Source organism: Parendozoicomonas verongulae, from assembly GCF_009711465.1.
In the GTDB taxonomy this organism is placed as follows: domain Bacteria; phylum Pseudomonadota; class Gammaproteobacteria; order Pseudomonadales; family Endozoicomonadaceae; genus Sansalvadorimonas; species Sansalvadorimonas verongulae.
On record NZ_SMME01000848.1, the window covers coordinates 1 to 45,396 of the forward strand.

Annotated in this window: 41 protein-coding genes and 1 pseudogene; 23 read left to right on the plus strand and 19 right to left on the minus strand. The window is 50.4% G+C overall.

All coding sequences use genetic code 11. The features are described 5' to 3' along the window. Nucleotides 1-25: 25 nt before the first annotated feature. The 8 genes and pseudogenes from E1189_RS25815 to E1189_RS14435 all read left to right on the plus strand — a co-directional run. A pseudogene (locus tag E1189_RS25815) lies at nucleotides 26-223 on the plus strand (DnaA N-terminal domain-containing protein); the annotation flags it as partial. A gap of 261 nt (nucleotides 224-484) precedes the next feature. Further along, entirely contained in the window at nucleotides 485-1,894 is a 1,410-nt protein-coding gene (gene dnaA, locus E1189_RS14405) for a chromosomal replication initiator protein DnaA (RefSeq protein WP_456238841.1), read from the plus strand. Between the two features lie 55 nt (nucleotides 1,895-1,949). After that, nucleotides 1,950-3,053 carry a DNA polymerase III subunit beta gene (gene dnaN, locus E1189_RS14410; protein ID WP_155161029.1) on the plus strand — a complete coding sequence of 368 codons (1,104 nt, stop codon included), beginning with the start codon at nucleotides 1,950-1,952 and terminating at the stop codon, nucleotides 3,051-3,053. Between the two features lie 18 nt (nucleotides 3,054-3,071). Then, nucleotides 3,072-4,193 (plus strand): DNA replication/repair protein RecF, encoded by a 1,122-nt coding sequence (recF, locus tag E1189_RS14415; RefSeq protein ID WP_155161030.1) that lies wholly within the window; start codon nucleotides 3,072-3,074, stop codon nucleotides 4,191-4,193. A gap of 78 nt (nucleotides 4,194-4,271) precedes the next feature. Next, the gene (gene gyrB / locus E1189_RS14420) at nucleotides 4,272-6,686 is read left to right on the plus strand and encodes a DNA topoisomerase (ATP-hydrolyzing) subunit B (RefSeq protein ID WP_155161031.1); all 2,415 of its coding nucleotides are present in this window, start codon (nucleotides 4,272-4,274) and stop codon (nucleotides 6,684-6,686) included. Nucleotides 6,687-6,699: 13 nt separating this feature from the next. Further along, nucleotides 6,700-7,335: a D-sedoheptulose 7-phosphate isomerase gene (gene lpcA, locus E1189_RS14425; RefSeq protein ID WP_230460408.1), complete on the plus strand. Its 636-nt coding sequence runs from the start codon at nucleotides 6,700-6,702 to the stop codon at nucleotides 7,333-7,335. A gap of 184 nt (nucleotides 7,336-7,519) precedes the next feature. Continuing rightward, nucleotides 7,520-8,626, plus strand: coding sequence for a hypothetical protein (locus E1189_RS14430; RefSeq protein WP_155161033.1), 1,107 nt, complete (start codon nucleotides 7,520-7,522; stop codon nucleotides 8,624-8,626). 400 nt (nucleotides 8,627-9,026) lie between these two features. Further along, nucleotides 9,027-9,890 (plus strand): hypothetical protein, encoded by an 864-nt coding sequence (locus E1189_RS14435; protein ID WP_155161034.1) that lies wholly within the window; start codon nucleotides 9,027-9,029, stop codon nucleotides 9,888-9,890. 45 nt (nucleotides 9,891-9,935) lie between these two features. Here the strand turns inward: E1189_RS14435 and E1189_RS14440 are convergent, their stop codons facing one another. From E1189_RS14440 to E1189_RS14470, 7 genes are all read right to left on the minus strand, one after another. Next, a complete protein-coding gene (locus E1189_RS14440; RefSeq protein ID WP_155161035.1) occupies nucleotides 9,936-10,661 on the minus strand; it encodes a lysophospholipid acyltransferase family protein in 726 nt (241 codons plus the stop codon). A 24-nt stretch (nucleotides 10,662-10,685) separates the two neighbouring features. Then, nucleotides 10,686-11,222 carry a D-glycero-beta-D-manno-heptose 1,7-bisphosphate 7-phosphatase gene (gmhB, locus tag E1189_RS14445; protein ID WP_155161036.1) on the minus strand — a complete coding sequence of 179 codons (537 nt, stop codon included), beginning with the start codon at nucleotides 11,220-11,222 and terminating at the stop codon, nucleotides 10,686-10,688. Between the two features lie 94 nt (nucleotides 11,223-11,316). Continuing rightward, nucleotides 11,317-13,407: a glycine--tRNA ligase subunit beta gene (gene glyS, locus E1189_RS14450; RefSeq protein ID WP_155161037.1), complete on the minus strand. Its 2,091-nt coding sequence runs from the start codon at nucleotides 13,405-13,407 to the stop codon at nucleotides 11,317-11,319. Further along, nucleotides 13,407-14,360 carry a glycine--tRNA ligase subunit alpha gene (gene glyQ, locus E1189_RS14455; protein WP_329602053.1) on the minus strand — a complete coding sequence of 318 codons (954 nt, stop codon included), beginning with the start codon at nucleotides 14,358-14,360 and terminating at the stop codon, nucleotides 13,407-13,409. Before glyQ ends, glyS begins: the two co-directional genes overlap by 1 nt. A gap of 155 nt (nucleotides 14,361-14,515) precedes the next feature. Further along, nucleotides 14,516-14,965 carry a helix-turn-helix domain-containing protein gene (locus E1189_RS14460; protein WP_155161038.1) on the minus strand — a complete coding sequence of 150 codons (450 nt, stop codon included), beginning with the start codon at nucleotides 14,963-14,965 and terminating at the stop codon, nucleotides 14,516-14,518. Then, entirely contained in the window at nucleotides 14,962-15,312 is a 351-nt protein-coding gene (locus E1189_RS14465) for a type II toxin-antitoxin system HigB family toxin (RefSeq protein ID WP_329602054.1), read from the minus strand. The genes E1189_RS14460 and E1189_RS14465 overlap by 4 nt, the downstream gene beginning before the upstream one ends. Nucleotides 15,313-15,395: 83 nt before the next feature. Continuing rightward, nucleotides 15,396-15,650 carry a hypothetical protein gene (locus tag E1189_RS14470; protein WP_155161040.1) on the minus strand — a complete coding sequence of 85 codons (255 nt, stop codon included), beginning with the start codon at nucleotides 15,648-15,650 and terminating at the stop codon, nucleotides 15,396-15,398. A 323-nt stretch (nucleotides 15,651-15,973) separates the two neighbouring features. Here E1189_RS14470 and E1189_RS14475 point away from each other — a divergent pair, with 323 nt between their 5' ends. Next, nucleotides 15,974-16,402 (plus strand): hypothetical protein, encoded by a 429-nt coding sequence (locus E1189_RS14475; RefSeq protein ID WP_155161041.1) that lies wholly within the window; start codon nucleotides 15,974-15,976, stop codon nucleotides 16,400-16,402. Between the two features lie 38 nt (nucleotides 16,403-16,440). Further along, nucleotides 16,441-17,268: a transposase gene (locus E1189_RS14480; RefSeq protein ID WP_230460411.1), complete on the plus strand. Its 828-nt coding sequence runs from the start codon at nucleotides 16,441-16,443 to the stop codon at nucleotides 17,266-17,268. 85 nt (nucleotides 17,269-17,353) lie between these two features. Here the strand turns inward: E1189_RS14480 and E1189_RS14485 are convergent, their stop codons facing one another. The 8 genes from E1189_RS14485 to def all read right to left on the minus strand — a co-directional run bounded on the left by E1189_RS14485 (nucleotide 17,354) and on the right by def (nucleotide 24,371). Further along, nucleotides 17,354-17,680 (minus strand): helix-turn-helix domain-containing protein, encoded by a 327-nt coding sequence (locus E1189_RS14485; RefSeq protein ID WP_155161043.1) that lies wholly within the window; start codon nucleotides 17,678-17,680, stop codon nucleotides 17,354-17,356. Further along, nucleotides 17,677-18,033 carry a type II toxin-antitoxin system RelE/ParE family toxin gene (locus tag E1189_RS14490; RefSeq protein WP_329602055.1) on the minus strand — a complete coding sequence of 119 codons (357 nt, stop codon included), beginning with the start codon at nucleotides 18,031-18,033 and terminating at the stop codon, nucleotides 17,677-17,679. The genes E1189_RS14485 and E1189_RS14490 overlap by 4 nt, the downstream gene beginning before the upstream one ends. A gap of 69 nt (nucleotides 18,034-18,102) precedes the next feature. After that, complete coding sequence (locus E1189_RS14495) at nucleotides 18,103-18,339, minus strand: hypothetical protein (RefSeq protein ID WP_155161045.1); 237 nt, start codon at nucleotides 18,337-18,339, stop codon at nucleotides 18,103-18,105. Between the two features lie 5 nt (nucleotides 18,340-18,344). Then, complete coding sequence (locus E1189_RS14500; protein ID WP_155161046.1) at nucleotides 18,345-19,793, minus strand: TrkH family potassium uptake protein; 1,449 nt, start codon at nucleotides 19,791-19,793, stop codon at nucleotides 18,345-18,347. A 126-nt stretch (nucleotides 19,794-19,919) separates the two neighbouring features. Further along, nucleotides 19,920-21,296 (minus strand): Trk system potassium transporter TrkA, encoded by a 1,377-nt coding sequence (trkA, locus tag E1189_RS14505; protein ID WP_155161047.1) that lies wholly within the window; start codon nucleotides 21,294-21,296, stop codon nucleotides 19,920-19,922. 69 nt (nucleotides 21,297-21,365) lie between these two features. Next, nucleotides 21,366-22,739: a 16S rRNA (cytosine(967)-C(5))-methyltransferase RsmB gene (gene rsmB, locus E1189_RS14510; protein WP_155161048.1), complete on the minus strand. Its 1,374-nt coding sequence runs from the start codon at nucleotides 22,737-22,739 to the stop codon at nucleotides 21,366-21,368. Further along, nucleotides 22,739-23,713, minus strand: coding sequence for a methionyl-tRNA formyltransferase (gene fmt / locus E1189_RS14515; protein ID WP_155161049.1), 975 nt, complete (start codon nucleotides 23,711-23,713; stop codon nucleotides 22,739-22,741). Before fmt ends, rsmB begins: the two co-directional genes overlap by 1 nt. A gap of 148 nt (nucleotides 23,714-23,861) precedes the next feature. Next, complete coding sequence (gene def / locus E1189_RS14520) at nucleotides 23,862-24,371, minus strand: peptide deformylase (protein WP_155161050.1); 510 nt, start codon at nucleotides 24,369-24,371, stop codon at nucleotides 23,862-23,864. Between the two features lie 209 nt (nucleotides 24,372-24,580). On the opposite strand from def, the gene E1189_RS14525 reads away from it, so the two are divergent. From E1189_RS14525 to E1189_RS14565, 9 genes are all read left to right on the plus strand, one after another. Beyond that, entirely contained in the window at nucleotides 24,581-26,761 is a 2,181-nt protein-coding gene (locus tag E1189_RS14525) for a hypothetical protein (RefSeq protein WP_155161051.1), read from the plus strand. 90 nt (nucleotides 26,762-26,851) lie between these two features. Beyond that, entirely contained in the window at nucleotides 26,852-27,877 is a 1,026-nt protein-coding gene (locus tag E1189_RS14530; RefSeq protein WP_155161052.1) for a LysM peptidoglycan-binding domain-containing protein, read from the plus strand. Nucleotides 27,878-27,918: 41 nt separating this feature from the next. Continuing rightward, nucleotides 27,919-29,055, plus strand: a complete 1,137-nt coding sequence (dprA, locus tag E1189_RS14535) for a DNA-processing protein DprA (protein WP_155161053.1) — start codon at nucleotides 27,919-27,921, stop codon at nucleotides 29,053-29,055. A 52-nt stretch (nucleotides 29,056-29,107) separates the two neighbouring features. Continuing rightward, the gene (gene tsaC / locus E1189_RS14540) at nucleotides 29,108-29,677 is read left to right on the plus strand and encodes an L-threonylcarbamoyladenylate synthase type 1 TsaC (RefSeq protein ID WP_230460409.1); all 570 of its coding nucleotides are present in this window, start codon (nucleotides 29,108-29,110) and stop codon (nucleotides 29,675-29,677) included. Between the two features lie 117 nt (nucleotides 29,678-29,794). Continuing rightward, nucleotides 29,795-30,916 carry an endonuclease/exonuclease/phosphatase family protein gene (locus tag E1189_RS14545; RefSeq protein ID WP_155161054.1) on the plus strand — a complete coding sequence of 374 codons (1,122 nt, stop codon included), beginning with the start codon at nucleotides 29,795-29,797 and terminating at the stop codon, nucleotides 30,914-30,916. A 54-nt stretch (nucleotides 30,917-30,970) separates the two neighbouring features. Next, nucleotides 30,971-31,891 (plus strand): oxygen-dependent coproporphyrinogen oxidase, encoded by a 921-nt coding sequence (gene hemF / locus E1189_RS14550; protein ID WP_155161055.1) that lies wholly within the window; start codon nucleotides 30,971-30,973, stop codon nucleotides 31,889-31,891. A 20-nt stretch (nucleotides 31,892-31,911) separates the two neighbouring features. Beyond that, complete coding sequence (aroE, locus tag E1189_RS14555) at nucleotides 31,912-32,742, plus strand: shikimate dehydrogenase (protein ID WP_155161056.1); 831 nt, start codon at nucleotides 31,912-31,914, stop codon at nucleotides 32,740-32,742. A gap of 55 nt (nucleotides 32,743-32,797) precedes the next feature. Continuing rightward, nucleotides 32,798-33,358, plus strand: coding sequence for a hypothetical protein (locus E1189_RS14560; RefSeq protein WP_155161057.1), 561 nt, complete (start codon nucleotides 32,798-32,800; stop codon nucleotides 33,356-33,358). Between the two features lie 31 nt (nucleotides 33,359-33,389). After that, nucleotides 33,390-34,007, plus strand: coding sequence for a YiiX/YebB-like N1pC/P60 family cysteine hydrolase (locus E1189_RS14565; protein WP_155161058.1), 618 nt, complete (start codon nucleotides 33,390-33,392; stop codon nucleotides 34,005-34,007). On the opposite strand, the gene E1189_RS14570 is transcribed toward E1189_RS14565, so the two are convergent. Continuing rightward, the gene (locus E1189_RS14570) at nucleotides 33,996-34,808 is read right to left on the minus strand and encodes a crotonase/enoyl-CoA hydratase family protein (protein ID WP_155161059.1); all 813 of its coding nucleotides are present in this window, start codon (nucleotides 34,806-34,808) and stop codon (nucleotides 33,996-33,998) included. The genes E1189_RS14565 and E1189_RS14570 overlap by 12 nt on opposite strands. A 266-nt stretch (nucleotides 34,809-35,074) precedes the next feature. On the opposite strand from E1189_RS14570, the gene E1189_RS14575 reads away from it, so the two are divergent. Further along, nucleotides 35,075-35,851, plus strand: coding sequence for an outer membrane protein OmpK (locus tag E1189_RS14575; RefSeq protein ID WP_155161060.1), 777 nt, complete (start codon nucleotides 35,075-35,077; stop codon nucleotides 35,849-35,851). A gap of 80 nt (nucleotides 35,852-35,931) precedes the next feature. Here E1189_RS14575 and ushA read toward each other — a convergent pair whose 3' ends face one another. Continuing rightward, nucleotides 35,932-37,497 (minus strand): bifunctional UDP-sugar hydrolase/5'-nucleotidase UshA, encoded by a 1,566-nt coding sequence (ushA, locus tag E1189_RS14580; protein ID WP_155161061.1) that lies wholly within the window; start codon nucleotides 37,495-37,497, stop codon nucleotides 35,932-35,934. 201 nt (nucleotides 37,498-37,698) lie between these two features. Next, the gene (gene aceK / locus E1189_RS14585) at nucleotides 37,699-39,429 is read right to left on the minus strand and encodes a bifunctional isocitrate dehydrogenase kinase/phosphatase (RefSeq protein ID WP_155161062.1); all 1,731 of its coding nucleotides are present in this window, start codon (nucleotides 39,427-39,429) and stop codon (nucleotides 37,699-37,701) included. Nucleotides 39,430-39,705: 276 nt separating this feature from the next. On the opposite strand from aceK, the gene E1189_RS14590 reads away from it, so the two are divergent. Next, nucleotides 39,706-41,307: a hypothetical protein gene (locus E1189_RS14590; RefSeq protein WP_155161063.1), complete on the plus strand. Its 1,602-nt coding sequence runs from the start codon at nucleotides 39,706-39,708 to the stop codon at nucleotides 41,305-41,307. Nucleotides 41,308-41,499: 192 nt separating this feature from the next. On the opposite strand, the gene E1189_RS14595 is transcribed toward E1189_RS14590, so the two are convergent. Further along, nucleotides 41,500-42,426, minus strand: coding sequence for a LysR family transcriptional regulator (locus E1189_RS14595; RefSeq protein ID WP_155161064.1), 927 nt, complete (start codon nucleotides 42,424-42,426; stop codon nucleotides 41,500-41,502). 111 nt (nucleotides 42,427-42,537) lie between these two features. On the opposite strand from E1189_RS14595, the gene E1189_RS14600 reads away from it, so the two are divergent. Continuing rightward, on the plus strand, nucleotides 42,538-43,743 hold the full coding sequence (locus tag E1189_RS14600) for a multidrug effflux MFS transporter (protein ID WP_155161065.1): 1,206 nt from the start codon (nucleotides 42,538-42,540) through the stop codon (nucleotides 43,741-43,743). 256 nt (nucleotides 43,744-43,999) lie between these two features. Beyond that, nucleotides 44,000-44,887 (plus strand): deoxyribonuclease IV, encoded by an 888-nt coding sequence (gene nfo, locus E1189_RS14605; protein WP_155161066.1) that lies wholly within the window; start codon nucleotides 44,000-44,002, stop codon nucleotides 44,885-44,887. Nucleotides 44,888-45,396 lie beyond the last annotated feature (509 nt).

Below are 45,396 nucleotides of genomic sequence, written 5' to 3' on the forward strand. Positions count from 1 at the left end.
AAACTATTAACCACAGTCGTTCAGAATGACCGGAGTTATCCCAGTGCCTCGTGAACTCTGGCAGAAGTGCATGGAAATCCTTCAGGATGAGTTGCCCCTGCAGCAATTCAATACTTGGCTGCGCCCGCTCAAGGTCATGGCTGACCAAGATGAGTTATGTCTGCTGGCGCCAAACCGGTTTGTTCTTGATTGGGTGAAAGACAAGTACCTGCCCCGTATAGAAGAAGTTCTGATGGAGTTGTCTGACGGCAATCCTCCAGCGATTGCCCTTGGTGTCAGCAACCGCAGACCATCGTTCAAATTTTCTTCGGCTGGTGCAGGTGGCGGTGGAGCTGCCAGAGGTGGCAGTAAGCCTTTTTCACCACCACCTTCACGGCCCACCCGACCAGCCGCTCCAGCGCCCTCTTCACAAAGATCTGTCCACAATGATGGTGATCATGGGCAGACTAATCTGGATCTCTACAGCCAGCCTCCTGCTGAGCCTATGGCCAACAGTTCTTCTGCTACCAAAGAGCTGGAAAAGGAATTGCGAGGCTCTGTCGCACCTTCAGAAGAGGTGGTGACTCCTGCTGCTGTGCGCAAGAGTCTGGTGAATCCACTGGCTGCTAGCTATAAGAAGAAAACTGAAATTCACAGCTCCGAGCTACACGGCTCGGAAGCAGTTCCAAATGCAGACGTTCATAGTCAGCTGGGTGCGGATACGCACGCGCAGCGAGAGCCAGAAGTTATTGAGGCTCAGCCTGCCCATCAGGGCTCAGCTGTATCAGTGGAACGGGGAGGCAATCGGCTGCCACCACTGCAGTTTGGTGCGGGTGCTTCCTCACGGATGGTCACACCGAAGCGTCAGGTCGAAGTGGAAGGCAGCATTAAGCACACTAGCTCCCTGAACCGAAGCTTTGTATTTGATACGTTTGTGGAAGGTAAGTCCAACCAGCTGGCACTGGCTGCTGCACGGCAGGTGGCCGAGAACCCGGGTAATGCTTATAACCCGCTGTTTCTTTATGGTGGTGTCGGCTTAGGTAAAACTCACCTTATGCACGCTGTGGGTAACCAGCTGGCGCAACTCAACCCTGATGCGAAAATTGTGTATCTTCACTCCGAACGTTTTGTGGCGGATATGGTAAAAGCACTGCAGTTGAACGCGATTAACGATTTCAAACGTTATTACCGTTCTGTGGATGCACTGCTGATTGATGATATTCAATTCTTTGCAGGTAAAGAGCGTTCCCAGGAAGAGTTCTTTCACACTTTTAACGCACTGCTTGAAGGTGGCCAGCAGATGATTCTTACCTGTGATCGCTATCCGAAAGAAATTTCCGGTTTGGAAGAGCGACTGAAATCCCGTTTTGGTTGGGGTTTGACTGTTGCCGTAGAACCCCCTGAACTGGAAACCCGTGTCGCCATCCTTATGAAGAAAGCGGAACAGGCTCGTGTTGATTTACCACACGACTCTGCTTTCTTTATTGCCCAGCGTATTCGTTCCAATGTTCGAGAGCTGGAAGGTGCATTAAAGCGTGTCATTGCCAGTGCGCACTTTATGGGACGCAAAATTGATGTTGACCTGATTCGTGAGTCTTTGAAGGATTTATTAGCCCTTCAGGATAAACAGGTGAGCATTGAAAATATTCAGCGAACTGTGGCTGAATATTACAAGATCAAGATTTCAGACATACTGTCCAAGAGGCGGAGCCGCTCTGTGGCTCGACCTCGACAAATTGCCATGGCATTGTCTAAAGAGCTGACCAATCACAGCTTGCCGGAAATTGGTGATGCTTATGGTGGGCGCGATCATACAACGGTGTTGCACGCTTGTCGTAAAGTAAAGCAATTGTGTGAAAGCGATGCTGAGATTGCGGAAGATCATAAGAATCTTCTGCGTCTGCTGACCAGTTGATTTGAACAATCCAGATATGAACGCATTTCCTTAGCTAGAGGCGAGAAAGGAAACAATGAAATTTACCATTAACCGGGAAGCCCTGCTTAAGCCACTGTTGCTGGTTGCTGGAGTCGTCGAACGCCGACAGACCCTGCCTGTTCTGTCCAACGTCCTGCTGGTTGCTGAGGGTGACACTCTCTCCCTGACCGGCACCGACCTGGAAGTGGAACTGGTTGGCCGTGTGCACCTCGAAAACCCAGCGGAAGATGGTGAGATTACTGTACCAGCACGGAAGCTGATGGATATCTGCAAGTCTCTTCCTGAAGACAGCGATATCACGTTCCAGCTGGAGGATCAGCGGGTTATTTTCCGCTCCGGGCGCTCACGCTTTACCCTCTCCACCCTGCCTGCCAACGAATTCCCAAGCATTGAGGAAGAGTCTGGCTCTTACTCCTTCTCTATTAATCAGAACCGTTTACGTCGCCTGATTGACCGCACCGGTTTTGCCATGGCTCAGCAGGATGTTCGCTACTACCTGAACGGTATGCTGCTTGAAGTCCGTGATCACGCCCTGCGCTCTGTGGCTACCGATGGCCACCGTTTGGCTATGTGCACTGTTGAAGCAGATATCAGCCAGGATGATCGCCATCAGGTTATCGTTCCTCGCAAAGGTATTCTCGAACTGGCCCGTCTGCTGACAGACGGTGAAGAGATAGTGAATATCACATTGGGGGCTAATCATATCCGTGCAACCACTGGTGACTTTATCTTCACCTCTAAGCTGGTTGACGGTAAGTTCCCTGATTACGAGCGTGTACTCCCCCGCGGCGGAGACAAGATTGTGATTAGTGATCGCCAGACCATGCGTCAGGCTCTGAATCGTGCGTCTATCCTCTCCAACGAGAAATATCGTGGTATTCGCCTGATTCTGGATCAGAACACTATCAATATCATGGCGAACAACCCTGAGCAGGAAGAGGCAGAAGAAGAGATTACCGTAACTTACGAAGGAGGCTCTCTGGAGATTGGCTTTAACGTAAGTTATCTGCTGGATGTACTCTCCGTTATTGATAGTGACGCTGTGAAACTCACCTTGTCCGATCCCAATAGTAGTGCTCTTGTGGAAGAACCCGAAGACAGTGATTCTGTTTACGTGGTTATGCCCATGCGCCTCTGATCCTTTCTTTCTATAGAGATGTCCTTTCTTCAGAAAGTACGCGTGACAGATGTGAGAAATCTCGCATCTGTTACACTCACCCCCTCCCCTTCTATCAATATCCTTTACGGCGCAAATGGCAGTGGCAAGACCAGCTTTCTCGAAGCTGTACACATTCTTGGTACCTCCCGCTCTTTCCGCTCCGCAAAAGTAAAGCCCGTGATTCGTCAGGAACAGGATTCCTGTACTGTCTTTGGACGGGTTAAGGGGAAGGATTCTATTTTCTCTCTTGGTGTGAATCGATCTCAGGATACTGCCTGCAAGATTCACATTAACGGTGAGGTGGCTCGCTTAAGTTCTGATCTCGCCACGATTCTCCCCCTTCAAGTGATTAACCCTGACACCTTTCGGTTGCTGGAAGGCTCCCCGAAAGACCGGCGCCAGTTTCTGGATTGGGGAGTGTTCCATGTGGAACATCGTTTTCTGCAAGCATGGAAGCGCGCCCATAAATCCATGAAACAGCGGAATGCTTTGCTCCGTCATGGTAAAATATCTGATTCGCTTATAGATGTGTGGGATAGTGAGTTATCCCAGAGTGGAGAAGAGATAGATAGTTACAGGCGGGCCTACTTCGAAGCCTTAAAGCCCGTCTTTGAAGAAACCCTGGAAAAACTGTCTGGAATATCCGATGTGCAGATTTCCTACACCCGGGGTTGGGACAAGGAAAGCTCCCTGAGAGACGTTCTCAAGCGTTCTCTAAGAAGGGACTATGAGGCAGGCTATACCCAATGGGGACCTCACAGAGCCGATATCAGGCTGCGCTACAAAGGGCTGCCTGCAGTAGATAACCTGTCCCGAGGGCAACAGAAAGCTGTTGTCTGCGCTCTCAAGCTGGCCCAGGGCAAGCTGTTCAGTGAGAGCAAACCTTTTGGATGTGTCTATCTTGTTGATGACCTTCCATCTGAGCTGGATCGGGATCACCGTTTCCGGCTCTGCAAAATGTTTGAAGATATGAACGCACAGGTGTTTATCACCTGCGTGGACAAAAGTACTCTGGAAAATGTCTGGAGTATGGAGTCAGATGTAAAGATGTTCCATGTGGAACATGGATTGTTGGTTGAAGATTCCAGGGCTGAGCAGGCATCTGCCGTCCCACCCTGATGGATACGGGATAACCAAACTGGTGGCCCATCGTGCAAGAGTCGCGGGGCTGTCAGTGCTATTGGAGAGAGTGGCGGAATGAGTGAACAAACTTATGATGCATCGAATATCAAGGTGCTGAAGGGGCTGGATGCAGTCCGTAAGCGCCCTGGTATGTATATCGGAGACACGGATGATGGAACCGGTCTTCACCACATGGTTTTCGAGATTGTTGATAATTCCATTGACGAGGCGCTGGCCGGTCACTGTTCAGCAATCGACGTAATTATTCATCCTGATGAGTCCGTTACAGTAAAGGATGACGGCCGTGGTATCCCAACGGATATTCACGAAGAAGAAGGGGTTTCTGCCGCCGAAGTTATCATGACTGTGCTCCACGCCGGTGGTAAGTTCGACGACAACACCTATAAGGTGTCTGGTGGCCTGCACGGTGTGGGTGTATCCGTTGTAAACGCCCTCTCCCGTGAACTGCGCATGACGATTCGTCGTAACGGCAGCGTACACCAGCAGATTTACGATAATGGGGTTCCACGTGCACCGCTGTCTGTTGTGGGTGAAACTGAAGGCACTGGTACAGAAGTCACCTTCTGGCCTTCTGCTGAGACCTTCTCAAATATCCACTACAGCTACGATATTCTGGCTAAACGCCTGCGTGAACTGTCATTCCTGAACTCCGGTGTGTGCATCAACCTGAAGGATGAGCGCGATGGCCGTGAAGATCAGTTCATGTATGAAGGCGGCCTGAAAGCCTTCGTTGAGTACCTGAATCAGAACAAAACCGCTGTTAATAAGGTATTCCACTTTAACGCCCAGCACGAAGACGGTGTTGGTGTTGAAGTGGCTATGCAGTGGAATGACAGCTTCCAGGAAAGCATCTACTGCTTTACCAACAACATCACCAACCGTGATGGTGGTACGCACCTGGCGGGCTTCCGTGCAGCTCTGACCCGTACCCTGAACAACTACATCGAAGCGGAAGGTCTGGCCAAGAAGCAGAAGGTCAGCACCACCGGTGACGATGCCCGTGAAGGCCTGACCGCTATTGTGTCGGTGAAGGTTCCCGATCCCAAGTTCTCCTCCCAGACGAAGGATAAGCTGGTATCTTCCGAAGTGAAGACCGCTGTGGAACAGGAAATGGGTCGTGCTCTTTCCGAATTTCTGGTGGAGAATCCTCAGGAATCCAAGCTTGTTGTCAATAAGATGCTGGACGCTGCGAGAGCCCGTGAGGCCGCCCGTAAGGCCCGTGAGATGACTCGTCGTAAAGGTGCTCTGGATATCGCAGGTCTGCCCGGAAAGCTGGCAGACTGTCAGGAGAAGGACCCTGCCCTCTCTGAGCTCTACATAGTGGAGGGTGACTCTGCGGGTGGATCGGCCAAACAGGGCCGTGACCGCAGAACCCAGGCGATCCTGCCTCTGAAAGGTAAGATCCTGAACGTAGAGAAAGCCCGCTTTGATAAGATGCTCTCTTCTCAGGAAGTGGGTACCCTGATCACGGCGCTGGGCTGCGGCATTGGCCGCGAAGAGTTCAACCCTGAGAAGCTCCGTTACCACAGCATCATTATCATGACTGATGCGGATGTGGATGGTGCTCACATTCGTACCCTGCTGCTGACCTTCTTCTTCCGTCAGATGCCTGAGCTGATCGAGAAAGGCTACATCTACATTGCCCAGCCACCTCTCTATAAGGTGAAGCGTGGCAAGCAGGAGCAGTACCTGAAGGACGACGATGCCCTGCAGGAGTACCTCACCACCATGGCGCTGGAAAACGCCAGCCTGCACGTGAATGAGGACGCTCCTGGCATTGCGGATGATCAGCTGGAAGCTCTGGTGAACGAGTACCGTAAGGTTCAGGGTGTGATTAACCGTCTGGCTCGCCTGTATCCTACGGATGTGCTGCAGCAGATGATCTACGCTGATGCGCTCAGTGAAGAGAATCTGAAGGACAAGGCGCTGATTGAAGGCTGGGTAACCAAACTCAACGAAAATCTGTCCAGCAATGTGATGTCCGGCAGTATTATGTCTATGCGCGTAGTCGAGGACAAAGAGCACAACTGCTGGCTGCCAGAGGTGTCTGTAAAGGCCCACGGTCTGGAAACGATTTACCTGTTCCAAAGCGAGTTCTTCTCCTCCAACGACTACGGCCAGATCATGTCTCTGGGTAGCAAGTTGAACGGCCTGCTGGAGAAAGGTGCCCATATCCAGAAAGGAGAGCGCAAGCAACCTGTCGATACATTCGATCAGGGCCTCGACTGGCTGATGTACGAATCCACCAAACGCCATGGTATTCAGCGCTATAAGGGTCTTGGGGAAATGAACCCTGACCAGCTCTGGGAAACCACCATGGACCCAATCAACCGCCGTATGCTGAAAGTGACTATCGAAGACGCCATTGCGGCGGACCAGATTTTCACAACCCTGATGGGAGATCAGGTGGAACCACGTCGTGACTTTATCGAGAGTAACGCTCTGAAAGTGGCCAACCTCGACGTTTAAGGTTTCTCATTCTTTGAATAGCCGATGGTTTTCCATCGGCTTTTTTATCGAAGGTAATGCTATGCAGGAAATACAATCTTTCATTCGCAATGAATTGACAGAGGCGCAGGAAGTCCTCACACGCTTTCTGGCTGATGAAGAACAGCTGCAGAAAATCCAGAATGCCGCAGAGTTGATTGCCGAATCCTTCAAGGCCGGTGGCAAAGTGCTTTCCTGTGGTAATGGCGGCTCCCACTGCGACGCCATGCATTTTGCAGAAGAGCTAACCGGCCGTTATCGTGATAATCGCCCCGGCTACCCGGGTATCGCTATTTCCGACCCTAGCCACCTCTCATGCGTCAGCAACGATTTTGGCTATGAGTATGTATTCAGCCGTTATGTGGAAGCTGTGGCGCAGTCTGGAGATGTTGTGCTGGGTATCAGTACCAGCGGTAACTCTGGTAACGTGATCAAGGCTTTTGAAGCCGCTGCGGCTAAGGGTGTGAAAACCATCGCTCTTACCGGCAAGGATGGCGGTAAGATGGCTGGTATGGCGGATATCGAAATCTGTGTACCACATTTTGGTTACGCAGACCGTATCCAGGAAGTCCATATTAAAGTTATCCACATCCTGATTGGCACTATTGAGAAGTTGATGGAAGCTCATTGATTTTATCTACAGGTCAGGTAAGTGCTTGACCTGTATAGTTTTTTTATTATTTCCCCCTGCTGTCGAACAGACTCCTTCCGTACCTTGTCAGTTTCACTAACACACGGGTTATCCACATCCCGACAAAGTGGTTAGCCTGTGGTCAAAACAGTTATCTCGGACATAAATATTTGAGGTGACTGCTATGAGTACACCAATTCCGATGGCAACAGAAAGCTTTAACCAGCAGCCTCTACAGAGCTTGGCTACACACCTGCCAACAGGATGCTGGCAGGGACAGTATGTCGCTCAGGCTAACGGTGAACCTCTCATGGCTGATCATCTCTTGCCTGAAAAAACGCAGCGTTACATGAGTGAAAATAAGCGCTGGGAGATAATTTCTGGTGGTTTTGTTGCTACGGTCGGAGCTGGCGGAACTGTGTTATCTACGGTTTCAGCTATTGGATTACAACTGACGAACTTGTGGCCTCTTTCTGCTGAAGGCCTGAACCTTGCTGTCGCCACTGTTCCCAGTGTTATTTGTGGTGTGAATATTTCAACGCTTCTCAGCTTCTCACTGTATGCCGGTATTGGATTGGGTAGTCTGGGAGTTTCTGCCCTGGGGTGCCTGGGAGCCGCATATCTCTATACGGAGCTGTATGGTGAAAAAGCCGAGTGCGGAAAGCAATTGAATCAGGTGCAAAAAGAGCATGACCTTTGGAAGAAGCGTGTTGAGCTGTGTGACCGAAAAAGAGAAGGTGTGTGGGAGGCTGTCAAAGGGTGTATTCCCTGGCTCAGAAATCGCGATCATGAATCTGCTTTCCATGAATTAGAACGGCGCTATCAGCAGCATCTGGACGGAATAGATCGCTACAACGGTCGGGATCCTAAAAAGGTCCGAGCCATGGTGAACGCTGCTGCTCCTCTGGAGCGAATGTACCGCAGAGATCACGGTTTAACGTCTTATGAATCTTCCCCTGAATATCTGGATCGCCGTCTGGAAATATTAAACCCCCAGGAGGATGGCACCATAGGCTCACGCTTGTTGGAAAGAAAGCGCTCTGCCTTGCCCTGCCGTATTTTGCGCAGCGGAGTCTCGTCAGTGTGTCGCAGAAAACTGCAGTCTGTCTACTCGCAACTCATAACCCGTAATCAGGCGAAGTGGCGACAGGATTCCTATGAATATAAGGCGCGAAAACAAGCCCTGCAGGCCTGTATGAGTATTGAGGAAAAAAGAGCCCAGCTCCTGGAGAACGAAGAGCGAAGCCGACAGCATAGGCAGTTTTTAACCCGGGAATACAACCGCCTGTAAAAGTGTATTGGAACAGTTAAGCGTGATAACAGAGCTGTCAGGTGGCTCCTAACAATGCACTTATCTAAAGGTCAAAATAATATCTCGAAATGGTTGATTGAGGTATGGACGTATGTATTCACAAAGCCTGAGTTATCCCCCTCCTGCTTCACCATGCTCAACAATCAACACAGTCACACGGCAGGCAGAAGGTCGGCCGTGGCAAGAAAAAAGCGTTACTCTCCCAGTGCCTTACAAGCCACGTAAATACATGACCAGTAAGAAATGCTGGGAAAGGGTCGACCGCGGGCACAACTCTGCTCTGCGTTTGGCCTGCAGTGTTGCGCTGATTGCAATCCCTGTACTGCGCATTACTGGCCTCTGGCCCACCTTCTCAAGCGCTACTTCCAGCAGTATGTGTATGCTGAAAAGCCTTTCGACGACCCTGCAGTTGAATAATACAACGGTTACACAAGTCGTCATGCAGCCCTCTTTTTTGCAGCGGTGTGCCTGTTATGGCGGAAGTTTTCTTCGGGCTGCACCTTATGAGTTCATCGCTATTGCAGGGGTGGGTGTTGTGACTATTGGGGCTTTCTCATTGCTTCATATTGGTATGGCTCGGGCCCATTGTGCAATATTCGGCGAAAGAGATGAGTGTAAAAAGGAACTGGAGAAATCACAGGAAAAAACCCTCAGACTGCAAGAGGAGCTCAGTCAGTGCTATGGGCAAAGGGCGGACATCATAAATGCTATCGACAGCCATGCCCCCTGGTTTCGAAAAATGTCCCCTGAGTCTGCCAGACAAGAGCTGAACAGGCGGTATAACAATCATATTGCCAGTCTTCATCGTTATAACAGCCGTGACCCGGAAAAAGCCCTGAATATGATGAAAGAGGCTGCACCTGTGGAAGCATCCTTCAGACATGCCTGCGGTTTTACCCCGTATACTTCTTCACCGGAATATCTGGATCGCAGATTGGGTATGGCACAGGACGATGGGATTGCATATCGACTACTGGAAAGAAAGCGAAGGGCCTTCTCTCCCAGAATTTTGCGTAATGGTGCGTCAACGTTTCGCAGACAGCTGCAAATCATCTATAGCAAAGTGACGGGACGGGATGAGGCAGATATACGACAGGATTTATATGACTACGAAGGCCGAAAACGAGCCGCTGAATGCTACTTGGAATTTGAAGAGAAGAGAAAAAAACTGGAAGTGAAAGAGCGCAGAAGCAGAGCTGAGACACTGTTTCTTCATTCCGACTTTCAACGCCTTCTTTCTTAAGAAAAAGCAGGGAAATCCCCTGCTCTTATCTTTTCTGTCTTGTGTTTAGTAGGGCTTATTAGTCACAACCCAATCCCTGATCTCATCTGTGAGCTCAGGGACTTCCTTACCTTTACTTTCAATGGCTGGACCAATACGCACAACAATTTCTCCGGGCGTTTTCAACCATTTGTGAGAGGGCCAGTAACGTCCGGCATTATGTGCCACAGGTAGCACGGGAACACCAGCATAAGTGGCCAGAGAGGCTGTACCGCGGGTGAAGTATCCCACTTCCGGCCAGCGCTTACGGGTGCCTTCCGGAAATATGGCTACCCAGTGTTTGTCTTCAAGGGCAGTCTTTCCTTTCTCAATCACTTGCTGCAAGGCCGAACGGCCATCTTTCCGGTCGATAGCAATCGGATTTACTTTTTTGTAAGCCCAACCAAAGAACGGAATCGCCAGCAGCTCTTTCTTGATCACTGTTGATTGAGGAGTAAAAAGAATCTGTACCAGAAAGGTTTCCCAGGGAGACTGGTGATTACTGGCCACCACACAGGGTTTATCCGGAATGTTTTCCTCACCTTCTACGCGCCAGGTTATCCCGCAGATGGTTTTACTAAAAAAGAGACTGACGGTGCAGTAGGTTCTGATAACAAACGCATGTCGCTTATATTTCGGAACGAAATACACAGCAAAAATAACAAAGGAGCACCACAGAAACGTCCAGAGAATCCAGACCATATAAAACAGAATGGTTCTTAACCAGCAAAGCAATATCGTTATTCTTGTCATTGTTTGGGTTTAGTCCTTGGTTAGCTAGTCCTGAGTCAGAAAGTCAGCAAACTCCAGCAGATTATTAACAACACGAATACCGTCCAGATTCAGCCCTTTGCCCAGGGTTCTTTGCCCCTTCCCGGTCTTCACCAAAACGGGCTGGCAGCCGCAGGATTGGGCCACCTGCATATCCTTGGCTGTATCGCCAACAAACCACGCGCCTTTGGCATCGCAGTTAAGAGCCTTCTCAATTTGACGAACAAGGCCGGGCTTTGGCTTACGGCACTCACAGTTCTCATCCGGGGTGTGGGGGCAAAAGCGGATACAGGCAATCTGCCCGCCAGCCTTCTCAACCAAACCCCTCATTTTAGCGTGCATCGCATCAAGGGTTGCGAGGGAATAGTAACCCCGCCCTACCCCAGACTGGTTGGTAGCAACAGCCACAGTAAAACCTGCCTGACACAGTTTTGCGATAGCCTCGATACTTCCGGGAACAGGGTGCCACTCCTGCGGAGACTTAATATAGTCGTCCGAATCTTCGTTTATGACCCCATCACGGTCGAGGATTACCAACTGCATGAAATAGCCTGATCTTGCCTTTGAGATTATGAGTATTAGCAGGTCGGCGCTCCACCGAACGCCGACCGGCACACAAACAAGATAATTCAATCGATTAATTTGTTTGCAGCAGGGAGATATCAGCGATATCCAGGAACAGATGACGCAGCTTCTTCAGCAGGGCGTAGCGGTTCATCTTCACCTGCTCGTCTTCCACGTTCACCATAACCTTGTCGAAGAAGGTGTCCACAGGCTCTTTCAGTTGCGCCAGAATGTTCATGGCGACGCTGTAGTTGCCTGCAACCAGCAGAGGCTCCACGTCGCTTACACAGGTTTTGATAACGCTGTGCAGGCTCTTCTCGGCATCTTCCTGAAGCAGCTCGGTGGCAATGTTATCTGGGATAATAACGTCGCCAGCCTTAGCCAGAATATTGGACACACGCTTGTTAGCAGAGGCCAGTGCAGCGGCTTCCGGCAGTGACATAAAGTCTGCAATCGCCTTCACGCGTTGATCGAAGTCGTAAGGGCGGGAAGGCTTCAGAGCTTTTACAGACAGGAACACTTCTGCCGCAATACCTTCACCCTGATACCAGGAACGGAAACGATCCAGCATGAATTCCAGAACAGTATCGTTCAGTTCCTTACCTGCTGGAAGTTCAACGCCCTGAGCACGGTAACCTTCGATGGCTTCATTGATCAGATCGCACAGATCAAGGTTCAGACGCTTCTCAACGATGATGCGCAATACGCCCAGTGTCGCACGACGAAGTGCGAATGGATCTTTGCTGCCAGACGGTGGCTGTTTAATACCGAAGATACCGGTGATGGTGTCCATCTTGTCGGCGATAGCCACAGCGCAACCGGTCAGCGTGGTTGGCAGCTCGTCGCCGGCAAAGCGAGGCATATACTGCTCGTTCAGAGCCTTGCATACGTCGGCCTGTTCACCGTCGTGCTCTGCGTAATACATGCCCATGATGCCTTGCAGGTCAGTGAACTCCAGCACCATTTCAGAAACCAGATCAGACTTGCACAGTTCACCGGCGCGCTTGGCGTTGTCTGCGTTACCTTCTTCTTTGGTGGCAACAAACGACGCAAGGCGTGCGATACGTTCGGTCTTGTCGAATATGGATCCCAGATCTTTCTGAAAGACGACAGGTTTCAGTTTTTCACGGTTGGCGTCCAGCGTCGTCTTCCTGTCGGTTTCGTAGAAGAAACGGGCATCAGCCAGACGTGGTCGTATAACCTTTTCGTTACCGGAGATGATCTGGGAAGGGTCTTTGCTCTGGATGTTGGTAATGGTGATGAAGTGTGGCATCAGCTCACCTTCGTCGTTCACCACATGGAAGTACTTCTGGTGCTCTTTCATGGAAGAGATCAGGGCTTCGGACGGCACTTCCAGGAAGGCATCGTCAAAGCGACCAGACAGTGCAGACGGCCACTCGTTCAGAGACGCCACTTCTTCCAGCAGATCTTCATCAATGACAGCTACGCCACCCAGCTTGTGAGCTTCCGTTTCAACCTGCTGGCGAATAGTGGATTTACGGCTGTCATAATCCGCTACCACAAAACCGGTACGAGCCAGCAGCTTCTGATAATCCGATGGTTGCTCAATAGCAATCACATCGTTGTGATGGAAGCGGTGACCACGTGTTTCACGGCCAGATTTCATGCCCAGGATTTCGCAATCCACAATATCGCTGCCAAACAGAGTCACCAGCCACTGAACAGGGCGAACGAACTCAGTGCGGCTGCGGCCCCAGCGCATGCGTTTAGGAATAGGCAGTTCATCCAGCGCGGCGGAGATAATGTCAGGCAGCAGCTCTGTAGTGGCCTTGCCCTGCTCTACGGAGCGGTAAACCAGCCATGCGCCTTTCTTGGTTTCCATATGGTCGAGGTCTGCCACCTCAACGCCACAGGAACGGGCGAAGCCCTGTGCGGCCTTGCTTGGGTTGCCTTCTGCATCAAAGGCCGCCTGAACGGCCGGGCCACGACGTTCGACGTTCTTGTCAGGTTGCGCAGTTTCCAGATCACGGATCAACAGAGCCAGACGACGGGGGGCCGCGAAAGGCTGATGGGTACCGCACTTAAGGCCAGCCTGTTCCAGACGTGTCAGAATGCCGCTGGTGAAAGCGTCAGACAGCTTGCGCAGAGCTTTTGGAGGCAGCTCTTCAGTGCCCAGTTCAACCAGAAAATCTTGAGCGGACATTATTTACCCTCCTGAATGTCGTCTTTCAGTAGCTCTTGGCGAATATCTTCATCAGCCAGAGGGAAGCCCAGCTTCTTACGGGCGTCGTAGTAAGCCTTGGCCACAGCACGGGCCAGAGTACGCACACGCAGGATGTAACGCTGACGCTCGGTCACGGAGATCGCGTGACGGGCATCCAGCAGGTTGAAGGTATGAGACGCTTTCAGGGTGTATTCGTAGGCAGGCAGAGGCAGACCCAGTTCAACCAGACGGGCAGATTCCTGCTCGAAGAAGTCGAAGTGCTCAAACAGCACCTTGGTGTCGGCGTGTTCAAAGTTGAAGGTAGACTGCTCTACTTCGTTCTGGTGGAACACATCGCCGTAGGTCACAGGGCCTTGAGGGCCGTGGGTCCAGATCAGGTCGTAAACGCTGTCTACTTCCTGAATGTACATGGCCAGACGTTCCAGACCGTAGGTGATTTCGCCAGTCACAGGGAAGCACTCAAGGCCGCCCACTTGCTGGAAGTAGGTGAACTGGGATACTTCCATGCCGTTCATCCACACTTCCCAGCCAAGACCCCAGGCCCCCAGAGTTGGGGATTCCCAGTTGTCTTCCACAAAACGGATGTCATGAACCAGAGGATCAACACCCAGCGCACGCAGGGAGTCCAGATACAGCTCCTGAATATTGGATGGGTTTGGCTTCATCACCACCTGGAACTGGTAGTAGTGTTGCAGACGGTTGGGGTTTTCACCGTAACGACCATCGGTAGGACGGCGGCTTGGCTGAACGTAAGCGGCGTTCCAGTTCTCAGGGCCGATGGCACGCAGGAAGGTGCCGGGGTGGAATGTACCGGCGCCCACTTCCATGTCCAAAGGTTGCATGACTACACAGCCATGGCTTGCCCAGAAGTTTTGCAGGGTAAGTATCAGCCCCTGAAACGTATTCACGTCGGGCGTATTCTGGTCGCTCACAGTACCACCTCGGGTTGGATTCCATCGCCTGCCTCCGTGGGAAGCAGGCCAAATAATTAAAATTGAGCGGATTATACCTCAGATGCACCGTGGGAATGCAGCCTTGGGATGCAGGAATGTCACTTAATGGCGCCAATTTACTCGGAGGCAGGCTTTTACCGTTTAGCAGGGGTTGTGTCTGGTCCCATAGGAAAGAAAACGGATGGCGATATGTGAAAACGCTGTGACAGTGCTTGGATATGATCCCTGGTGAGTTTCCGGGTTCCATTGAGAATCATAGATACAAGACTCTTACCACCAATCTCCTCTTTGAGGTCATCAGCCTTGAGCTGATATTGGTCTATCAGTGTACGGAGTACCGCAGCACCGTCATCGAGGTTTTCGACTCTTTGGTTGAACTCTGCAAACTCATCAGACTCGTTCTCCCAGCGCTCGATGGATGCAGAAAGGATTTCGATCAAAGGAACATAGTTGTCATATTCCTCAATAAGTTCATCCATCAGATCAAGGGCTGTCTTGTACTCCTCTTCACTCTGTATACGGCCAACAAAGCTTGCTTCAGCAAAGAGGTCAGTAGCTTTGGCTTTTATGTTAGAGAATCTCATCTCTTAGCCTCCTTCGCGTATTTTTTGCACAGTTTGTCGTATTCTGCATGGGACACAATGTGCTTCACATATATCCTGTTATCTCGAAACTCTATAAAAGCAATGAGTCTTAGATTGTTTCCGCTGATATCTATGACCCACCACTTGTCCTTGTGTTTGAAGTTATCCAGGCTCGGATACAGATTTTTGAGTTCGTTGGGGTTATGAAAGTTCCCATTTCTCAATGACTTATAAACAGCCTCAATCGCGGCAGACTGATTTGGATATTTCCTTACCGCGTCATTGAATGGTTTTCTGGATATTACGTGCATAACGACCCTAAGTTCACTATGAGTGAACTCTAGCATCCTCCGACATAGTTCACAATATGTGAATTATGTCGGAGGCTAATGTTCACAAAGCGGGGGAAGTTCAGTCACTTGTTAGCAACTCAATGTGGCTCAACTACTGTTTCGTGAAGATATTCTTGAGTGAAATGATTATCATACTTTTTTTCACCGACAATTTGTTTTAAGAAATTGACAATACTCTTAGTGTCGTCACAAATATCAAGATTTTTTGCATATTCATATGCAGATAGAGGTTTGCCTTTCTGCTTATCATGGGTGTAGTTATGACTATATTCAAAGTTACGAATTGAGACGTATCTCTTGATGGAAATACCTGCTTCTTTTGATTTTGACAATTCATCCCAAATAGTTTGGTTTAGCGTCCACGCACTATTGGCTTTCGGATCTCCGTCCTTCTTTAATTGGCGAAGCCGTCTTTGTATAAATAACGTTCATCAGAATCATGTATGATATGCTGTGCTATGTGGAAGTGGCTTAGAACCAATGGCACTGACTTAAGACTCCACACATTGTCTGGTGGGGCTTGCCAGAGAGAGAACGATTATCTAAACCGTTCTTTTTTCCACCCCCCTGACAAGCCATGAGAAATTCTAGTTCAACCTTGAGAAAGCACGTTCAAAATTGCCTGCTTCAGATGGCGCAATGTGCTGATAATCCTTTGTCCACGGTTCTCACTGAAGATGACCTGCTGGACTTTCAGAAGCATTGTAAAGGCAGGGTTCGCGATTATCCTGCGGTGAAAACCCTCTTCCTGTTCCTTCGTCAGGTGGTCAGTGAAAACAAGTCCTGTCGTAAGACTCTGATAGCGGATGCTGCTGACCAGACCATTCTCAACAACAAACGCCGGACAACCCATAACAGTGCCTACTGCAAAGCCCGAAAGCGACTGGATGAGCGTGATGTGAAAACACTTTCTCAGCTATCGGGACAACGACTTGATGACGCCAGCCCAGAGAGTTGGCGCTGGCATGAGCGACGTGTTGTATTGGTCGATGGATCAACATTATCCATGCCTGACAGTCCCGCTAATCAGGCTGTTTATCCGCAACCGTCCACCCAAAAAAAGGCGTTGGTTTTCCGATTCTGAGAATTCTGGTTCTGATTACACTGGGCAGTGGCGCCGTTCTGGACTTCGCTACATCTCCCTACGAGGGCAAGGAAACGGGGGAACAAGCCTTGTTAAGACAACTGCTCTCCCGCATTCGTGAGGGTGACATAATGCTTGGAGACGCGAATTTCGAGAACTATTTTCTTCTTGTTCTTCTGCGCCTGGCCGGTGCTGATGTGGTATTTGAAAAGCATGGGTCCAGACATATCGACTTCCGTTGTGATAAAAAGCTCGGTAAGACAGATGGCTTATTTGTCCTGAAACGACCGGCCTGTCCAGAGTGGATGAGCCGGACATTTTACGAGCAATTTACACCGAAGGAACTCACGGTCAGAGCTATCAAAAGCAGGAAACGCATCATCATGACGACACTTGTCGATGACAAGCGCTACACCAGAGCAGAGATCAATGCCCTATACCTGAAAAGGTGGCATGTGGAGCTAGATCTCAGGTCCATGAAAACGCTGATGAAAATGGATGTACTGCGCTGTAAAAGTCCGGATATGGTGCGTGTGCAAGGAAATTTCAGTGTACCTGCTGGCTTACAACCTACTGCGGGCGTTGATGGCTCGAACGGCACAGATGACAGAGAAGACGCCCCGGGACATCAGCTTCAGAGCGACACACAAACTCTGCAAGACTTTCACAGTCTACTTCTGAGTAGCGATCCCCCGGCCGGTGTTATCGAAGCCATGCTGAACATAATAGCCGAACATCAGGTTGGAAACCGACCAGGGAGGTCTGAACCTCGTGCAGTGAAGAGGCGACCAAAGGCCTTCCCCAAATTGCAGCATACTCGGCCAAAGGCAAGACGACTCAAGAAATACCAAGGGAAAGCGGCTTGAGTCAGTGCCATTGACCTCAGAATGGGCAGAAGGTCTTCTGGATAACCATTGATCCCGATTTCCTTCTGCATGGGCTGTGTAAAAATCAAACCGCTACCCGCAGCTGCACTGTTTTACCCAACTTCTGTAACATATCCACCAGAGCATCAATGGTAAACTTGCTGGCCTTACCGGTCATCACATCGGACACACGGGGGCGGGTAACACCCAGAAGTCGGGCAGCCTCTTCCTGTTTCATGTCCTGCTCGCGGATGGCATGGGTCACTTCGCTCATCAGCTGAATTTTCAGGTCAGACTTGATCCGGCGCTCAGATTCCTGTTTGAGCTGTTCGGCTTCCGCAGGCTCAAAGCCCAGGTCTGCGAAGACATTGCCACCGGCAGGGGTGGTGTGGGCTACGATCTTATCACTCATCGTTTGTCTCCTTTCTTTTTGCGGCGTTCAGCCTCAACCAGTTTGTAGCGGCGGCTGGCAATCTGTTTGTCATGCTTACTGGTCTGCTGGGTTTTCTTCTGGAAGCTGTGCAACACATACACAGCCTCCTCAAACTTGGCGACATACATCACCCGGAAGGCATCGCCTTCTTCCGAAATAATGATCTCTTTAACGCCTGCACCCACGGTTTTGAACTCTTTCCAGCGCTCAGGCTCCAGATCATGTTGTACCCGGTGAAGCTGGAAACCAGCCTCTTTTTTCGCACCATCAGGAAAATCCAAAAGATCATCCAGGGCACTGCCTATCCACTCAATTGGCTTCTCGTTACTCACCAGTTTAGCGCCAAGTATAAAATTTTGTACACAATAGCATGGAAAAGTTCCTTTTTCAGAACAATTCCTTCATCGCATCAGCCACTCAGTGACCAGCCTTGGGTGAATACACAGATAGGAGAATGTCAGGCAAATCAGTGCCAGAGCCAGCCAGCCCGGCTCTGAAAAGAATAATGTCAGCCGGGTTAACCAACGGAGTCTTTGTGTTTGCCGAAACTCTTTCTTGTCATCGCCGGTCAGCACCTTCTCACGGACAACAGCTTCTGTTTTATAAAGGTGGCCGATTAGGTTGAGGGCTTGTACCACACCACTCAATGCCGCCAAAACATAGGAGAAAACAGAACAACCAACGTAAATATCTCCAACCGCCCGAGAAGCATGGCAAAGGAGAGTATCCACTTGGCGCTGTCCGGCAGGCTCTGGTAGTTTGCCGAGGCTTCCCCAAGGGCCGGGCCAAGGTTATTCAGGCTGGAGGCCACTGTTGAGAACGCAGTGATCGAATCCAGCCCCGTGGCCAGCAGCGCCAGTTGCAGGACGATGAACAGGAAGATATAAGCGGAGAAGAATCCCCACACCGCTTCCGCCACCCGATCTGGCACCGCCCTTCTCCCCAGTTTGATGGAGAAAATAGCGTTGGGATGAATCAGCCGTTTCAGCTCCCGGGAACCCTGCTTGAAGATCAGGATAATGCGAATCACCTTCATGCCGCCGCCGGTTGAGCCAGCGCAGGCACCGGAGAAGCTGGTCAGGAACAACAACATAGGCAGGAAGATGGGCCAGAGAGAAAAGTCAGACACTGAGAACCCAGTGGTGGTGGCCACCGACACTACCTGAAACACACTGAAGCGGACGGATTCCCAGTTTTTATGGGTGTCGGTGAAATGCAGGGCAACCACCGTAATCATGATTACCAGAATCAAGATACCCAGATAAACGCGCACTTCAGGATCTGCCCAGTAATGACGTAGGCTGCGGTTGTGGAGCGCCAGATAGTGCAGCGCAAAGTTCATTCCCGACAGCAGCATAAAGAGCACGGCGATGCCCTCAATTAAAGAGCTATCGAAGTGCCCGATGCTGGCGTCGTAGGTAGAAAAGCCGCCGATGGCCACGGTTGAGAAGCTGTGAGACACCGCATCAAACAGGTTCATCCCTGCCAGCCAATAAGCAACGGTACAGGTGATCGTCATCCCGAGATAGAGATACCAGAGAGTCTTGGCGGTCTCGGCAATGCGGGGCTGGAGCTTTCTGTCCTTGATAGGGCCGGGCGCTTCGGTGCGATACAGCTGCATACCACCAATGCCCAGCATGGGTAGAATGGCCACGGCCAGAACAATAATTCCCATACCTCCCAGCCACTGCAGCTGCTGACGGTAGAAGAGAATGGAACGAGGCAGGGTTTCAATATTGGTGAGGACTGTGGCGCCAGTGGTTGTCAGGCCAGACATGGCTTCAAAGAAAGCATCCGTCCAGGAAAGTTCCGGCATCTCCATCAACAGGAAAGGAATGGATCCGAATAAGCTGAGAACAGTCCAGAACAGCACTGTGATCAGAAAGCCATCTCGCGGTCGAAGCTCATACCGGGCGCGGTAAAACGGCAACCAGCAGCCTGCTCCTGTGAGCAGCGTGATAAAAAAGGTGTAACCAAACAGTGCAATTTCAGACTCGTCATACATCCAGGCGACGAGCATAGGTGGCAGGCTCGCCAGGCTGAATAAAGCCAGCAATACCCCCAGAATACGAGAAATAACCGATGGGTGCATAAACGCGCAGTGCTCCCCTCACGCAGGCAATATGTGCCTGCGGAATTAAGTTTGTTGTTATGCGGGGCTTGATCCAAGCCCTCATCACTATTTCTTCCGTGACTGGTATACCCTGCCAGTCAGTTTTTAGAAGAAGCCAATACCTGTGTGGAACAGCTTTTCCACCTCGGTTATACGCTTCTTGTCTGTGAGGAACAAGATGATGTGATCCTGAGGCTCAATCTCAATATGATCGTGAGCAATCAGTACTTCATCTTGACGAACCACTGCACCGATAGTCGCACCCGGTGGCAGGTTAATCTCGCCAATGGTGCGGCCAATAACCTTGGAGCTGTGCTGGTCGCCGTGGGCCACGGCTTCAAAGGCTTCTGCCGCACCTCTGCGAAGTGAGTGAACATTCACAAAGTCCCCGCGCCTTACGTGGCGTAGAAGACTGCCAATAGTTACCAGCTGTGGGGAGATGGCAATATCAATCTCACCGCCCTGCACCAGATCCACATAAGCCGGGTTGTTGATCAGCGCCATCACCTTGCGGGCACCGAGACGTTTGGCCAACATGGAGGACATTACGTTGGCTTCATCATCGTTTGTAAGGGCGATGAAAATATCAGTGCCTTCGATACTTTCCGACTGCAAAAGGTCCTTGTCGGAGGCGTTGCCGTTGAAAACGATAGCCTTGTTCAAATCCTGAGACAGCTGATGACAGCGGCTCAGGCTTCGCTCAATAATCTTCACGTTGTAGCGATCTTCAATAGCCTGAGCCAGACGCAGGCCAATGTTGCCACCGCCGGCAATAATGATGCGCTTGTAGTCCTGATCAAGACGGCGCAGCTCACTCATCACATCGCGAATGTGGCGACGGTCGGCAATAAAGAACACTTCATCGTCCGCCTCAATCACCGTAGAGCCCAGCGGCTCAATGGATTTGCCCCGGCGGAAAATCGCTGCCACCCGGGTTTCCACATTGGGCATGTGTTCGCGGATGGTGCGCAGCTCCTGATTCACCAGCGGCCCGCCATAGTAGGCTTTGACCGCCACCATTTTCAGGCGGCCATTGGCGAAATCCAGAACCTGCAAAGCCCCCGGGTGCTCTATCAAACGCTTCACGTGGTTAGTAACCACTTGCTCAGGGCTGATAAGAACATCAACAGGAATCGCATCGTCCTTAAACAGGCCGGCACGGGTCAGATAAGCGGTCTGGCGGATTCGGGCAATCTTGATGGGGGTCTGGAACATGGTGGAAGCGATCTGGCAGGCCACCATATTCACCTCATCCATATTGGTCACAGCCACCAGAATATCGGCATCATCTGCCCCGGCCTGCTTGAGCACGGAGGGGAATGAGGCCATGCCGTGAACCGTGCGGATATCCAGACGCTCCTGCAACTCTCTCAGGCGCTCGGCACTACTGTCCACAACGGTAATATCATTTTCTTCGTTGGCCAGGTTTTCCGCCAGAGTGCCGCCCACCTGGCCGGCACCCAAAATGATAATTGTTTTCATGAAAGCTCAGTTGATCTGCTCTTTTGTGTGAAAGTGCCCACGTGTTTTACCGGTGTGGGCATTTTCCGCTTACGGTTGTTTTCGTAGACGACAGTAAAAGAAACCGTCGTGGCCTCCTGCCTTCGGCAGCAACTGCAGGCCAAATCCGGTATCAATACCGCACTCGTTATTTTTGCTCACGCCTGTAGGGGTATCCTGCACCGCATTGTCGGTGCGGGCAAGAAAGCCCTCTACCTGACGGCTGTTTTCTTCCGGCAGAATGGAACAGGTTGCGTACACAAGGGTGCCGCCGGGTTTCAGCAGCTTCCACATGGCATCGAGAATATGCCCCTGCAGCTCAACCAGTTGGGGGATGTCGTCTGCCCTGCGCAGGATTTTGATATCCGGATGGCGACGTATCACACCCGTTGCGGAGCAAGGAGCATCCAGAAGGATGCGATCGTACTGCTGACCATCCCACCACTCGTCCGGCTTGCTGGCATCACCCTGAATCACACCAGCCTGCAGCTGCAGGCGCTCAAGGTTTTCTTCCACCCGCACAAGGCGACTGGCTTCCAGATCGAGTGCGGTAAGATCAAGGTTCTCGGTGTTCTCAAGCAAATGGCAGGTTTTACCACCGGGAGCGGCGCAGGCGTCCAGCACTCGCTCACCGGGATCACACTCCAACATGGCAGCGGATAGCTGTGCCGCTTCGTCCTGCACACTCACCAACCCATCAAAGAATCCGGGCAGATTATCCACAGCAGTTGGCTCTTCCAGCTGAATGCCATGGTCGGAGTACAGGGTGCGGGAGGCGTTGATCTCAGCTGCTTTCAGCTGCTTCAGGTAATCCGGGCGAGACACCTTGGCGCTGTTCACCCGCAAAGTCATGGGCGCCTGACTGTTGGTGCCTGCGATAATATTGTCCAACTGCTCCGGCCAGCGTTTGGCCAGCTTGCCGTAGAGCCAGTCTGGCAGTTCTGCGAGGGTGGCATCCTTGGTTGCGGCTGTACGCAGCTTCTCTTCTTCCCGCTGGGCGTTTCGCAGCACAGCGTTCACAAGGCCGTTGGCCCAGGATTTCTTCAACCCTTTTGCTGCGCCCACAGTTTCGCTGATAGCTGCGTGAGGAGGAATGCGGGTGTGATACAGCTGGCAGATACCCAGCAGCATCAGGGCTTTTACGTCACTGTCACGGTATTTCAGTGGTTTGGTAAGCAGCTGGTCGAGCACGGCGTTCAGGCTGAACCAGTGGCGCAGTGTCGTGTAACACAGCTGGCGCAGCAGGGCGAGGTCCCGCCCTTCCAGTTCAGACTCAACAGCAGGCAGAGCGGTTGCCAGAGATTCGCCAGCCATGACTTTTGCGATCACTTTCGCGCCGTAAAAGCGCACGCCCTTTCGTTGTGGAGCGGGCTGCTTCTGTTCTGGCTGCTTGCTCTGGGGTTTGGAACGTCTTCTATCAGCCATCAGGAAAGCTCAACATAGGAGAACACAGTGCCGGGGGCGAACATCTCTTTACGGCTGTTCAAAAGGTCGAGCACGTCCATGGCTTTACTGCTGGGAAGTTGCAGCTTCTTCAGGCGCAGAACGCCTTCGCCACAGGCCACATCAATGCCGCTTTTGTCGGCACGGATGATGGTGCCGGGGGCGGCATCGGTGCTGTCTTCCAGAGCTTCAGCGTCCCAGATGCGGGTGCGTTTGTCAGTCTGTTCTGCATCCTGGATCATCCAGGCTACAGGCCACGGGTTGAAGCCGCGAACCTTGCAGTCCAGTTCGGCGGCTGGGCGGCTCCAGTCTACCTGTCCTTCTTCCTTGGACATTTTGTGGGCGTAGGTAGCTTTGTCTTCGTTTTGTTTCTCAGGCTGCAGGGTGCCTTCGCTGATCATGGTGAGAGTTTCCACCAGAGCGGGGCCACCCAGCTTGGCCAGACGGTCGTACAGGTCCTGACTGGTGTCTGTGCAGTCGATAGGACAGGTGACTTTCAGCAGCATATCGCCGGTATCCAGTCCTTCGTCCATCTGCATGATGGTGACGCCGGATTCCTTATCACCCGCGCCCACAGCACGCTGAATAGGCGCAGCACCGCGCCAGCGGGGCAGGATTGAACCGTGTACGTTAATGCAGCCGTGTACCGGAGTATCCAGCACAACTTTGGGCAGAATCAGGCCGTAAGCCACCACTATTATCAGGTCGGGCTTGAGGTCGGCCAGTTCTTTCTGGGCCTCTTCGTTGCGCAGGCTTTTTGGCTGGTAAACGGGAATATCGTGCTGGAGGGCCAGCTCTTTTACCGGACTGGGGGTCAGCTTGCGACCACGGCCCGCCGGGCGGTCTGGCTGGGTGTAAACAGCAATAACTTCGTGTTCAGTGTCGAGGACAGACTGAAGGTGTATGGCGGCAAACTCGGGGGTGCCGGCAAAGACGATACGCAGTGCTTTGCTCATGATGCTCCGGCGCTGGGAAAAGATATAAGAGGCGGATTATCGCTCTTAGAGAGGGAAAAGGAAAAGGGAGAGCTTGATTTGGTGGTATCTGGCAGAGCGTCGGGAAGGAATCAGGGGAGACGCTCTGCCGGAAAGGCAATCGATCAGATTATTTCGCAGCCAGACGCTGGGCTTTTTCCAGCTTCTTGCGGATGCGGTCACGCTTGAGTTTGGTAAGGGCATCGACAAACAGAACGCCATCAAGGTGATCCAGTTCGTGCTGTACGCAGATGGACTGGATACCTTCAAACTCCTGCTCGAATTCTTTGCCATCGCGATCCAGTGCTTTGACCTTTACGCGATTCGGGCGGTCCAGCTTCTCGAAAAAGCCGGGAACAGACAGGCAGCCTTCAGCAAGATCGGCAATCTCATCAGTCAGAGGAGTGATTTCCGGGTTGATGAATGTCCAGGGTTCGCTCTTGTCTTCCGAGAAGTCCATGATGAACAGGCGCTTTTGTACATTCACCTGAGTGGCAGCCAGACCGCAACCATCGGCGTCGTACATAGTTTCATACATGTCGTCGATCAGTTGTCGAGTCTCGTCGGTTACGGATTCGACTTTCTCGCCGGGCTTACGAAGGCGCGGATCAGGAAACTCAAGAATATCGAGTTTTGCCATAGGTTATGTCAGCTCTGCTTTTTGTATCCAATTCAGCCATTGTACGAAATCCATTCGGGTCGAGCATTAGTAATTTCTCAGCAAGGGGTCAGTAGCACTAACAGAATTCCCATCAAAACAGCAGGCGTTGGATATAACACTGCTGTCATGGCTCATACATCAGTAAGACCTTTTATTGGCAGGTACGTGAAATTCAAGGAGTCAGATGTATGGCCTTCTCATCCAGCGTGAACCCACCAAAACCTCTTCTTATGGGAGGGAGAAAGTTATGTTCCTCGGTGGAAGACCCTTTAGGGCCAAAGGTGACCTATGGCTCTGCAGGAATGAGTTGCAAAGCTATTGAGTGCCATACACGCTTTCTTTTAGGGCGTCTTGGGCGACACGTGAATATTGCCAATATTGCAGCCCGAGCTTGTGCGTCCATGTCTTTTTTACCGCGATGGCTGATTGCTCATATGAGTCGGGATTGTGTGAATGATCTCACCCGCCAATCTCTGGAAGGTTCAAGAGTATCGGAAGGCGTTCTCACATCCTGTTTAAGCAGCAAGGACGATATGGGGCCAGAGCAGGCTCATCTGTTGTATGAACAGGTTAGAAAAAATGATGGAGAGAATAAACGGCGAGATGCCTTCTGGCGAGCTGTGCGCGCAAACTATACCGGTCGGGATAAAGATGCCCTTGAGCAGGATTTAAAGGCTTTTTTGCAAAGGTGCCACCTGTCATCGGATCAGCAGTTGATTGTCAGGCAGATGGCTGCGGCCTTAGCTCAGGGTACCTTTGATTCGGAGAAAGAAAGGCTTATCGATCTCTACAAAAAAACCAAGGATTCCGATGGGCATGACACCTTACATAATGTTGTGCATGTGCTGTGGAATCTTCACCTCACCGAAACACTGCTTGAGTTTGGAGCCAAATATGGGCCCGACAGTGGTATTGAACTAAAGCCTCCTTATATCTCCGTTCATGGAGGCATTCATGAGAACCCTGATTCAGAAATTATTGCTGCTAAAAACCGCCAGGATTATTACCTCGCCGCCAAACTGAAGGTGGCATACAACTATCAGGAGTTATGTAAAAAAGATCCTGATTTTGCCAGCAAAAAGCCAATTCCCTACAAAATGGCTTTTTTCCAACACTATGACAGTGACCGCTCTCTGGATCAGGCCCGCAAAGACTTCTTTGAATACCTGATGCAGGAAGGTGAAGGCATCACTCATGCCATGATGTTCTCAACAGATACGTGCAATAAAACCACACACCGAATGATTCATTGGCCCTTTGATCCCCATGATGAAGCCGGGTGTCTGTCCTGGGGAGAAAGTGCTGTTTTAGGAGTACGGAGAATTGCCCGCGCGAGCGGTAAGAGAAGGCAGGAGCTTCGGCTTCGGCAGTTAACGCTGGGGCGCCGCCCTCTTCACGAAAAGGTGGAAGAGGAACAGCTTAAAACGCCGGCCAGCTACACCCAGAGATTGAGTTGGGGAGCCGTTAAAGCAGCCCTTTGCGCAGGTTCCTGTCTTCAGGATGGAGTTGATCCCTGGAGTGCCGGTTTAGGTATAGGAGTGAATCTGTTAGGAGCCTCCCTTTTTTCTGATGATACAAGAATTGCCAGTTCTGAAAAGGCTCTTGAGTTTTTAGCGGGCTCTGTCGCCTGGTGGAGTGGATGCCCCATTATTCCCATCATGGGCGGGGCAGCACTCTCTCTGTCTATGCTGCGAGCAGGGTTTGGAAATACCTGGATTGGCAATAAGGTTTATGAGAGTCAGCTTGTTAAAGCTATTGATGAGAATGCTGAAATTGTGCAAGCAGTCAGCACAATCAGTACCGCCCTCATGGTTTTGCCTCCCACCAGTACCCATTGGCAGGTTCTTCATGGAGCCTTTGGGGCGGGTATGGCTCTGGCGACGTTCATTGAGCTGATGAGTTCAAACCAGATGTTCCGCCGCACTGTTCTCGTTGGTTTGGTTGCTGCCGGTATTGCAGCCGGGACGCTGACAGGAACAGGTTATGCTGTTTCTGAGCTTTTATTGCAGGCTGGTGAATGGGCAATCACCCCCGCTGGTTTGTTTGTTTTGAATAATCTGGTGGGTGTACTGTTCCAAAAGCGTGTTTTAGGCCCTATTCCCAGAAAGAGGGCCTATGTTCAGGAGGAGAATGAAGAGAGGAGAAAGGAGTATCTTTCAGGTGTGTTACACAATAAACGCCTAGCTCCTGCTATATCTACCAGCTTGTTTGAAGCTGGCCTGTCGGGTGTCAGCACTCCCTCAGAAGATGATTCCGTTTCATTAGCCTCTGACCCTGTCTGTGAAGAGTCTGATGAAGAAAATGAGGACCTGGATGATTCCCTTGATGATCTGCGGGATGATATGGACGCAGATGAATATGAGAGCTGATAGTCAGAAATAATGCTCAATTAGTCTTTCACAGAAAACAGCTGTTACTATTGGAAGATAAAGAAGAAAAACAGCATCAAGGAATAGAATATGAAGAAAGCTCTGCTGACAGCTTTCCTGTGGTCTCTGGTCGCGCAGGTATGGGCCGCAGCACCTTTTCGTGACGATCGGCCTGAATCCTACACCGTCGTTAAAGGGGACACTCTCTGGGATATTTCTGCCCGTTTTCTGGAAAACCCCTGGCAGTGGCCGGAAGTCTGGAGCCTCAATCCGCAAATCAACAACCCCCACCTGATTTATCCCGGTGATGTGGTCACCCTTATTTATGTGGAAGGTAAACCTCGCCTCACCGTAAGCCGTGGAGAAGCGGGCCGTACCATTCGTCTTGGTCCAAAGATTCGTTCTACACCTTTGGAAAATGCTATCCCGGCTATTCCTCTTGATGCCATCAGCAGTTTTCTGGATGTAAGTCGTGTGATTTCAGGCCCTGAGGTTCTTCTCTCTGCGCCTTACATTCTTGCCAATGGTCAGGAAAAGGTTATCAGCGGCGCTGGTGATACAGTTTATGTGCGCGGCAACTTTGATAAGGAAGCCAGCGCTTATGGTGCTTACCGTGGGCAGAAGGATTACAGAGATCCGAGAACAGGTGAATACCTGGGCACCATGGTGCAGAGCGTGGGGGCTTTGAATGTGCAGCGTATCACCAATGACATCGCGACCATGCATGTAACCCGGGCAAATGAAGAGCTGCGAGTGGGTGACAGGCTTCTGGTTTCTGAAGAACGTCGTCTGGCCACTTCGTTCTACCCCGCTGCTCCCAAAGGTAAGGATATAGAGGGCACCATCCTGGATGTGATTGGCGGTGTAAGTCAGATCGGCCTTTATAATAATGTCCTGATCAACCTTGGCGCCCGGGAAGGTCTGGAGGATGGCAGTGTGTTGGCTATTTTCCGTCAGAACACTATCAGGGATAAAAAGACCGGCGAAATTGTCAGGCTTCCCGCTGTGCGTGTTGGTCATATCATGGTCTTCCGCACCTACGAGAAAATGAGTTTCGCTATTGTTATGCAGGCCAGTCAGCCTCTCCACACGGGTGATGTTCTGCGGGCTCCGTAATTCTCCTCCCTTCCTGATTTTCTTGTCTAGAATGAGTCGCTATGAATGGCGACTCACCTCACTCTCAAGCAACTCCCCACTGGCAGCAACTCAAACACTGGCTGCAGCTTTTCCATATTCCCGGTTTGGGGCCAACCCGTTATCAGAAACTGCTAACTGCTTTGGGTTCTCCTGAGCAGATATTTGCTGCAAGCACCGCACAACTCAAAACTCTGCTGCCGGAATCTCTGGTAAAAGCCATCACGCTGGTGGAGCGAAATACCTTTGTAAACGCTGCGCTGGAAAACACCCGCCGGTGGCTGGAGAGCAGTGAGCATCACCATATTCTGACGCTGGATAACTCGCTTTACCCCTCCTTTCTGAAAATGATTCACGACCCTCCCCCCATACTGTTTGTGGATGGTGATGCACATGTTTTGAGTAACCGGCAGATGGCTATTGTTGGTAGCAGAAAACCATCCTATGCCGCGGTGGAGGTGGCAAGGAGAACAGGCACTGAACTGGCAGAACAGGGTTTAACTGTAACCAGTGGTTTGGCTCTGGGTATTGATGGAGCTGCTCATCAAGGTGCTCTCCAGGCTGAAGGTCCAACGGTTGCTGTGCTGGCAGGCGGAGTGGATTGTGTTTACCCCCATCGTCACAGGCCGCTGGCAAAGGCTATTACTGAGCACGGTGCTGTTGTTTCTGAGTTTGCTTTGGGTACCCAGCCCAAGTCTGGCCACTTCCCCCGCAGAAACCGGATTATCAGTGGCCTGAGTGTTGGTGTACTGGTTGTAGAAGCTGCCATTGCCAGCGGTTCACTGGTGACAGCGCGATGTGCTCTGGAACAGGGGCGAGAGGTGTTTGCCATGCCGGGCTCGGTGAATAATCCGGGAGTGCGCGGGTGCCATAAACTGATTCGTGAAGGGGCGTGTCTGGTAGAAAACACGGCTCAGATTCTTGAAGAGCTAAGTGGTGTTATCTCCGCTGAGAAACGATTACAAACTGCTTTCCCTGAGCTTCAACCCGAGTGCCCGGAGCAGCAAAAGGTCCTAGAGCTGATAGGCTTTGAAACCTGTCATCACGATGAGCTGATTTTGCGCTCCGGTATGGAGAGCCACACACTTTCTGAAGTCCTGCTGCATCTTGAGCTGGGAGGCTTTGTCAAAACTGTTGCTGGTGGATTTGCAAGGGTATGATGCGGTGGTTCGGATAAGACCTGAAACAGAGAAAAAAGGTTAAGGGAGTGAAATGAGTAAGCTATCAATGGAAGCCTCTGTAGAGGCCGTCTGTTCAGTTATTCGAGGTGGTGGTGTGATTGCCTATCCCACGGAGGCCGTGTGGGGATTAGGCTGTGACCCCTGGAATCAAAAAGCCGTTGAACGGATTCTTGAAATTAAGCGCCGCCCGGTTGAGAAGGGTTTAATTCTTGCGGCTTCTGATCAGGAGCAAATTGCCCCTTTGCTCGAAGGGTTATCTCAGAAACAAAAAAAACTGCTTGATGATAGCTGGCCAGGGCCGGTTACCTGGTTGATTCCCGACCCAAACCAATGGGTACCGGATTGGGTGCGAGGTCAGCATAACTCCGTTGCCGTGCGCGTGAGCGCTCATCCTGTTGTGCGAGAGCTGTGTGAAAGCTGGGGTAAGCCTCTGGTATCCACGTCAGCCAACCGTGCCGGAGAGGACGCACTGGTTGAGCAAGTGGACGTTGTGGCTCAACTGGGTGATGAGCTGGACTGTATTATTGAAGGTAAAACCGGCGATTCAACTGCCCCTTCCCGTATTTGCGATCTTGTGACTGGCCACATTCTTAGAAGTTAAGCCGTGAAATAAAATGGCTTATCTATACTTCTGCCCGGGCGTGGCTTTGGGGGAGGTCGCAATAGGTGAATTTCGCCTGAGGTAACGCTTTTTCTGTTTATCTCAGGTAAAAACTCCATGAAAACAGCTTTACTACCAGTTTCTCAGGCATGGTACTTTGTCCGTTTCTGGTTTGTTGCTTTTGCTTGCCTTGCCTCTCTTTCTTTCGCCTCAGGCGCAAAGACTTCAGTGTGTGATGAGCTTGAGGAGGAGTGGAATGCTCCCCTTCGTTTCCACTGCCCCGCCACTGCTCCTGAACTTCCTGCTGGGCACACTCTGAAGGTGATGACCTGGAATGTTCAGTTTATGACCGGTGGTGTTTATAACTTCTGGGATGGTCCGGAAGCTGTACCCATGCTGCAGGTGGAGCTGCAAAAACAAGTTGCCGGGAAAGTCAGTCAGGTGATTCGCGATGAAAAGCCGGATGTTGTATTGCTTCAGGAGGTAGATCGTGACACCCGTGTGGGTATGGATCAGATTCAATGGTTGATGGATGAGTTGGGAGATATTTATCCCTGCTACAGCGCAACCGCTTATTCCCGACTCAACCAAAATCTGACTTTGCCTGAGCGAAAGCGCCCTGCTGAGCAGAATCTGGTGACCTTGAGCCGTTTTCAGATGGGGACACCGAGGCGTCATGATCTGGCTCGCATACCAGAACGCTATGTCGTGCCCATGAGCTACCAAAGGGCGATGCTGGAAGTACCTGTCAAAACAACAATGGGGCACCACCTTCACGTGATCAATCTGCACACAGATGCTTCATTTGCCAGGAACACCGGGATTAGTGAGAAGCAGATTGCGCAGATAGACAGTTATCTTGAAGAGCTTGAATCCAAAGGTATTGAGTGGCTTGCCGGTGGTGATTTCAATGCGTTGCCCCCAGGTCAATACGAGCTTTTAAATGCAGACAGTCAAAGCTGGTACGAACAGAAAAGCCCTTTGGAAACACTCAGCCGCAAATATCCAATGGTTCCGTCTGTTGCGGATGCCACAGGTTCTGAGCGACACAAATGGTTGACTCAGATTCTGTTTGAAAAACACGGGCTGGATCAGACGCTGGACTATATTTTCTACTCGCCCCGTGTGCCTTCTATCAATGGCTATGTTTTGCAGGAGCCGATTTCCAAACAAGCATTATCGGATCACACCCCGGTTGTGGTGGAGTTCGCCTTGCCCTCGTTCCCGAATCACAGATAACAGTGGTAGGATGCCTATCCTGTTGAACCCGAATTGAAGAAGCAGGGTGCCTGAATGAATGAAGCCGGTAGCACGTTAGATATATCCAGCGTCGAGACATACCTTAAGAATTTGCAGGACAGGATCTGTCAGGCATTGGAACAGGTTGATGGTGGTGCTGGCTTTAGAACTGATATCACTGAGCATGCGGGTGGCGGCGGTGGTCGTGCCCGCGTTCTGGAAGATGGTGCAGTGATTGAGAAAGGTGGTGTGAACTTTTCTTCTGTCTCTGGTGCCTCCCTTCCCGCTGCAGCTTCTGCCCGCAGGCCAGAGCTGGCTGGCCGCAGTTTTCGGGCTATGGGGGTATCACTGGTTATCCATCCAAAGAATCCTTACATCCCCACATCCCACGCTAACGTACGGTTATTTGTTGCTGAGAAGGAAGGTGAAGCCCCTGTCTGGTGGTTTGGTGGCGGGTATGATTTAACCCCCTATTACGGATTTGAAGAAGACTGCCGCCATTGGCACCAGGCGTGCAAAAATGCCTGCGAACCTTTTGGGGATGATGTCTATCCCCGCTTTAAAAAGTGGTGCGATGAATACTTCTTCCTCAAACACAGAAGTGAACCTCGTGGTGTGGGCGGGCTGTTTTTTGATGACCTGAATGAGTGGTCTTTTGAGGAAACCTTCGCCTTTATACGCAGCGTGGGAGACAGTTATCTCGAGGCTTACCTGCCTCTCATTGAAAAGCGCAAAAATACACCTTGGGGTGAGCGGGAAAAGAGCTTCCAGAAATACCGCCGTGGCCGCTATGTGGAATTCAATCTGGTGTATGACAGAGGCACGATTTTTGGTTTGCAGTCGGGTGGGCGCACAGAGTCTATTTTGATGTCTATGCCTCCGGAGGTGGATTGGCGTTACGACTGGCACCCGGAGCTAAACACACCAGAAGCTGAACTGTATGAAAACTTTCTGAAACCCAGGGAGTGGGTTTAGTTAGCAGGGGAGGTATAAGAATGAATGTTGCAGTCGATCAGTACGCCGTGATGGGCAACCCCATCAAACATAGCAAATCTCCCATTATTCACGCCCTGTTTGCCGAACAGACAGGGGAGCGGCTGCGCTACGAGGCTCTGCTTGTTCCTACAGATGGCTTTGGCGAAGCCGTTGAACTGTTTTATCAGGACAAAGGCTGCGGTCTGAATATCACTGTGCCCTTCAAACAGGATGCCTGGAATGCTGCTGAACGCATGACTGGCCGCGCCCGCCGAGCCGGTGCTGTTAACACTCTCTGGAAAGATGAAACTGGCACCCTCTGGGGGGATACAACCGATGGCGTAGGGCTGGTAAGGGATCTGACTGAAAATAATGGCGTAACTCTTTCCAAAAAGCGGGTGCTGATATTGGGTGCTGGTGGCGCTGTACGTGGCGTGCTGGAACCCATTCTTGAACAGGGCTCTGCTGAGGTTGTGATCGCCAATCGCACCGTTAGTCGGGCGGAAGAGCTGGCAAAACTGTTTGGTGAACTGGGCAAGGTTTCAGCCTGTGGCTTTACCGAGGTGGAAAGGGAGTTTGATGTGGTGATCAACGGCACATCTGCAAGCCTCGAAGGGGAATGCCCTCCTCTGCCGGACTCTGCAATAACAGCACAAACTGCTGTGTACGACATGATGTATGGCGCTGGTGACACTGTGTTTAACAGCTGGGCAAAATCCCGTGGGGCTGAAAAAGTGATGGATGGCCTCGGCATGTTGGTTGAGCAGGCGGCGGAATCGTTCTCTATCTGGAGAAATAAGCGACCCGACACACAACCGGTTATTCAAATGCTTCGTAATGAGTTGATCTGATTTGAAATACCGATGTTATGATTGACGCTGCCTTTTACTTTCAGGGGGATGAAATATGGCTGGTACGCAACTGAGCTTCATTATTCTGGTTGATGCAGGGGATAACGATGTTCACAAGATTCGCGACGCCCTGCTCAAGCTGGAAGCTCTGCACATTGTTCATTGCCCTCTTGGCCCCACAGATTTGATCTGTGTTGGTTCTGTTGCCAGCATGGATGAACTGAAAGGCTTGATGAGCACTCAGGTTCCTCAACTGTTGGAAGACAAGTTCAATCCTATCGAGAAAACCGAAACTCTGCTGGTTATGGATCAGTATGGTGAGAAACTGACAGCTGAGACATTCTCCCGCCCCAACGGCACAGGTGCCTGGATATTCACAGACCAGAAGGTGAGCAGCAGCCACCTGTCGGCCAAACTGATAGATCATTACCCAGAAATTATTACTGCCTATAACGTACTTGGCTGTCACGACAGCATCTTCTATGCTGAAGCCGAAACGTTAGACAGACTTATGGCTGTGATCGACGAAGGCTTCCGCACTCTCCGGGGTATTGGCTCTTCTGGGAAGCCTATGAAAGTGCTGTCTCGTACGGATACGCGACTCGTTCTGATGTAACAACACTCCAACGTCTGACTAAGGGGCCTGCATGTCTTACCCTGATCTTCCTGGCCCCTGCTCTCCTCTCCCCGGTGATCTGCTATTTCTCCATACACGAGATGAACCCCGTATGGCGGCGGTGTCTCGGATATTTTCGGGTGTTCACGGTTTTGTCATCAACCATGTGGCTATGTGTGTGGAAGAAGGTGAACTGATAGAAGCTGTGCCGCCACTGGTTAGACAGGTCGCCCTGACAGACTTCCTGCAAAAAGCTCATCTGGATGAACAAGGGCAGCCCCGCGTACTGGTGTGTCGGGTTAAAGGTATGGAGCACCATAACATCAATATTGCTGTAGGGCGTATTTTCCAGCATATCGGGAAGCCTTATAACGAGACATACATGCCATCTGAGGATGAGTGGTTCTGCAGTTCTCTGGTTCAGGATGCCTGGTATCACGGTAATAACGGCGAGCATGTTTTCCCACAAACGCCACTGGAGTTTCGTGATCCGGCCACCGGAGAGATTATGCCGTTTTGGGAGGAGTACTATGAAGAGCGCGGGCTGGCTGTTCCCCAGGGGTTACCCGGCTCCCATCCGGCTTTAATCTCCCGCTCTCCCAATCTTACTGTTGTGGGCTGTTTTGGAGTCTTTGAATTAAAAGAGTGAACGATCAGCAAACGGTTTTGGCTCTTTACCTTTTTCCGCCAAGCCGTTCTTCATAGCGATGCTTTGGTTTTTTCTACCAAGCAGACGCATCTGAATCAGGCGCTCCCATAACAATGAACGACGGGGGCCTGCTTTCCAGGTTTTGCGAAGCAGTAATTTGGCGGCGGCTGTCTGGTCGGGAGACTGTTGACTGATAATACCAGCCAGCTTTTCCGCGTCCTCTACAGGCGAATCACTGAGCTTGCTGACCAACCCGTATTCAAAGCCTTCCTGCCCGGTGAATACACGACCGGTTGTCGTCAGTTCAAAGGCAATATCGTAGCGTGTCAGTGTGGTAAGCGTTGCTGTAGCACTCATATCAGGGATCAGTCCCCACTTCACCTCCATAACAGACCACTTGGAATCAGGCGTTGCTATTCGATAATCCGCCCCCAAAGCAATCTGTAAGCCTCCTCCATAGCAGCTCCCGTGTATTGCACCTATAACCGGCACAGGGAGTGTTTTCCAGATATACGCTACATTCTGAAATGTGTTGGCAGACGACCAGGGAAGCTTAAAGAAGAACTTGGGCACCATCAGCGGATTTTTACTGAGAGCCTTGAAGTCGAGTCCGGCACAGAAGGACTCTCCTTTACCGGATAAAACCACAGCACGAATACTTTTGTTTGTGCGGATGTGTTTGGCAGTAGCAATCAGCTCTTTAAATAGCTGCTCATCAAGACCGTTGTGTTTTTCAGGGCGGTTCAGAGACACATAGGCAATATGTTCTTTTGTATGAAAAAGGACTCGCTGCTCAGACATCTTAGTGCCTCGTTATCATTATTGTATTACGCATACTTCCACACCTTCCCATCACGTTTCTAGTCGTTGACACTTTTTGGACGAATTTTTACTTCGTCAAACAATGCTCTTTATCCAATGGTAAAGCTTAGAGCAGTAAACTCCGTGAAGTTTAAATGTACATAAACACACATAATCGCTCATAATCTGTACACCGGAGGGCACTTTAGAATAAAAATGGATAGCTCTCTGTGAGGATGGATGTCACACACTAAAGAAGTACCAAAATGAATAACACACACAAATTAGTAGCAACACTGGCTCTTTCCGCGAGCTTTGCAGCGGGCACGGCGACAGCCGGCAGCATCACTGAACCTGTATGGAGCTTTGCCAACGTCAGCATCAACCATTTGGATTGGTCCACAGGGACCGAGCAACGTACTGGTAATAATGGCAACAGGAAAGAAGACTTTAACTATCTGGAAGTTGAAGGTGGTGCAGGTTATAACTGGGGTGAAATCTACGGCTTCTATGACATCGAAAACCCAGGCCGTAAGCGTGAAAATGAAGATGGCAAAGAAAAGCGTATTGCTACCAAGGGCACCATGCATTACTACCTGGGTGACTCTCTCTTCTCCCTTTATGCGCAGGTTTACCACTTCAATTCCAAGCCTTTCTATGAAACCAACACCGTTGTCGGCCTGGGCTACCGCTACTCCAACGGTTCCGGCTTCTGGATCAAACCATGGATTGGTGGTCACTATGTAGACAGCGACAATGGTTACAGCGGTACAAACGGCATTATGGCTGGCTGGGTGCTGGGCTATAACTTCAAGGCTATGGATCAGGACTTCATGATCACCAACTGGCATGAAACTGAGTTTCTGCGGGCCAGCAAATACAAAAGAGTGAACGGTAACCTTGGTATGAACGGTGCCGTTGCTCTGTGGTGGAATGCCTCCCAGCACATCTCTGCCGGTGTTCAGTACCGCTACGCTAACAAGAAACTGGGCTTTGATGGTAATAACAACGCGATGATCTACACCCTGAAGTACAACTTCTGATCTTTGTTGTTGTAAGTGTGTCGATAAAAGAAACCCGGCTAATCAGCCGGGTTTCTTTTATGGGGTTCTGATTGTTATGGTTACTTACGCACAATACCCGCAGGGGTAAAGTCAGAAACCTTCAGCGGGGAATGCTTCTCAGTAAACTCGCGCAATACCTCTGCATCGGCGAAGCCGGTGTCTACGAAGCCAGGCATTTTCTTCACGTTGGGGTAGTTGTCACCACCGCCAGCAGAGAAACTCAGCAGAGCCATTTTGTAGGTCTTGTTCAGGTCGATAGCTTCGCCACCAATCCTCACATCGTGAACTGCGCCACTCTCGATTACCATTTCAATGCCGGAGAAGTGTGCAAATGCACCACTGTTGGCTGGCTTGAGGGCAACCACGTTCAGGTAGTCCATCACTTCCTGACCATTCATTTCAACGGTAGTCAGGGTGTTGCCGAAAGGCAGAACAGTCAGAATGTTCTTGTAGGTAATTTCACCTGCAGGAATACTGGCACGGATGCCGCCGCCGTTCATGGTCGCAAAGTCTGCACCGGTCTTTTCAATAAATGCCTGGGTGATCATAGTGCCAAGATCAGTTGGCTGGAAGCGTACTTCGCTGCGCTCACCCATCAGGCGCTCATCAACAGAGCCAACCCTGGCTTCAACCAGCTTGGCACCTTTCTCATGGTAAGGCGCCAGCAGAGCCAGCATGGCTGGGTCTTCCTTGATAGTGATTTCCTTATGGTTCACAGGAATCAGCTTGTAGCTCACCAGTTTCAGTACACCATTGCGGAACTCGAAGTCTGCACGGCCAATAAACTTGCCCAGCTCATTAGCCTGGAAGATATAGGTGCCGTTCTGCTTATCCGGGCGTTCCAGGGTTTGATGGGAGTGGCCACCGAAAATCATATCGATACCATCCACATTGCGAGCCAGAGTTACATCCCCTGGAGAATTCACGCCATGGTTGGCATCTTCGTAGTAACCCAGATGGCTGGAGACGATAACAATGTCAGAGGCCTTTTTCAGTTCAGGCATTAACTGAGAAGTTGCTTTCACTGGAGAGATAAAGTCCAGGCCAGCAGTGTTGGCCGGGTCAGTGGCTTTGGGGGTGTCGATTGTGGTGAGGCCCATCACTGCCACACGTAAGCCATCAAACTCAAAAGTGGTGTAAGGCTTGAATAGAGGACTGCCAGTTTTTTCATCAATAATATTGGCAGACAGGAAAGGGAAGTCTGCGATGTCTTGTTGCATCATCAAAACATCCCGGGGCTTATCGAATTCATGGTTGCCGACGGCCATAGCGTCGTAACCCAGTAAATTCATGCCTTTAAAATCAGGGATGGCATCTTGCAGGTCGGACTCCGGTACACCGCTGTTAACGTCACCGCCAGACAGCAGCAGTACATTGCCGCCCTCATCTTTTACTTCTTGACGAATCTCATTTACCAGAGTCATCCGGGCAGACATACCCCAGCGACCCTTGTGGTCTCGCCAGAAACGACCATGGTGATCGTTGGTGTGAAGAACGGTCAGCTTATATGTTTTGTCTTGTTCATAGGTTCCTTCAGGCTGTTGCTGAAGGAAAGAACAGGCACTGACAGCAAGTGCCAGAGCTGTTGCTGTAAGCAGCTTAAACCCACGATTCATAGAAATCATGAATAAAGTCCTTGAGGCCGATGTTTTAAGTTCTTCAGGGAGGCTTTGGCAGGTGTCCCCGTAATGGTGGGTAGACTATCAGGATTGGTAGGTAGTTTTTCTGACAAATGTCATTTGCCGGCGTAAAGATTTTGTGAATATATAGGTATTTAATCCGTTGTTTGGTGGGCGGCCATTTTTGCAATATGGCCGCTGTTGCCTTCACCAAAGGTGATAAAACCGCTGCTTATCCGGATACGGAAACACATCCAGGTAATCACCATTGGCAACATGTTTTTGAATGCCTTTCCAATAATCTGCATCCAGAAGATCCGGGTGCAGTTGTTTGAGTAGCTTTCTCACCCTCGGCAAGGTGGTAACAAAGGTGCTCAACTCCTCGGGAAATACATCGTTAGGGGCAACGGAGTACCAGGGCTCGGCAGACATCTCATCTTCGTAAGTGCGCGGTGGCGGAATCTTTCTGAAGTTCATTTCGGTCATATATTGCACTTCGTCGTAGTCATAAAACACCACTCGCCGGTTGTTGGTCACACCAAAGTTTTTCAGCAACATATCTCCGGGGAAGATATTCACACCAATCATTTCCTTGAGAGCCTGGCCATATTCGCCAATGACCTCTTCGGTTTCTTCCGATGTGGCTTTTTCCAGATAGAGATTTAAAGGCGTCATTCGCCGTTCTATATACAGGTGTTTAATGACGACAGTATCGTCTTCGATATCAAACGAGCCAGGGATGGTTGCCTCAAGCTGGGTTAGCAGTTTATCGGGGAAGCGGGATTTGGGGAGCACCACATCTTTGTATTCGTGGGTGTCTGCCATGCGGCCGATGCGGTCGTGTTTTTTAACAAGCTGGTAACGCTCCAGCACGGTTTGGCGGCTGAAGTTTTTGCTGGGAGCAAACTTGTCTTTGATGATTTTAAAGACGTAGGGGAACGATGGCAGAGTGAACACTTCCATCACCATACCTTTCACGCCGGGTGCCACTATAAATTGATCGTCAGATTCATCCAGATGGGTGAGCAGTTCGCGATAGAACTCTGTTTTCCCTTGCTTATGAAAACCTATAGCACTGTAAAGCTCGGCAATGGTTTTGTTGGGCAGCAGGGTTTGCAAAAAACGAACAAGGGCGGAAGGTGTCTGAGTTTCCACCATAAAATAAGCGCGGGCAAAGCCGAAAAGGATGGAGAGTTGGCGTGAGGCTGTGAGTAGTACATCAATAAATAAGCCGCCTTTGGGGTGGTGCAAAACCGGAATAATGAAAGGCTGAATACCGGTTAGCGACACCACCCGACCGATAATATAAGCAGATTTGTTGCGGAAGAATGGCGATTTCAAAATATCAAAGCGCATGCGATAAGGTTGATGATGTGTGTGGGAGGCCTGTTTAAAGAAGGCTTTCTGTAAAAGCTTGATATCCCTATCAAGATTTACAAACGCAACGCCGGGGTGAAGGTCTCTTATGATCTCCTTAACCGTTTCCCCAATACCGTCATCGTTATACTCCACGGGGAAATAGCTTTTATAGGCTGTATCCATAGCCACGGGGATACGGTCCTGCAGGGTGGATTCCACAAAAATAAACTGGTTGTTGTAATACTGACGGTGGAACAGGTTGCAGAACACAGAGTTGTAGAAGGTTTCAGCCAACTCCGCCTGAGGATGGAAGATGAGATATTTCAGGTAAAACCCTTTCACTGCATGCCACAGCTCTGGCTGGAGTTTATCGCCTTCCAGAAGCTGCCGAACTTCGGTAACCGACTCCCGAACACGGGTGTCGTAGTAGGAGATACGGTCGGCCGATGCCTGGCTGATGGCAGACCAGTTCTGGTTCTGGTAGTGATTTTTTACGGAAGTGGTGATGTCCTGAAACAGGCGATAGTGACGACGGAAGCCGTTTAATATTACCTTGGCGATCTTTCTTGGGTTCTTCATTACGTGAACTTTTTATTCTTAGGTGCCTGTTTTTGCAATGGTCCGGGTACTTAGTAGCAACACTTTAACAGCAATTCCCGCTAAATGATTAATGTTCAGTAGTCCCAAGCCTTCCAGAGGAGTGAATTTTCACAGGCTACCCACTGTGCCAGGTTCCTCGGAAAGACCCTTCGGGTGCCCCTGACGACCTTGTTAGGAAAGCCTGCATACCGAGAACTCAACCTGCCTGAAAATGTCCTATCCCCTATAAACAGATACATCAGGGAAAGTCAGGTTATGCAATCACAAATACATCATTCAACAGTATCCATTAACGATACTCTCTGGGGAGTGCCCAAAGCAGTCTCTGGATGTACAGTCTGCAAGAATGACGCAGCTAGCGTAATAATTTGTGAAGAGGGGCATAAAATCTGCGCGACCTGTTTTGAAGAGGATTTCGACAAGCTCAGCACATGCCCTGAGTGCCGTGCAAAGCTGGCAGACAGGGATATAGCCAGATATACCAAAAAAGGAGGGCTCTTAACCCTCAACAATACCCGCTTTTACTGTATGAGTGAAAAGTGTGGGTGGTCTGGAGGCTACAACGAGTTGGAGGCTCACAAGAAACTCTGTTCACAAAAGCTTTTAGATTGTGATTATGGCTGTGGTGAGAGAACATCAGGCCAGGAACTTGATAGACATAAACAACAATGTAGAAAACGCCCCTATAAGGAAGGGAACCTTGCCGCGGATTATGAAACGGTTATGGAAGCCAAGCGACTTAGAGACGAGTGCCTCAAGGTAGAAGGCGATCCATCAACCACTCAAAGCAACCCAGAGTTAACTGGTCGCTTGGTCAGGCTCTACCCTCTGGTTCTTAACGCCGCTTTGAAGGAAGGCTCTAAAGCAAGTCAGCCGACGTCGCTATCTGTAACAAACATCCCATGCCACTCCCCATGTGGTTTTATAGCCAGCAATCTCAGCGAGCTTTCTTCTCATTTCTCTGATTGTCCCTATATATCCCTTCCGTGCCGCCACTGCACATTATTAGTAGAAAGGAGAGATCTATCCGACCATGAAGAGCGGTGTGACCGGCGCCCGGTGAGTTGTACTTACTGTGAGAGTTCCCTGCTACAGGGAGAAATGACGCAGCATTTTCAGGACTGTATCAGTTATCCGGTAAACTGCGTGTTATGCAACAATGATCTGGCTCGGTCAACGCTCAAGGAGCACCAGGCGACCGCGTGCCCACAAAGATCTGTAGAATGCGATCGCTGCTTTGAAGCAACCACCGCTGCAGAGCTGGACACACATAAACAGGGTTGCCAATTCATGCAAAAGATTATTCTACCAGCCAGCTCTGCCAATGCCGCCGTCACTCTGGTGCCCCAGCCCAACTCTACAGGCCCTGTCTATCAACCAGAAGACTGCTCAGGTGATTCGTCCGTTATCTATCTTGCTCTTCCACATAAAAAATTTCAGGACGTTATGCGTCGTAAAAAAAGAGATGGGGATGAAAGAGCCAACACATCATTCTTCCATAGTCGTTATGAGATCACGTGTACGTACGCCGAATCCCCCAGTAACATAACCTCCTTTGTCAATTATCATAACATATGGCGGTTGGGGATTGAGCAACCTGACGAGACACGAAAACATCGTTTCGTGTGGACAAATATGGACGTTTTAGACACACAAAATCAGAAAGTAGCCCATCTGGTGCAGTACTATCCTGCTTCGGGTAGTGAGGGGGGAGTAAAAATATGTATCGGCAGTAATTTTAACCATTCCGTAGGCCACCTGAAAACGATTGACGAGCAAGAGGCAAAAGTTCTGTCTCACGAATTCCCTTCTGATCTTATGCTGATTCGGATTCGACACGATAAAAATAAAAAATGATGATGTTAACCAACGCGTTCTAGCAGTAGTACCAAGCCTTCCAAAGGAATGAATATTCGGTGAAATCGTAAACTTTCAGCTACTTTTTATCACTCTCACCCGGGTATGTCTCCACTATCCCGGACACACGCCTCAACCACTGTGACGATAAAATCTCCCTGCAACCAGTTTTCCAAGTGTGTTGGAGAGCACTTAGTGTAGATTTCTGGCAGCTGCCTCAATGATACTTCTTAGCCATCGGTGGGCTGGGTCATCGTGGTTACGTTCATGCCAGTACAGTACGTAGCAGATTGGTTTAAGGGTGAAGGGAATAGGCAGTGAAACAACATCAAAGTGTTTCAGGGCATAGTCCGCCCAGAGACTGGGAGGGGAAATAGCCAGATCAGTGTTCTCACACATTCCGGTAGCACTGTAAAAATCTTCCACGGACACCGCAACATTTCTGGAAAGATTTTTTATAGACAACGCCTTGTCAATCTCAAGCCAGTGACTGTTAATCTTGCCAATACCTATATGCTTTAACTCCAGCCATCGGTCTATACACCATTCCTGCTCCAGGCAGGGGTGATGCTTGCGTACCTGACAGACTAAGGTATCGGTATACAGTATTTTGCTATACATCCCCGCGATTTTTTCCTGTCCGAAGTCCGTATCTCCGGGCAGAAGTACCATATCCAGCTTGCCGGAGACCAGGTCAGCAATATTGTTCTTAGATAGGTTTCTGACTCCAATTTTCACTTGGGGAGCCTCCAGGTTGATCGCCGACATTGTGTGTTGAAACAACAGTAAAAAAGCGGTTTCAGGGAAGGCAATATGAAAATTCCGCTCACAGGCCGACGGGATAAACTGCTTTGGCTGAATAACCTGCCATAACCCCTGCATAATGGGTGTCAGCTCTTCCTTTAACTGCATCGCCCGAATAGTGGGCACCAGTCCGTGAGGTGTTCGGGTAAACAGGGGGTCGTCCAGTAACTCACGAAGTTGAGACAAGCTTTTACTGACAGCAGACTGGCTCAGGCAGAGGTGCTGCGCCGTTCGACTGACGCTTTGTTCCTCCAGCAAAGCTTGAAGGCAGACCAGAAGCTTTAAGTTGACTCGGGATAATTCCAATAATGACATCTTCGATATTCAGATATTACTGAGAGTGAAACAGGAAGTGAAAAACCATCACTTTTACTCATAAGCCAGCGATCTCATAATGGCATTATTCTAATATCTGAGGATAGCTTTTTGCTCGCGTCACAACGTTCTGCCCTGCCAGTGATTTTTTTGATGGTTATTTTTGGCCCACTGGCGATTGATATATACCTTCCATCATTACCTGAGATGGTTCAGGTTTTCCATGTTGATGAAGCAACCATGCAGTTTACCGTCAGTCTGTTCATGATGGTTTTAGGTGTTGCTCAACTGATTGCCGGCCCTTTGTCTGATAAATTTGGCCGCCGGGCCAGTGCTGTAGTTGGCCTTGTCTTTTATATTGCAGGAAGCCTTCTGGGAGCCAGCTCTGAACAGCTGTTCACTCTGTACCTGGCCAGAGTTCTGCAGGCCTTCGGTGCAGCCTGTTGTTCTGTGACCGCGTTTGCGTGGATACGGGATAACTTCGATGCCATGGAGTCCGGTAAACTGATCAGCTATATGGGCGGTATTGTTGGTGCTGTACCTGCACTTGCGCCCGTGATTGGTGGTGTTCTGGCCGTTCAGTGGGGGTGGACCTCAAGTTTCTTCTTTATGGCTATGTTCGCTGTCGTGATGTTGGTTGGTGTTCTGGTGCGTCTGGCGCCCAAGGCTCAGACCCAAAGTACTGACATCAGTACAGCTCCCCAGAACAACACCAGAAAAAACCTGGCTGAAATCTTCACCAATCGGCAATACCTGACTTATTGCCTGGCAGGAACTCTGACGATGGGTGGCATTCTATGTTATGTGTCCATGGCTCCGATTGTGGCCATGAGTCTGGGGGGACTGGGAGAGTTTGGCTTCTCCTTAGTGTTTGGTGTTCTTGGGGTTCTTCAGTTGCTGGCCAGTATCATAGCTCCCCGTATCGTCAATCTGATCGGCCGCGAACAGACTATTCTGGTTGGTATTGCTTTGGCTTTGATTGCTGCCGCCGGGATTATGCTGGTTCCAGCCAGCAACCCATTGCTGTTCTTCATTCCGGCTGCTGTGGCTGGTATCGGTTTCAACTTTATCTACGGTACAGCTTTTGGCCTGACGCTGGAGCATTTTAAGCACTGTGCAGGTCTGGCTGCATCCATTGATGGTTGTGTCCGCACGTCGATTGGTGGGCTGCTGGTTGCTCTTGTCAAACTTTTGGATTTAGGGGTATTTGAGGCTACGGCACTGATGTTTGCATTGCTGGCTATTCCGTTTGTTCTGATTATCGCCAGCATGATGCGCAATAAGAATGCACGTCCAGCCGTTGAATTATCATTATAAACTCTCCCTGTCGCCTGCTCATCTCTCTGGTCAATCAGGCATAATAAGTACCCTGACTATTGGTTTCGCATAGTCTGGCGGCGTCTTTTTCCGCCCTTGCTGCGTCACAGCTCTGGTCACGTTGCGGGCTACGCTCCCGACGTTGTTCCTTGAAGAGCGAAAAAATTCACTCGCCACCATTATGCGAAAACAATGGTCCGGGTACTTAGCCTTGTAAACCATGACAGTGTGAAAGGGAATCGCTGCATTGAGTGAGATGTTAAATAAATACATTGGTGCCCACGTAAGCGCAGCTGGCGGTGTTGAGAACGCTCCGGTGAATGCTTACAAGCTGGGCGCCAGTGCTTTTGCTCTGTTCACCAAAAATCAGCGGCAGTGGAAGGCAAAACCGCTGACCGATAAAAGTATCAAGCTGTTCAAAGAGCGTTGTGAGACGTACGGCTTTAAACCGGAACAGATTCTTCCCCACGATAGCTACCTGATAAATCTCGGCCATCCGGAAGAAGAAGGTTTACAAAAGTCTCGCGATGCGTTTGTTGAAGAGATGGAACGCTGCATGCAGCTGGGTCTGGATCGCCTTAATTTTCACCCCGGCAGCCATCTTCGTAAGATCAGTGAGGAGGAGTGTGCCGAGCGTGTGGCGGAGTCTATTAATCTTGCCCTTGATCGCACCGAGGGTGTGATTGCTGTTATCGAGAATACTGCAGGACAAGGCAGCAATATGGGGTGGAGCTTCGAGCATCTGGCTATGATAATTGACGGTGTGCACGACAAAAGCCGTGTGGGTGTCTGTCTGGATACCTGTCACACTTTTGCAGCAGGTTATGATCTGCGCACTAAAGAAGCCTGCGAGAAGACATTTGCAGAATTTGAAAAACGAGTGGGCTTCCGGTATCTCAAAGGTATGCACCTTAATGATTCCAAAGGTGAACTGAATTCACGGAAAGACCGCCACCATAGTCTGGGAGCAGGGGAAATTGGTTGGGAGTGCTTTCGCACCATCATGCAGGATGATCGCTTTAATGGTGTTCCTATGGTACTTGAGACAATCGATGAAACAATCTGGCCTGATGAGATTCAAGCACTGCGCCGGCTAGCCCTCAGGAATGCCCCTTTAAGTGCCCAAACCATTGCTTTGGCATAATGCATAGCCACGTCGATCCTGAACAGAACTTGGTAACCAGAGCGTTAGTGAAGATAACCACCGGTTGAATTATTGAAATATCGCGGACTCCAATGTGTGAAAAATTAAGTTTTAATACAAGGAGTCTCCATGAATTCATCTCAATCCAGCCGGTCAAGTACACCTCACAGTTTAATGAGAGCAAGCAGCGCGCCTCCAGCAATAACTATGCCTGTCACAGCTCAGAGTGCAAATCTCCCCTCTCTGGCAGGATATTCTGTTAGTCCCACAGTGAATATGCCTCTGCTAATGCCTTTAGGAGCCTATGGGTATGGACATCAATATGGAATGACTCCCACCGGAGCGGGGCTTGGCACTCCTAATATAGTACCCAATGTTTCACCTATTCTGACTCCAGTTATTCTTCCTGGTCCGCTTAGCTCTACTAGTACGGCACCTAGTGTCTCATCTCACCCAACTCCAGAGTTTTGTCCTGGCTGGTTTGGCCCTTCCGGTATGATGCCCGGTGT

Excerpts from the sequence above, each read along its gene's own strand:
- gyrB (WP_155161031.1), top strand. The coding sequence starts at position 4,272 with ATGAGTGAACAAACTTATGATGCATCGAATATCAAGGTGCTGAAGGGG.
- trkA (WP_155161047.1), bottom strand. The coding sequence starts at position 21,296 with ATGAAAACAATTATCATTTTGGGTGCCGGCCAGGTGGGCGGCACTCTG.
- fmt (WP_155161049.1), bottom strand. The coding sequence starts at position 23,713 with ATGAGCAAAGCACTGCGTATCGTCTTTGCCGGCACCCCCGAGTTTGCC.
- E1189_RS14465 (WP_329602054.1), bottom strand. The coding sequence starts at position 15,312 with ATGCTAGAGTTCACTCATAGTGAACTTAGGGTCGTTATGCACGTAATA.
- aceK (WP_155161062.1), bottom strand. The coding sequence starts at position 39,429 with ATGAAGAACCCAAGAAAGATCGCCAAGGTAATATTAAACGGCTTCCGT.
- E1189_RS14570 (WP_155161059.1), bottom strand. The coding sequence starts at position 34,808 with ATGTCTGAGCAGCGAGTCCTTTTTCATACAAAAGAACATATTGCCTAT.
- recF (WP_155161030.1), top strand. The coding sequence starts at position 3,072 with ATGTCCTTTCTTCAGAAAGTACGCGTGACAGATGTGAGAAATCTCGCA.
- tsaC (WP_230460409.1), top strand. The coding sequence starts at position 29,108 with ATGAGTAAGCTATCAATGGAAGCCTCTGTAGAGGCCGTCTGTTCAGTT.
- def (WP_155161050.1), bottom strand. The coding sequence starts at position 24,371 with ATGGCAAAACTCGATATTCTTGAGTTTCCTGATCCGCGCCTTCGTAAG.
- ushA (WP_155161061.1), bottom strand. The coding sequence starts at position 37,497 with ATGATTTCTATGAATCGTGGGTTTAAGCTGCTTACAGCAACAGCTCTG.
- E1189_RS14595 (WP_155161064.1), bottom strand. The coding sequence starts at position 42,426 with ATGTCATTATTGGAATTATCCCGAGTCAACTTAAAGCTTCTGGTCTGC.
- dnaN (WP_155161029.1), top strand. The coding sequence starts at position 1,950 with ATGAAATTTACCATTAACCGGGAAGCCCTGCTTAAGCCACTGTTGCTG.
- aroE (WP_155161056.1), top strand. The coding sequence starts at position 31,912 with ATGAATGTTGCAGTCGATCAGTACGCCGTGATGGGCAACCCCATCAAA.
- E1189_RS14500 (WP_155161046.1), bottom strand. The coding sequence starts at position 19,793 with ATGCACCCATCGGTTATTTCTCGTATTCTGGGGGTATTGCTGGCTTTA.
- gmhB (WP_155161036.1), bottom strand. The coding sequence starts at position 11,222 with ATGCAGTTGGTAATCCTCGACCGTGATGGGGTCATAAACGAAGATTCG.
- dnaA (WP_456238841.1), top strand. The coding sequence starts at position 485 with ATGGCCAACAGTTCTTCTGCTACCAAAGAGCTGGAAAAGGAATTGCGA.
- rsmB (WP_155161048.1), bottom strand. The coding sequence starts at position 22,739 with ATGGCTGATAGAAGACGTTCCAAACCCCAGAGCAAGCAGCCAGAACAG.
- E1189_RS14435 (WP_155161034.1), top strand. The coding sequence starts at position 9,027 with ATGCTGAAAAGCCTTTCGACGACCCTGCAGTTGAATAATACAACGGTT.
- hemF (WP_155161055.1), top strand. The coding sequence starts at position 30,971 with ATGAATGAAGCCGGTAGCACGTTAGATATATCCAGCGTCGAGACATAC.
- E1189_RS14525 (WP_155161051.1), top strand. The coding sequence starts at position 24,581 with ATGGCCTTCTCATCCAGCGTGAACCCACCAAAACCTCTTCTTATGGGA.
- E1189_RS14460 (WP_155161038.1), bottom strand. The coding sequence starts at position 14,965 with ATGAGATTCTCTAACATAAAAGCCAAAGCTACTGACCTCTTTGCTGAA.
- E1189_RS14590 (WP_155161063.1), top strand. The coding sequence starts at position 39,706 with ATGCAATCACAAATACATCATTCAACAGTATCCATTAACGATACTCTC.
- E1189_RS14440 (WP_155161035.1), bottom strand. The coding sequence starts at position 10,661 with ATGACAAGAATAACGATATTGCTTTGCTGGTTAAGAACCATTCTGTTT.
- dprA (WP_155161053.1), top strand. The coding sequence starts at position 27,919 with ATGAATGGCGACTCACCTCACTCTCAAGCAACTCCCCACTGGCAGCAA.
- glyS (WP_155161037.1), bottom strand. The coding sequence starts at position 13,407 with ATGTCCGCTCAAGATTTTCTGGTTGAACTGGGCACTGAAGAGCTGCCT.
- E1189_RS14560 (WP_155161057.1), top strand. The coding sequence starts at position 32,798 with ATGGCTGGTACGCAACTGAGCTTCATTATTCTGGTTGATGCAGGGGAT.
- E1189_RS14545 (WP_155161054.1), top strand. The coding sequence starts at position 29,795 with ATGAAAACAGCTTTACTACCAGTTTCTCAGGCATGGTACTTTGTCCGT.
- E1189_RS14430 (WP_155161033.1), top strand. The coding sequence starts at position 7,520 with ATGAGTACACCAATTCCGATGGCAACAGAAAGCTTTAACCAGCAGCCT.
- E1189_RS14485 (WP_155161043.1), bottom strand. The coding sequence starts at position 17,680 with ATGAGTGATAAGATCGTAGCCCACACCACCCCTGCCGGTGGCAATGTC.
- E1189_RS14575 (WP_155161060.1), top strand. The coding sequence starts at position 35,075 with ATGAATAACACACACAAATTAGTAGCAACACTGGCTCTTTCCGCGAGC.
- E1189_RS14565 (WP_155161058.1), top strand. The coding sequence starts at position 33,390 with ATGTCTTACCCTGATCTTCCTGGCCCCTGCTCTCCTCTCCCCGGTGAT.
- E1189_RS14530 (WP_155161052.1), top strand. The coding sequence starts at position 26,852 with ATGAAGAAAGCTCTGCTGACAGCTTTCCTGTGGTCTCTGGTCGCGCAG.
- nfo (WP_155161066.1), top strand. The coding sequence starts at position 44,000 with ATGTTAAATAAATACATTGGTGCCCACGTAAGCGCAGCTGGCGGTGTT.